The 56,748-nt window shown below is 62.2% G+C and carries 47 protein-coding genes (1 of these 47 cut by a window edge); 16 read left to right on the top strand and 31 right to left on the bottom strand.

The window, feature by feature from the left end:
• A partial coding sequence (locus PLL20_03685) for a recombinase family protein (GenBank protein HPD29071.1) occupies window positions 1–527 on the top strand: 527 nt, incomplete at its 5' end.
• Entirely contained in the window at window positions 524–949 is a 426-nt protein-coding gene (locus tag PLL20_03680; protein HPD29070.1) for a hypothetical protein, read from the top strand. The genes PLL20_03685 and PLL20_03680, both read left to right, overlap by 4 nt.
• Here the strand turns inward: PLL20_03680 and PLL20_03675 are convergent, their stop codons facing one another.
• The 9 genes from PLL20_03675 to PLL20_03635 form a co-directional block, all read right to left on the bottom strand.
• The gene (locus PLL20_03675; protein HPD29069.1) at window positions 950–1,330 is read right to left on the bottom strand and encodes a hypothetical protein; all 381 of its coding nucleotides are present in this window, start codon (window positions 1,328–1,330) and stop codon (window positions 950–952) included.
• A 15-nt stretch (window positions 1,331–1,345) separates the two neighbouring features.
• Window positions 1,346–1,972 (bottom strand): hypothetical protein, encoded by a 627-nt coding sequence (locus tag PLL20_03670; protein ID HPD29068.1) that lies wholly within the window; start codon window positions 1,970–1,972, stop codon window positions 1,346–1,348.
• Window positions 1,973–1,987: 15 nt separating this feature from the next.
• A complete protein-coding gene (locus PLL20_03665) occupies window positions 1,988–3,328 on the bottom strand; it encodes a metallophosphoesterase (protein ID HPD29067.1) in 1,341 nt (446 codons plus the stop codon).
• 4 nt (window positions 3,329–3,332) lie between these two features.
• Window positions 3,333–4,646 (bottom strand): ATP-binding protein, encoded by a 1,314-nt coding sequence (locus PLL20_03660; protein ID HPD29066.1) that lies wholly within the window; start codon window positions 4,644–4,646, stop codon window positions 3,333–3,335.
• A 374-nt stretch (window positions 4,647–5,020) separates the two neighbouring features.
• Entirely contained in the window at window positions 5,021–5,752 is a 732-nt protein-coding gene (locus PLL20_03655; GenBank protein HPD29065.1) for an ABC transporter permease, read from the bottom strand.
• Window positions 5,749–6,750 (bottom strand): ABC transporter ATP-binding protein, encoded by a 1,002-nt coding sequence (locus PLL20_03650; protein ID HPD29064.1) that lies wholly within the window; start codon window positions 6,748–6,750, stop codon window positions 5,749–5,751. The genes PLL20_03655 and PLL20_03650 overlap by 4 nt, the downstream gene beginning before the upstream one ends.
• Entirely contained in the window at window positions 6,734–7,132 is a 399-nt protein-coding gene (locus PLL20_03645) for a metalloregulator ArsR/SmtB family transcription factor (protein HPD29063.1), read from the bottom strand. The genes PLL20_03650 and PLL20_03645 overlap by 17 nt, the downstream gene beginning before the upstream one ends.
• Window positions 7,133–7,191: 59 nt before the next feature.
• Complete coding sequence (locus PLL20_03640) at window positions 7,192–7,407, bottom strand: hypothetical protein (protein HPD29062.1); 216 nt, start codon at window positions 7,405–7,407, stop codon at window positions 7,192–7,194.
• Window positions 7,408–8,028: a phage terminase large subunit family protein gene (locus tag PLL20_03635; GenBank protein ID HPD29061.1), complete on the bottom strand. Its 621-nt coding sequence runs from the start codon at window positions 8,026–8,028 to the stop codon at window positions 7,408–7,410. It abuts the gene before it with no gap.
• 313 nt (window positions 8,029–8,341) lie between these two features.
• Between PLL20_03635 and PLL20_03630 the strand changes: the two genes are divergently transcribed.
• Window positions 8,342–8,482, top strand: coding sequence for a hypothetical protein (locus PLL20_03630; GenBank protein HPD29060.1), 141 nt, complete (start codon window positions 8,342–8,344; stop codon window positions 8,480–8,482).
• 7 nt (window positions 8,483–8,489) lie between these two features.
• Here the strand turns inward: PLL20_03630 and PLL20_03625 are convergent, their stop codons facing one another.
• Both PLL20_03625 and purQ read right to left on the bottom strand, forming a co-directional pair.
• Window positions 8,490–8,789 (bottom strand): hypothetical protein, encoded by a 300-nt coding sequence (locus PLL20_03625; protein HPD29059.1) that lies wholly within the window; start codon window positions 8,787–8,789, stop codon window positions 8,490–8,492.
• 65 nt (window positions 8,790–8,854) lie between these two features.
• Window positions 8,855–9,619 (bottom strand): phosphoribosylformylglycinamidine synthase I, encoded by a 765-nt coding sequence (gene purQ, locus PLL20_03620; protein ID HPD29058.1) that lies wholly within the window; start codon window positions 9,617–9,619, stop codon window positions 8,855–8,857.
• 132 nt (window positions 9,620–9,751) lie between these two features.
• On the opposite strand from purQ, the gene PLL20_03615 reads away from it, so the two are divergent.
• Both PLL20_03615 and PLL20_03610 read left to right on the top strand, forming a co-directional pair.
• Window positions 9,752–11,374 carry a vitamin K epoxide reductase family protein gene (locus tag PLL20_03615; protein ID HPD29057.1) on the top strand — a complete coding sequence of 541 codons (1,623 nt, stop codon included), beginning with the start codon at window positions 9,752–9,754 and terminating at the stop codon, window positions 11,372–11,374.
• A gap of 36 nt (window positions 11,375–11,410) precedes the next feature.
• The gene (locus PLL20_03610; protein HPD29056.1) at window positions 11,411–12,853 is read left to right on the top strand and encodes a vitamin K epoxide reductase family protein; all 1,443 of its coding nucleotides are present in this window, start codon (window positions 11,411–11,413) and stop codon (window positions 12,851–12,853) included.
• Between the two features lie 29 nt (window positions 12,854–12,882).
• On the opposite strand, the gene PLL20_03605 is transcribed toward PLL20_03610, so the two are convergent.
• The 9 genes from PLL20_03605 to PLL20_03565 form a co-directional block, all read right to left on the bottom strand.
• The gene (locus PLL20_03605; GenBank protein ID HPD29055.1) at window positions 12,883–14,262 is read right to left on the bottom strand and encodes a sugar porter family MFS transporter; all 1,380 of its coding nucleotides are present in this window, start codon (window positions 14,260–14,262) and stop codon (window positions 12,883–12,885) included.
• Between the two features lie 12 nt (window positions 14,263–14,274).
• A complete protein-coding gene (locus PLL20_03600) occupies window positions 14,275–15,468 on the bottom strand; it encodes a Gfo/Idh/MocA family oxidoreductase (protein ID HPD29054.1) in 1,194 nt (397 codons plus the stop codon).
• Window positions 15,469–15,556: 88 nt separating this feature from the next.
• Complete coding sequence (locus tag PLL20_03595) at window positions 15,557–16,462, bottom strand: PfkB family carbohydrate kinase (protein HPD29053.1); 906 nt, start codon at window positions 16,460–16,462, stop codon at window positions 15,557–15,559.
• Between the two features lie 571 nt (window positions 16,463–17,033).
• Window positions 17,034–18,341 carry an ATP-dependent Clp protease ATP-binding subunit ClpX gene (gene clpX / locus PLL20_03590; protein HPD29052.1) on the bottom strand — a complete coding sequence of 436 codons (1,308 nt, stop codon included), beginning with the start codon at window positions 18,339–18,341 and terminating at the stop codon, window positions 17,034–17,036.
• Window positions 18,342–18,619: 278 nt separating this feature from the next.
• Window positions 18,620–18,928 carry a hypothetical protein gene (locus tag PLL20_03585; GenBank protein ID HPD29051.1) on the bottom strand — a complete coding sequence of 103 codons (309 nt, stop codon included), beginning with the start codon at window positions 18,926–18,928 and terminating at the stop codon, window positions 18,620–18,622.
• A gap of 116 nt (window positions 18,929–19,044) precedes the next feature.
• Window positions 19,045–19,440: a lipid-A-disaccharide synthase N-terminal domain-containing protein gene (locus tag PLL20_03580; GenBank protein HPD29050.1), complete on the bottom strand. Its 396-nt coding sequence runs from the start codon at window positions 19,438–19,440 to the stop codon at window positions 19,045–19,047.
• The gene (locus PLL20_03575; protein HPD29049.1) at window positions 19,440–19,646 is read right to left on the bottom strand and encodes an SEC-C metal-binding domain-containing protein; all 207 of its coding nucleotides are present in this window, start codon (window positions 19,644–19,646) and stop codon (window positions 19,440–19,442) included. Before PLL20_03575 ends, PLL20_03580 begins: the two co-directional genes overlap by 1 nt.
• 3 nt (window positions 19,647–19,649) lie before the next feature.
• On the bottom strand, window positions 19,650–23,612 hold the full coding sequence (locus tag PLL20_03570; protein ID HPD29048.1) for an SEC-C metal-binding domain-containing protein: 3,963 nt from the start codon (window positions 23,610–23,612) through the stop codon (window positions 19,650–19,652).
• A gap of 132 nt (window positions 23,613–23,744) precedes the next feature.
• Window positions 23,745–24,077, bottom strand: coding sequence for a hypothetical protein (locus PLL20_03565; GenBank protein HPD29047.1), 333 nt, complete (start codon window positions 24,075–24,077; stop codon window positions 23,745–23,747).
• Between the two features lie 223 nt (window positions 24,078–24,300).
• On the opposite strand from PLL20_03565, the gene PLL20_03560 reads away from it, so the two are divergent.
• Window positions 24,301–26,094, top strand: a complete 1,794-nt coding sequence (locus tag PLL20_03560) for a sodium:solute symporter family protein (protein HPD29046.1) — start codon at window positions 24,301–24,303, stop codon at window positions 26,092–26,094.
• A gap of 70 nt (window positions 26,095–26,164) precedes the next feature.
• On the opposite strand, the gene PLL20_03555 is transcribed toward PLL20_03560, so the two are convergent.
• From PLL20_03555 to PLL20_03545, 3 genes are all read right to left on the bottom strand, one after another.
• Window positions 26,165–27,553: an SPFH domain-containing protein gene (locus PLL20_03555; GenBank protein ID HPD29045.1), complete on the bottom strand. Its 1,389-nt coding sequence runs from the start codon at window positions 27,551–27,553 to the stop codon at window positions 26,165–26,167.
• Window positions 27,554–27,574: 21 nt separating this feature from the next.
• Window positions 27,575–28,291: a hypothetical protein gene (locus tag PLL20_03550; protein ID HPD29044.1), complete on the bottom strand. Its 717-nt coding sequence runs from the start codon at window positions 28,289–28,291 to the stop codon at window positions 27,575–27,577.
• A 386-nt stretch (window positions 28,292–28,677) separates the two neighbouring features.
• Window positions 28,678–30,276, bottom strand: coding sequence for a DUF2723 domain-containing protein (locus PLL20_03545; GenBank protein HPD29043.1), 1,599 nt, complete (start codon window positions 30,274–30,276; stop codon window positions 28,678–28,680).
• 105 nt (window positions 30,277–30,381) lie between these two features.
• Here PLL20_03545 and PLL20_03540 point away from each other — a divergent pair, with 105 nt between their 5' ends.
• Window positions 30,382–31,056: a YdcF family protein gene (locus PLL20_03540; GenBank protein ID HPD29042.1), complete on the top strand. Its 675-nt coding sequence runs from the start codon at window positions 30,382–30,384 to the stop codon at window positions 31,054–31,056.
• Between the two features lie 651 nt (window positions 31,057–31,707).
• Window positions 31,708–32,517 (top strand): M48 family metallopeptidase, encoded by an 810-nt coding sequence (locus PLL20_03535; GenBank protein HPD29041.1) that lies wholly within the window; start codon window positions 31,708–31,710, stop codon window positions 32,515–32,517.
• A gap of 103 nt (window positions 32,518–32,620) precedes the next feature.
• Here the strand turns inward: PLL20_03535 and PLL20_03530 are convergent, their stop codons facing one another.
• From PLL20_03530 to PLL20_03520, 3 genes are all read right to left on the bottom strand, one after another.
• Window positions 32,621–33,751 (bottom strand): hypothetical protein, encoded by a 1,131-nt coding sequence (locus PLL20_03530; GenBank protein ID HPD29040.1) that lies wholly within the window; start codon window positions 33,749–33,751, stop codon window positions 32,621–32,623.
• A 122-nt stretch (window positions 33,752–33,873) separates the two neighbouring features.
• Window positions 33,874–34,260, bottom strand: coding sequence for a hypothetical protein (locus PLL20_03525; protein ID HPD29039.1), 387 nt, complete (start codon window positions 34,258–34,260; stop codon window positions 33,874–33,876).
• Window positions 34,261–34,491: 231 nt separating this feature from the next.
• Window positions 34,492–34,656, bottom strand: coding sequence for a hypothetical protein (locus PLL20_03520; protein HPD29038.1), 165 nt, complete (start codon window positions 34,654–34,656; stop codon window positions 34,492–34,494).
• 1,031 nt (window positions 34,657–35,687) lie between these two features.
• Between PLL20_03520 and PLL20_03515 the strand changes: the two genes are divergently transcribed.
• The 8 genes from PLL20_03515 (at window position 35,688) to PLL20_03480 (ending at window position 44,994) form a co-directional block, all read left to right on the top strand.
• On the top strand, window positions 35,688–38,618 hold the full coding sequence (locus tag PLL20_03515) for a hypothetical protein (GenBank protein HPD29037.1): 2,931 nt from the start codon (window positions 35,688–35,690) through the stop codon (window positions 38,616–38,618).
• Window positions 38,619–39,163: 545 nt separating this feature from the next.
• Window positions 39,164–40,210 carry a hypothetical protein gene (locus PLL20_03510; GenBank protein ID HPD29036.1) on the top strand — a complete coding sequence of 349 codons (1,047 nt, stop codon included), beginning with the start codon at window positions 39,164–39,166 and terminating at the stop codon, window positions 40,208–40,210.
• Between the two features lie 129 nt (window positions 40,211–40,339).
• Entirely contained in the window at window positions 40,340–40,615 is a 276-nt protein-coding gene (locus PLL20_03505) for a hypothetical protein (protein HPD29035.1), read from the top strand.
• A gap of 173 nt (window positions 40,616–40,788) precedes the next feature.
• Window positions 40,789–40,989, top strand: coding sequence for a hypothetical protein (locus PLL20_03500; GenBank protein HPD29034.1), 201 nt, complete (start codon window positions 40,789–40,791; stop codon window positions 40,987–40,989).
• Between the two features lie 74 nt (window positions 40,990–41,063).
• Window positions 41,064–41,732 carry a hypothetical protein gene (locus tag PLL20_03495; GenBank protein ID HPD29033.1) on the top strand — a complete coding sequence of 223 codons (669 nt, stop codon included), beginning with the start codon at window positions 41,064–41,066 and terminating at the stop codon, window positions 41,730–41,732.
• Window positions 41,733–41,958: 226 nt separating this feature from the next.
• Window positions 41,959–42,498: a hypothetical protein gene (locus PLL20_03490; GenBank protein ID HPD29032.1), complete on the top strand. Its 540-nt coding sequence runs from the start codon at window positions 41,959–41,961 to the stop codon at window positions 42,496–42,498.
• Between the two features lie 82 nt (window positions 42,499–42,580).
• The gene (locus PLL20_03485; GenBank protein HPD29031.1) at window positions 42,581–43,846 is read left to right on the top strand and encodes a hypothetical protein; all 1,266 of its coding nucleotides are present in this window, start codon (window positions 42,581–42,583) and stop codon (window positions 43,844–43,846) included.
• Between the two features lie 272 nt (window positions 43,847–44,118).
• Window positions 44,119–44,994 (top strand): OmpA family protein, encoded by an 876-nt coding sequence (locus PLL20_03480; GenBank protein ID HPD29030.1) that lies wholly within the window; start codon window positions 44,119–44,121, stop codon window positions 44,992–44,994.
• A 421-nt stretch (window positions 44,995–45,415) separates the two neighbouring features.
• On the opposite strand, the gene PLL20_03475 is transcribed toward PLL20_03480, so the two are convergent.
• The 5 genes from PLL20_03475 to PLL20_03455 all read right to left on the bottom strand — a co-directional run.
• Complete coding sequence (locus PLL20_03475) at window positions 45,416–47,437, bottom strand: HAMP domain-containing sensor histidine kinase (protein HPD29029.1); 2,022 nt, start codon at window positions 47,435–47,437, stop codon at window positions 45,416–45,418.
• Entirely contained in the window at window positions 47,437–48,144 is a 708-nt protein-coding gene (locus PLL20_03470; protein HPD29028.1) for a response regulator transcription factor, read from the bottom strand. The genes PLL20_03475 and PLL20_03470 overlap by 1 nt, the downstream gene beginning before the upstream one ends.
• Before the next feature lie 71 nt (window positions 48,145–48,215).
• Window positions 48,216–49,115: a hypothetical protein gene (locus tag PLL20_03465; GenBank protein HPD29027.1), complete on the bottom strand. Its 900-nt coding sequence runs from the start codon at window positions 49,113–49,115 to the stop codon at window positions 48,216–48,218.
• A gap of 498 nt (window positions 49,116–49,613) precedes the next feature.
• Entirely contained in the window at window positions 49,614–55,775 is a 6,162-nt protein-coding gene (locus tag PLL20_03460; GenBank protein ID HPD29026.1) for a thrombospondin type 3 repeat-containing protein, read from the bottom strand.
• A 161-nt stretch (window positions 55,776–55,936) separates the two neighbouring features.
• Window positions 55,937–56,748 carry the 3' portion of a hypothetical protein gene (locus PLL20_03455; protein HPD29025.1) on the bottom strand. 253 nt of this gene lie beyond the right edge of the window, so the window shows 812 of its 1,065 coding nt (coding positions 254–1,065); the start codon falls outside the window, past its right edge; it ends in the stop codon at window positions 55,937–55,939.

Below are 56,748 nucleotides of genomic sequence, written 5' to 3'. Positions count from 1 at the left end.
AGTCCATCCCGGCGGCGGAGATTGAGAAGTTCGTGGTGGACCAGGTGCGGGCCGTGGGCCGCGACCCGGCCGTGGTGGCTGAGACCATCCGCCAAACGCGGGAGCAGGCCCAAAGGCGTGTCGAGGAACTCCAGGCCGAGCAGGCCGCGCTGGAGAGAGACCTCCGGCGGGACAACGACGACATGCGCGACCTGGTAGGCCGTCTCGGCCGCAACGGGACCGCGACCGACCGGATGGCGGACCTCCAGGACCGCATCCGCTCGGCCGAACAGCGGGCCACGCAGGTCCGCGAGGAACTCATCGCCCTCGGGCGGGAGCTGGTGGACGAGAAGGAGGCCGCCAGGGCGCTGGCGCTCTTCGACCCGGTTTGGGAAAGCCTCTCGCCCCGCGAGCAGGTTCGCGTGATGCAGCTTCTCGTCGAGCGGGTGGACTACGACGGCGAGAAGGGAACGGTCTCGGTGACGTTCCACCCGACGGGGATTGGCGCGTTGGTCGAGGAGGCCAGGCGGAAGGAGGTGGCCGTATGACTCGAGGACTCACCATCACCAGCGCGGTGCATTTCCGGCACGGACGCGGACGGCGAAAGGTGCTCGAGCGCGGCGAAGCACCGACCGCGACCACCGAGCCGGGGAGCATTCCACGTGTTTCCCGGCTCATGGCGTTGGCCCTGCGCCTGGAGCGTCTCCTGAAGGACGGCGAGGTGGCCGACTACGCCGACTTGGCCCGTCTGGGCCACGTCACCCGCGCCCGCGTCACGCAGATCATGAACCTCCTTAACCTCGCCCCGGACATCCAGGAGGAGGTTCTGTTCCTGCCCCGCACCATTCAAGGCCGCGACCCCATCCGCGAGCACGATCTTCGCCCCATCGCCGCCGTCCTCGATTGGCGCAAGCAGCGGCGAATGTGGAAGCAACTCTTGGCCGAGCAGCAGGCTGCCAACGGTGAGTGATTACGCCGCACCCTCTTGCGCCTGCCAGCGCACCTCTCCAAGCATCCCATCAAGCGCATTCCAATCCGGCATCGTGCCATCGGCCTGGTAGGCTTTGCGGGCCTGGCGGATGGCGGCGTGGAGGTCGGGCCACTGCTGGGACTCATCCTCGGCCTCGAAAAGGTGGCCGATGGCCCGGAGCCGGCGGGAGAAGCCCTGACGCAGGGAAGCCTCGGTGTCTGGCAGATCGTTCATCTCGGTCAGCAGGACATAGGCCGCGCCCAAGTGCTTCTCGACGCACTCGATGCAGCTCGGGCGGCTGGGGGTATACCCATTGCGCGGAACGACCAACGGCGGACAGTCTCGACATCGTCTCGAGGTAATCAAACGTTGTTGGTTCATGACAGCCTCCCAAACTCACAACGGTTCCAGCCCAAATTCGAACCAGTAACCCGCCGGTTCAAAATGAAAGCGTTCGTCATTGGTCGTCAAGTCGATAGTCAATCGATGGGTTTCTGGATAGAGTATTCGTTCAACAGGTGGTGCCGGATCGGATACGATCGGCCCCATCCCGCCTTCACACCCTTGCCCCCCGCCAGGCGCATGTGCAAAAGCGACTCGTGTCCCATCGAGATACAGATCCATGAGTTCATAATTCGGGTCTTCTTTTTCGGCCATCCCACCCCATTTCATGGTCAGCCAGAGAGTGTTCCGCACCTCGAAAAAGCATTGAGCTCCAGCATACTGGTAATAAGGGTTATGTTCGCAACAGTTCCAGTCATCCTCCCAGCGCATATACAGCGTAAACCCGTTGGCGAGTTGCACCCACGGGCTCTTGGGGACCGACTCAGGATTGGAATAAACACGGTAGGCGCCGTCCTGGCCGCCGTCGATCATACCGGAATCATAGAAAATCCAATCTAAGTGTTCGTACGGGCAGCATTCAGGGCACTCATGAGCGGTGTTGTAAACCCCCACCTTGCCGGAGGGCAAGACTCCGCGTTTGCCATTCGGCAGCACAACAGCTCGTCCTCTCAATGACATGCCATTCCCTGCCGTCTACAAAGGCTCCTCGCAACCTTCTTGTTCGGCAACCTCATTGATCCAACCGAGCGCAAGCTGACCCTGGGCGTTGTAGTGGGCGTAGCCGAACGTCGCCGGGCGCATTTGACCGACCGCAGGCCGCGCCCAGTTGTGCGGCGGAGTAACCGGGTTGACATTGGGCTCCAGCTCCTGGCCGGTCACTATGTCTGTTACCTGATACCTCCACGTGGCGGGCTCGGTTTGATCACCCTGCGAACCGCCGATTTGCGTCAAGTTCACCGGGAAGACCGTCGGTGACCAGCGGCCCAAGCGCACGACGGCCCATTTGACCCCGGTGCCGGAGTCCTTCCAGAGAATCTGGGCTGCACCTCCGCCGCTGCTCTTGAGGTGGGCGGCCGAGCCGTCCGCGATGTCCAGAACGGCATGGCCTGCGTGTGCGTCCGGGAGATTGACGTGGGTCATCTGGCGATACCATCGCGGGGCTTTGGCCCCCCGGCCGATATGGATGGTCTCTTCCGGCAACCGGCTGACGAGTGAGAGCACATCTTCGACCTGAGCCGCATCCTGTCCGGCGGCGTTCAGGCAGGCGTGCCTTACAGATTCCAGGCCATCCTGAAGCCGCTTGACCGCCCCTTCGACGGAGTTGATCGCAAACGGATTCCACACCATGCAGGTCGGGGCCCCCATGTGCCCGCTGATGGTGAAGTCCGCCCGCGTCCTGGCCGCGACGAGTTCCACGAACGGTTCTTTTCCCGGGCTGACATGGGAAACGAAGAGGCGCAGCCCGGGCCAGTCCGTCTCGTTGTCGGCGGCTCGCACGAGGTCGGCGTATTGAGAAAGCGTGCTCCAAATCCTGCCGCCGCCACCGGCGATGGGTTTCTGCATCATCTTCGACCCGGGCAGGAGATTCCCGCCCAGGCCGTAGATGAGTGCCGGCCCGACCCTGTATGCCTGGCGATGGTGCAGAACATGGAGGTTTCCAACCTTGACATCGCCTCGGAAGACCCGTTCGACGACGTCCTTGTCCTCGTGGTTGCCCCATACGGTGTAGACCGGCACACGGAACGATTCGCGCCCATCGACGTAGGACTGGAATTCGCCGAGCAGACAAGCGGCCTTGGCGGCGACGGTCTGCTCGGCGCGGGGAAGCCCAAGGATTCGATCCTTCTCGGGCTGCGGAAGGTCCGAGTGCGCGACGTGGAGCCGGAGCTCCCGCTCGGAAAGCCGCTCGGAGCTCCCATCGTCGTAGAAGCCGAGGTCGCCGGCGTGAATCACGGCGTCGGCCCGCGTCCGGGCCGCCAACTCGTTGATGACACCGAGCCGCCCGTGGGTGTCGCTTATCAGCAGGAATCGCATGCGCCTACTCCCGCGTGTCCGGGAGATCCAGCAGGAACCGCCAGACCGGAACTACCGTGATGGTTCCGTTTTCGCCTTCGATCCGCTCGCTTTCGGCCCTCGTGACGATGGTCCCTGTTCGCACGCCCAGTTCGGACATCGCTTCATCCAAGGCCGCGAGTTCCCGTTTCCTGGTCTGCGGTTCGACCAACGACTCGCATACTTGGACCAGCGCGCGTGGACGCCCCCGCGGCGAGAGGATGAAGTCGATCTCCCGCCCGGTCCTGGTCCTGTAATAGAAGACATCAGGGCAGGTCCTGCGCAGTCCCACGAAGACGAGGTTCTCCAGGAGGTGGCCGGAATTGACCAGAACGCCGGACGAAACCGAAGTGACCATGGAGTGATCGACGCAGTAGACTTTCTTCGGGTTGACGTGGCTGCGCGCCAGCGACGCGTCGAACAGCCTGACGCTGAACAGGAAGTAGGCGTCCTCGAACCACGCCAGATAGTCCGACACGACCGACTTGGGGACCTTGTGCCCCAGCGACTTGAGATAGCCCGTCAGCCGGTTGATGGTGTAGAAAGAGGCGGTGTTGTCGATCAGCCAGTGGGCCAGGTCGGAGACCGCCTTCGGATGGGACACGTCGTGCCGCTCGACCAGGTCCCGGAAGAGAACAGCGTGGAAGTACTCTTGATGCGTCTTGATCCGAAGCGGGCGGTCCAGCCCCGCCACCTCGGGGAATCCACCGGTCTCCCAGTAATCGTCAAAGGCCTTCTGGACGAGCAAACGCTTCCTCGTGGAAAGCTCGCCGGAAGCCTCCACCTTCCTGTAGTCCAGGAACTCGCGGAACGAAAAGGGGAACAGCTCCCAGGACAGGGCGCGCCCGCGCATCTGGGTGGCGATCTCCTTCGACAGCATCCGCGACGACGACCCGGTCAGGTAGACTTCGCACTTCTCCGTCCGCATCAGACGGTCCACGAACGACTCCCACTTGGGGACCACCTGAATCTCGTCGAAGAAGCAGTAGACCGTCTCCGCGTTCTTCTTCTGCGGGTAGAGCGAGTAGTACGCCTCGGCCACGTGTCCGAGCCCCTCCTGCTGAAGCCCGTGCAGGCGGTCGTCGAAGAAGTTCAGATAGAGAATGTTCTGGCGGGGAACCTTGCGGTCCAGCAGCCGTTGCATGATCTGAAACAGATAGGTCGACTTACCGCTACGGCGGACCCCTATGCACACGGACGCCTTGCCCGGAACCGCCTTCATCGACAGGCGGCGGGGCACCCCCGTCTCCAGCGGAGCCTCCTGCGCGTCCAGTATCATGGTCTTGAGCGTTTCCAGCATGGCCTTCTCCTGGCAAAAACGGTTTCCACTTACGGCCAAAACTGGACAGAATAATACCCACCTTGGCTGGCACCGTCAAGGGGCTATCTGGATTGTTCTGAAGAAGAGCCCATCCTGGTAGGCCGTCGCACATCCTCGGCTACGCGCGATGGCCGGACTCGGAGACGACCGCGCGCCGCGTGACAGCCTTCCGGCCACCACGCGGGAAAAACAGTTACGGGCCAAGAAAAACAGTTACACGAGCGGCTCCGCCCAGAAAAACGTGTGCGCGACGTGAAAAACGCGCCCGGGTGGCCATGTTCCAGGAGAAACGTGCCCGCTTCAGTCGTCCCCCTTCTCGTAGGTGGTCAGCCTCCGGCCGCAGTGGCGGGCACTCAGCGGGTGGCGTACCTGCGGAAGGCGGGCCCTGCAACCACACAAGACGCGGCGAGAAATACCACCGAGACCCCCAGCGGCAACCACGGCGACGAGAAATAAGCCTCGCCGGACGCACCGAGCCGGAGGAGTTCGACCACGTGGGTCAGCGGAGAGATGTACGCCACGGGTTTGACCCAATCGGGCATCTGCGACAGGGGCATGAAGACGCCGCTCACGAAGAGCAACGGGAAGCGGAAGAAATTCATCAGCGTCATGGCCTCGAAGACCTCTTTCACCAAGACCGACGCGATGATCCCCATGAGCGAAAACATCCCCGCGCCCAGCACAAGCCCGAGCGCAAAGACACCAGGCCGGGCCAACGGCAGGCCCAGCAGCGCAGCGAGCCCCAGCGTCAGGACAGCGGCCGTCGCGATGCCGTAGGCCGCCGCGCTCAGGGCCTTGCCGAGAACGATGGTGCGGGCGGTGAGCGGGGCCAGGAGAAGCCGCTCCAACGTCCCGCTGCGCTTCTCGAAGGTGATGACGATGGCCGCCATCGAGGTGTTGCCGAAGAGCAGCGTCATGCCGATGATCCCTGGCGCGACCGCAAGATACCCCGCCCTGTCCTTCAGGTACACGGCCAGGATCAGAACGGCAGGAAACAGCAGGCCCCACGTCACCAGTGGCGGCTTGCCGTAGTAGCTCTCGACGTCCTTGTAGCTGATGGCGAGCGCCCGGGCGACCAGGCTCACGACTCGTCCCTCCTGTTCGCCTGCGCATTCTCGGTCAGAAGCGACACGAAAGCGTCCTCCAGCGTCGGTTCCCGCGTGCCCACCTCATCGACGCGAAGGCCTTCCCGCCGGCAGAACGCCACGACTTGGCCGAGCGCCTCGTGCAGGTCGGCTACGTCGAGCCGCCAGTAACCGTCCTGGAGTTTCGCGGAGCGGATCGCGGGACAGGCCGATTTGAGGATGTCGGCGTCAACCGGACCAGAGAACCGGACGGAGACGCTCCGCGCTCGGCCGACGCACCCCTTGATTTCGGCCACGCTCCCCCGCGCGACGATTCGCCCGCCTATCAGCACCGCCACGTCGTCGGCCAGTTCCTCGGCCTCGAAGAGGTTGCGGGTGGTTAGGAAGACAGTAGTCCCGCCACCGACGATTCGGCGGATGAGTCCGCGCAGGGACTTGGCGCTGGGCACGTCGAGGCCGGTGGTCGGCTCGTCGAGAAAGAGCACCTTCGGCCGATGTACCAGCGCGGCGGCAACGGTCAAGCGGCGTTTCATGCCGCGCGAGAGCGCTCCGAACGGTTGGTCCGCCTTCTCGGCCAGGCCGAACCCCTCGATCAGCTCAGCGGCACGGCTCCGTCCCTCCGCGCGGGGCAGGCCATAGAGCTGGCCCACGTACTGGAGGTTCCTGCGGCAACGCAGCTCGGGGTAGAGGTTGGAGTTCTCGGTCACGACGCCGATGCGGCTCTTCACGAAGACCGGGTCGTGGGCCACGTCCCGGCCGAGTATCGAGACCTCGCCGCCATCGCGGCCCAGCAGCCCGCACAAGATGTTGATGGTCGTCGTCTTGCCCGCGCCGTTGGGACCAAGATAGGCGAACACTCTCCCGCGTCGAACATCGAACGAGACCCCGGCCAATGCGACGACCGCGCCGTAGCTCTTCCTGAGGCCGCCGACCCGGACGGCTATTTGCGCTTCCTGCTCGTCTTGACGCACGGGTGTTCCTTCACGTCGCCGTGGCATTTCTTGATCTGCTCGGGCGGGCACGCTTCGGCTTTGCCCTTGAGTTCCTTGGGCCTTTCGCATTTCGTTTTTCCGCAGCACATCGTCTGGTTCCTTTCTTCTGCAATCCGAAAAGAGAGTCCATGACCGCCCGGCAACGCCCGGCGGCGTCGGGCGAGAGACTATAGTGGATGAAGTAGCCCCGCCGGTCGGCTTGGACGAGACCGGCGTCCTTGAGAATCCGCAGGTGCTGGGACACCGCGCCCGCCGAGATGCCCAGCAGGTTGGACAGGGCCCCGACGCAGAGCGTCCGTTCGGCCAGAAGGCGGATGATCTCCGCTCGCTTCTCCACCGAGAGCGCCCTGAAGATTCGCATCATGTCTTGCCGATCTATCTCAGCCATCCGTTTTAGTATCCGCTAAAAGACGGAAATTGTCAAGCGCGAAAACCGCTCCGTGCAAATCAGTTGGCAGATTCGTAGGTGGTAACCCTCCGGCCGCAGTAGCGGCACTCGCGACGGCGGAGGATTCGCCCACCGATGGTGGCGCGGGTATAGAGCACGTGGAAATGCCTGCACCCGCAGCGCGGGCACTCCAGACCACGCTTAACCGGCTGGGCCGCTGGCATCGTGGCAGGAAGACCTTTCGAGTCCCCGCTCATCTGTGTGCGCTCGTCCATCTATCGCCTGCTCCGCTGGAGGTCCGAGAGTCTCACGCGCTGGCGCTTCACGTCGGCCTTCGCGTCCGTTCCGGGCAGCACCACGCCCTGCATCGACGCCGCCACGGCGCAGCCGACGAGGCAATCGAGCCAGTGGTTCTCTGAGGCCTCGGGGCGCAGTTTCCACTCGTCCACCACGCGGCCCCGGCCCTCGGTCTTCACGCGGTACTCGCTCGTCAGGTGCTCGGCCAGGAGGCGATGCACTTCCGGGTCGCGGCCGAAAAGCGACAGGCACCCCCGGTCGCCCATGGCGACGGCAAGGCGTGCGTGGATGAACGACTTCCAGTAGTTCGAGTCGAAGAGCACGTGGCGGATGGCCCGGCGGCCGTGGACACTGGGGATGCGCCAATTCAGGCCGACGCGGTCGCCGCGCTTGCGGCGGTACTCGGCCAGCGGGATGCTTGATGCCCCCACGAACCGCCCGTGGCTCGGCGTCAGGACCGCCGCGTGGGCGCTCTGACGGCAGAACTGGTAGACCACGTCAGTCGATGTGCCCCAGTTGGCGTCGATGAGGCACCGCTCGACCTTCAGGTGCGCCCCGTCTTCCCGCCGCCACTCCCGGCCGAGAAGGTCGCTGGTCACCGCCTCCAGCCCGGCGTAGATCGCACCCTCCAGTCCCGCACCCTTGGCGGCGAGCTGAAGCGTCCGCGTCGCGTCCCGCAGAGTAAAGTAGCGCCTCTTCTGGTCTCGGGATAGGCTTTAAGGCGGACCGCCTCAGCGAAGATCGTCCAACACTTGGCCGACAACTCGCCACCCTCATTGAACGGCCACAGGGGTGGCCTGCCCTTGGGATCCACGGCGAGATCCCAGGGTCGCAGTCGTTCAACCCCCGGTGTCTTCTGCGTTGCTGCTGAATCTGCCGGTAAACTGGCACCACAGCGTGCCTGATGGCTTCGTGGAACGTATGACAGTCAGCAGGGGTATAGTCGAACCGCTCATCAGCCTTGAACTGGTAGTCTCGGAAGCTGTCGAAACCGGCATTCGGGGCAATTTGCGAACGCAGCCGGATCATCCGGTGGAAGATCTCATCGATTGATTCCCGATCAGCAAGTCGGCGTCGGGCGGACGGCTCGGAGGTTCCTGCCGAACGCGGCGGTCGGGCTCTTGCTGGGACTCTGATCGTCCGTCTGGCAGGTCATCGCGACGAGGCGCTTGTCGTGTTCCTCCGACAGACAAGAGGCCAGCTCGCTTCCGTCGAGAATCCACTGCTCGAATTGGCCGACGGTCTCGATGGGCCGGGCATCGAGGGCGTCAAACAAGGGTTCGATACTGGGCCCAGTGCCCATGCCAGCTTCGGCCGGCACGAATCTTCGGGCGAACCGGGTATGGGCCACAGGCGTCATGCGCAGCTTCCTTGAGCAGGCTCAGTTCGCTGCTCGTATTTCATAAACCGCTGTGAGAAATAAGGTTAGAGCTGGAAAGCTGTTCGGACGGCGGTCTCGAAGATGATTCGTCCATCCGCCGAAGCTCCTGGTCGACGGGTCCACTCAGGGTGCTGGGTGGGGTGAACGTGGCGCTCAGGATGGGGCATCAGGCCGAAGATGCGGCCTGTTCTGTCGGTCAAACCGGCGATGTCCGCCTGGCTGCCATTGGGATTAACCGGATAAGGGCCTGGGCGTCCTTGGGCATCACAGTAAGTGACGGCTACGTGTCCGTTCTCAATCAATCGCCTCAGAGTCTGATCGTCAGCGGCCACGAGCTTGCCTTCCCCGTGGGCAACTGGCATGGCCAGAATCGTGTCGGCTGGAAAAAAGGCAGTCGCCCGCTTCCCCGTCCGCAAGTGCACCCATCGATCCTCGAAGCGGGCCGAGTCGTTGTTTGTCAGGGTGACGGTCTGCCGACTCATGAAACTCTGGCCATCGCCCGGTAGCAGCCCTGCCTTGACCAGAACCTGAAAACCGTTGCAGATCCCCAGAACCAGTTTGCCTGCGGCCACGAATTCGCCGATGGCATCGGCAAGGTGGTGAACCATCTGGTTAGCCAGGATCTTCCCGGCGGAGATGTCATCACCGTAGCTGAAGCCGCCAGGAATCGTTAGAATCGCGAACTCCCGCAACAAGGCGGGTTTATCGATGAGTTCGCGTACGTGTACCCGCCGGGCTTGGGCGCCGGCCAGTTCCCAGGCATGGACGGTTTCCTCGTCGCAGTTGGTACCGGCGGTTCGAAGGATCATCACTCTTGGTTGGCTCATGGCACCAGAGTGTATGACTCGGGCGTCGGGCCTGCAAACCCCAGCCCCGACGGGCGCCAGTTGGTGCTTCCCCCCGCGAGATGAATCGGCCCCCATGCCGCAGGAGTGACAACGGTGAGAACAGGCCCGATCCGGACGGTGGTTTGGCTGGCGGCGATGGCAAGTTGCGTTGCCGGCATCTGGCTGAGCAGAGAATTGACCTTCGAGTACCTGAAGACTCACGGATTCGCTCCGGTGGCGGCAGCTACCGAAAACGATGGTGAGACAAGTTGGTTTGACGCCATCTGTAGTGCAACAGAGAGCGCCAGTTGTGAAGAGGTGGCGCAGAGTCCCTACTCGGTCTGGCCCTTTGGCAGCAAGCCCGGGCAATTCCACGTGCCGGTGGCGCTTCTGGGGATGTTCTACTTCACGGCCGTACTCGCGTGGTTGGGCCTGGTCGGAATCTGTAGCCCCTCGCGATGGTGGGCACACCTCATTCTTGTAAGTGGGACGGCCGTCGGCCTCGGTGTCAGCGCATTCTTCGAGTACGTCATGTGGACCAGACTGAAGTACTACTGTCCGCTGTGTGTGATCACCCACGTGCTGTCGCTGCTGCTCTTTGTTTTCGCTTTGGCGCTCTGGCCGCGGGAATCGGACGAAGCCGCCGCAGCCCCGCCCCGCGCCTCGGCCACACCCGCCGTTGCGTGGTTTGCCCCTTCCGTGACTCATTGGCCGACCTTGCGCATTCTGGTGGCGACCCCGATCGTGGCGTTGGTGGCGATCTGGGGGGAATACCAGTGGTTGTCGCCGACCGTCGCGGCTGAGCGGTCCGTTGTTGAGAAGGAGGTTTCGACCACCCAGCCCGTCGATGAGAAGGAGCTGCTCGCGACGCTGACGACGCAGCCCGCCGAGGTGCTGATTCAAAAGGTCATCGACGCGCACAAGAAGCTCACCACCGCCGAGGCTTACCAGAAGCATTACCAGAAGCAACTGGATTACTACCAGACGCGCTGGCAGCACGCCTACACGGCATGGGAAATCTCACCGCCCGTGCCCATCTCGCTCGAGGACCGACCGTTCCGCGGCCCGGTCAATGCTCCGCACACACTCGTGGTGTACAGCGACTTCGGATGTCCGGGGTGCAAGCGATTCGAGGACTACACCAACACGAGACTGTTGCCGCTGAGCGAGCGTTACGGCGGATTGATCCGCATGACATTCAAGTATTGGCCGATCTGCACCGACTGTAGTCCTTACGCGTCCCACAACCTGCATCCGGCCGCCTGCAAGGCGGCGCTGGCGGCGGAGGCGGCCCGGATCGTCGGCGGCGACGAGGCCTACTGGAAAATGCACGACCTTCTCTGGGACAGTCAGGCGAGATGGAAAGGATGGAAGGAGAATCGGGACTTCAATGTCCTGGCGCGCGAGATCGGACTGGACGAACAGGCCTTTGAGCAGGCGATGGCCGGCGACCAGGCCATGGCCCGGGTCAAGGCTGATCTGGACGAAGGGGCCAATCTCGGCAAGAACCTGCCGAATATCAAGCCCGGCGACGTGGACTTCATCAAGGTTGATTCAACACCCGCGATTTTCGTGGATAACAAGCGAGTCTGGCGGCCGCACGCGACCGACGCTCTGTGGTTGAAGATCATGACGTCGCGGGTGCCTTCGTCGAGTATTCCGGTGTCGGGGACGTCGGCAGCACCGACGCGGCAGGACGAGCGGCCTTCCATGGCGGCGACAAGGCCGCAGCCGTGATCCGACGCGGACAAGAACATCGAGGACACATACGATATGAGACAAAGCGCAGCAGCAGTCACCGGCGTGGTCTTTGCGGCGCTGCTGGCCTTGGCGGGTCTGGCGGCCAGCGCCGTTCTCCTTCAGCGTCACGTTGCTGTCGAGGTCGGCAGCGATCCGGTTCTCGGCGCCATGTGTGAAGACGCCGAGGGGCAGTCAAGCTGCGACGCGATCCTGGCCAGCAAGTGGGGCAAAATAGTGCTGGGCCGGGGCGACAAGAGTGTGACCATCCCGACGGCGATGTTCGGATTTGCGTTTTTCGCCTGCATGGCCTCGTGGTACATCACGGTGGGGCAGGCGCGCGGGTCGCGGCGGTGGTTGCATTTTCTGCCCGTTCTGGGGGCGGCCGTCGGAGCCGTGATCTGCATCTGGCTTGACGTGATCATGTGGTCCAGGTTTGATCGGCCCTGCTGGTTGTGTTTTCTGGTGCATGTGCTGACCCTGGCGCTGCTGCTGGTGACCCTGCTTCTGTGGCCAAGACAGGGCATGGCGGCGGGCCCCGCGGTCGCGCCGGCCGGGCACATCGTGGAGAGTTCGTACGGCCGCCAGTCAGAGTTGTCTCACCCACCGCTGCATCTGGTCCTGGCCGCCGTATTGACGGCCGCCGCTATGAGCGCTGCCGGCTGGGGAATCTACCAGTCACGTTTGCGGAAGGCCTACAGCAACGAGTACTTCGCGAAGTGGCAGGAATACGACGGCGATTATGCCGCCAAACACGCGAAGTTCATGTCTCAACCCCAGTTGCAGATTCCGATCATGCCCGAGGACCCGGTCCGCGGCCCGGCCGACGCCCCACACACCGTGGTCGTTTTCACTGACTTCCAGTGTCCGCATTGCAGACTGATAGCTGACATGCTCGATGAGCGCATGAAGGAATACCCGGGCCGCTTCCGCGTGGTCTTCAAGTACTTCCCCATGAACACCACGTGCAACATCTACATCAAGAACACGCCGCACGGCGCGGCCTGTGCCGCCGCCGTCACGGCCGAGGCTGCCCGGATTCTTGGCGGGAATGAAACGTTCTGGAAAATGCACGACGAGCTGTTCCGCGATCCGGAAGGTTTCGCCAAGCGCAGCACCGAATATGTCAAGCAAGCTTGCGAGAAGCTGGGAATAGACCACGACGCACTCTGGAAACAGATCAAGACGTACGGCATTTGGGATCGAATCCGCTCCAACGTGGGCCAAGGCAGTGCCTTGGGCGTCAACGCGACCCCGACGCTGTTCTTCGACGGTCGGCGCATGGCCGGCTGGGGCGACCGTCACACTTGGCGATTCCTTGTGGAGAGCCCGCCCTCCAAGACCCCACACGCGGTTCCCGCGACATACCCGGTCTTGGGGACACGGCCCGCAAGCACCGCGCCATCGGTTCCCGTAACGACGACCCGCGCCGCAGCCGCGCCCCCGACGACGCGGGCCGCGACCGCACCGGCAATGTAAAGCGGCCGGTTTGGGCTGCCGCCGGTCGCTTACCGATTCTCACGGCGCATCCAGCCGCGCTCAATCTCTTCGAGCGACTTGCCTTTGGTTTCGGGCACGAAAGCGGCCACAAAGACAAAGCAGAAGGCGCACATGACCGCGTAGATGAAGAAGGTGTTGCCGCCGAGGTGCTTGAGCATGCGCGGAAACGTCTGGGTGACCATGAAGCAGGCGAACCACAGACACACGGTGGCCACGGCCATCGCCCGGCCGCGGATGCCGGTCGGAAAGATCTCGGCGATCACCACCCACACGACGGGCCCCATGGCAATCGCGAATGAGGCAACGTAAGCCAGCACCAGAACCAGCACCCACGGCCCGTGGAATCGTTCGCGCCGGAATGCTTCGCCCAGCAGCAGCAACGACAACCCCATTCCGGCCGAGGCGGTCAGCAGCAGCGGCTTGCGCCCGACTCGGTCGACCACCCAGATGGCGACGACGGTAAATGCCAGGTTGACCGCCCCGACCAGCACGGTGTGGCCGATCGCGTCGGTGATCTTCAGGCCGGTGCTGCTGAAGATCTTGGGCGCGTAGTACAGCACGATGTTGATCCCCGTGATTTGCTGGAGAACGGCCAGCCCGATGCCGATCAGCAGCGGCAGCCGCATCCGCGGGGCGAAAAGCTGACCCAGTGAACTCGTCTCCAGCGAGAGGGCGTCGCGGATTTCGCCGATTTCACGCCCGGCATGAGCTTTCCCGCCGATGCGAGCCAGGACGGATTCGGCCCGGTCCTCCTGCCCCCGGCTCACCAACCACCGCGGGCTTTCCGGCACAAAGAACAGCAGCACGAAGAATAAAACCGCCGGCAACACACCGGAGCCGAACATCCAGCGCCAGCCGTAATGGATGTTCCAATCCTGGTCGTCTGCGCCGCCCTGCCTGGCGATGTAGGCATTGACGAAGTAGACCACCAGCATGCCGAAGATGATGGCGAACTGGTTGACCGAAACCAGGCGGCCGCGGATGCGGCTCGGTGAAACCTCGGCGATGTACATCGGCGACATCATCGAGGCAATGCCGATGCCAAGCCCGCCGATCATCCGTGCCATGACGAACTGGTTAAGGTTGCGAGGCAATGCCGCGCCCAACGCGGACAGGCCAAACAGGACCGCCGCCAACAGCATCGTCTTCTTGCGACCGAAGCGATCGCTCAGCGTTCCGGCCGTGCCCGCACCGAGCATGCAGCCCAGCAAGGTGCAGGCCGCGGCCCAGCCTTCCCAGTTCTCGTCGAGCGCGAACTTCTGACTCAGGAACTCGGTCGCGCCCGAAATCACCGCCGTGTCGTAACCGAACAACAAACCGCCCAGCGCCGCGACCAGCACCAACAGCACCACGTAGAGGAGACTGCCCGATTCTCTGCCAGCGTTCATCGGACCACTCGGTCACAGTTTGTACTGCGGTATCTTGAGCAGTTCACCGTCCTTCAAAGCCGACTGGTGAGCAACGATGCCGGCAACGGTCATGTTCAATGCCTGGGCGATATCCACCAGCGGCTTGCGGTCTTGGAGGATCGCGGTGACGAATTCGTTCATCAGGTGGCCGTGCGAGCCGCCGTGACCTCCGGCTTCCACCTTGGGCGGAAGCGGCGGGCGCCTGGTATCCGGCAGGTTCTTCTCCAGTCCCTCGTACTTGCCGTAAAACGTGCCCCGCTGCCCTCGAATCCGGCCCATCTCGCCGCCCGCGCCCGGAGAGTCCCAACTGACCGCCATCCGCGCCGATCCGCCTTCGCTGGTGCGGAATAAAGCGATCTCGGTGCCGAACGGGTTCTTGTAAGGGTTGTTCTCGGGCCGAAGGTGCGGGATGATGCTGGGCATTCCCATGCAACAGACTTCCGTGAAGCTGCCCCCTCCCACGCCGACGTAGTAGGCATTCGAGTGCGTCGGGTACCACTGCGGCGGCAGGCCGACGCGCCAACCTTTGTATGAGTCGATCGGCTCTTCCATATAGTGGTAATACTCTCCTTCGGCGTAAACCAGCTTGCCGAAGCCGCCGGCCTTGTAGATCTCCCGCATGGCGTACAAATCGGCATGGAAATACGAGGTCTCAAAGAGCATGTACTTGAGGCCGGTTGTCTTGACCGCCTCAAAGAGCTTGTCGGCGTCCTCGATCGAACCGAAGCACGCCGGCACGGCCGAGCACACGTGCTTGCCGTGTTGGAGAGCCATTATGGCCAGCCGCGCGTGGCTCGGGGCATCGGTCGCGACGAACACCGCTTCGATCTTCTGATCCTTGATCATCTCTTCGGCCGAAGGATAGGTTTTCTCGCAACGGACGGCCTTGGCCAGAGCAGCGCATTTGTCGGAATCCAGGTCGCTGACAGCCACGATCTCGACGTTGGGATGGTCCTGGAAGCTGAACGCCGCCCCGAACCGGCATACGCCATATCCGGCAATACCGACGCGAACCTTGCGATCCGAGACGGGCTTCCAGTCCTTGGATGCGTTCAAATCGGTCGCTTCCTTCTCAAATCCCTGGATTACCTTCTCCTCGGCGCGGGCGATCCCCGTCACGCCGAGAGCGGCGGTACCCAGACCCAATGCCTGCAGAAACGAACGTCTTGTGGTGGAATCCTGCATCGTGAGTCCTCCTTCATCTCTACGCGGCGGTTCTCGCAGACCGCCTTGCGAACCCATCGCTCGCGATTTTGTTCCTTGCCGGTTCAACTCATTCCAGCGATAGCATGGCCTTGTACTCGGCCAGCCGTCGATTGACGTCGTCGATGGTCACCTTCTCGATCCGTCGCAGACTGAAATCCTCAATGGTAAAAGACGCGGTGATGGTACCGTAAGCGAGGGCCCGTTTGAGCGAGACCTCGCTGAAGTCGCGTTGTTTAGCCAGGCAGCCCATCATCCCGCCGGCGAAGCTGTCACCCGCCCCGGTCGGATCCTTGACTTCGGTCGTCGGGAAAGCCGGCAGCACCGCCACCGTGTCTTTGGTGACCAGCATCACGCCGTTTTCACCCTTCTTGATCACCACGAACCGCGGTCCCCATTCGATGATCCGTCGGCCGGCGAGCACCAGGTTGTGCCTGTCGGTCAGCAAACGAGCCTCGGCATCGTTGAGGATGGCCCCGTGAACCATGCTGAAGGTCTTGAGCAGGGCGGCTCGTTCATTGGTGATCCAGAGGTTGCGCGTGTCCGCTACGATCAGTCTTGGAGACTTGAGCTGGCCGACAAGATCCTGCTGCAACGAGGGGTGCGTCGCGGCCAGGAAAACGTACTCACTGTCGGCGAACTGCGGAGGGATCCTCGGGCCGGCCTCCGCCAGCACGTTCAGTTCAATGGCGATGGTCTCGGCATCACTGGTCACCTGGTCATACTGCCCCGACCAGCGGAAGGTCTTGCTGCCCCTGCGGACTTCGAGCCCTGCCAGATCGATGTTCCGCTTCGTCAGGAACGCGCGGAAATCATCCGGGAAATCCTCGCCGACGACGCCTACGAACCGCACCGGGACAAAGAGCGTGGCCGCGAATGAGAAATACACGGCCGAGCCTCCATAGACGCCCTCGGCGCTGCCAAAGGGGCTTCTCACATCGTCAATTGCGATACTGCCGGTCACCAGTAGTGACATCGATGAGTCTCCATGCGCCCGGAAGGCGCGCTCCATCGCCGTGAGGCTCCTGTCATCCACAAAAGGATGAAGGCGAAAGGATGAAAGATGGAAAGTCCCGGTGTCCGCTCGGCCCGGAATCCGCTACCGCTTGGCCCGGAATCCGCTACCGCTCGGCCCGGAATCCGCTACCGCTCGGCCCGGAATCCGCTACCGCTTGGCCCGGAATCCGCTACCGCTCGGCCCGGAATCCTTTCCGGGCCGCATCCTCTCGCGGAAGGTATCCCGCGTTCGGCAAGAATGGCAATGGAAATCCTCCACGCGGAAGGTCCCGGTCGTCCCACCCTATCTCCGGCGGCGGGCAAAGCCTCACTTGCCACATCCTTCCTCCTTCATCTCTTATCCTTGATTCTCACGGCGATGTAATGGGCCTCCTCGGTTACCGCGCCGACCGCCTCAGCAAGGGCAGTCTATAACGAGTCGGGAATGCTTGCCAGCGCGCCGAATAACAGACGGGGGCGGTTCCAACAAAAATGCCCCGAGGCACCGGACCTCGAGGCATGGGTCGATATCGAGAGCGTCATGAGAGAATCTAGGCCGATTCCTTGCGCCGGGCCCTTTGGGTGAAGAGGTCGACTTCTCCGCGTGCAACCTCCTCGGTAACGACGAATCGGCCGTTCTTGCCTTCCTCGGGCAGACGATACATCACGTCCAGCATCAGGTCTTCCATCACGCCGCGCAGAGCTCGGGCGCCGGTGTCTCGCTCCATGGCCCGCTCGGCGATGACCTTGAGTGCCGCGCCGGTAAACTCCAGCTCGCATCCTTCCATCTCAAAGAAACGCTGATACTGGCGAACCAGGGCGTTCTTGGGCTCGGTCAGGATCCGCACGAGGGTTCCCTCGTCCAACTGGTCCAGAGCGGTGATAACCGGCAGCCGGCCCACCAGTTCGGGAATCATACCGAAAGTCACCAGGTCGTCGGGCGTCACGCTTCTGAGAATGTTCCGATCGCGAACCGTGCTGTCCTTGGTCGACTTACCGCTCATCTCGCCCATGAAACCGATGGTCGATTTGCCCAACCGCCTTCCGATAATCTCGTCGAGGCCGACGAACGTGCCGCCGCAGATGAACAGAATGTGCGTCGTGTCCATCTGGATGTACTGCTGTTCGGGGTGCTTCCGGCCGCCTTGCGGCGGTATGTTCGAGATGGTGCCCTCGAGCATTTTGAGCAGAGCCTGTTGAACGCCTTCGCCGCTGACGTCGCGGGTGATGCTGACGTTCTGACTCGTCTTGCCGATCTTGTCGATCTCGTCGATGTAGACGATCCCTCGCTGGGCGGCCTCAAGATCATAATCTGCGTTCTGGAGCAAACGGAGCAGGATGTTCTCCACGTCCTCGCCGACGTATCCCGCCTCGGTCAAAGTGGTCGCATCGCCGATGGCGAACGGAACGTTCAGGACGCGCGCGAGCGTGCGAGCCAGCAGCGTCTTGCCCGATCCGGTGGGCCCGATCAAAAGGACGTTCGACTTGTCGATTTCGACGTCGTCTTCGTCCGCCCCGTCGGTGTGGGCCAGTCGCTTGTAGTGGTTATGGACGGCCACGGCCAGAGCCCGCTTGGCGTGCTCCTGCCCGATGACGTATTGGTCCAGGAACTCTTTGATCTGCCGCGGTGGCGGGATGGAGCTGGCCAAGTGCCTCGCGGGGCCGCTCTTGCGTTTCTCCTGCTTGATGATGTTCTGGCAAAGATCCACGCAAGCGGCGCAGATGTACACGTCGCCGGGACCTTCGACCATGGGTGCCGCCTCACGCTGGCTCTTGCCGCAGAAACTGCATGACGTGCTGCGACGCCCGGGACGCCCCGGTCCGCCCGTCCCTCCTGTCGGCCCGCGTGTACCTGCCATGAAAACCTCTCACCAATGATCAATCGTCTGATCAATCGTCAGACCCACCCGATGTGGGGTTGCCGTCTTGCCCGTATCACAACGGGCTGCAAGCCCGTCCCGCACGGCTCACGGGAATGGACCCCCGATCGATCTTCCTGCGCCTGACCTCTCGCCTCGCTCACCTTCAGCGGCTGGACACCCGCCGGGAGTACACCCGGATAACAGGCTGTGTCCGGTTCTATCGACACGCGATACGGGCTTTCTGGAGATCAAAATCCTGCCCGCCCGAACCGCGCTCAAACTCGCTTCTCAGGGCTGGAATCGGCCTCCGGGCTCTTGGCAACCCTGCTCTTGTAGGCGGCGATCATCGTCTCGCGCAGGCGCTGGTATTCGTCCTCGGTCAGACTGCCCTCCGCCCTCATCCGGCGAAGGTCATCCAAGGTCCAGACCTCGCCCGGCGTCGGCTCGTCAGCAAGCGACCGTCGCCGCCACCAAATGATCGCTGCACCAAAGACGACTGCCGCAAGAATGAGCCCAAAACCGACCCACAGGATCGGCAGAGCCTTCTCCCACACATCCGGCCGGCTTGTCTGGGCAAACCACAAGGAGCCGTCTCCCTTATTCATTATACGGACGCGAAAGGAAAGGGTCCAATAGAAATAACCATCTTGTTAACAGGCACTTGCGATCTCTCGTCGCTCCCGGGACACAGGCCCGCGGCTCAGTACCCGGCCTCCGAATCATTCTCGCCGCTAACCTCCGAACGAAGCTTGGCTTTGGGCAGACCCGCCAAGGCCCGGCGCCTCGCCTGCCCGTAAATCAGCATGAGGTTGCGAAAGTAGATCGCGCAGGCCAGCAACTGGCCGAGCATGATGACCAGGTCGCGTTGATGCCAGGCATAAATGAACAGAGCCCCTCCCCCCGAGAGCGACAGATACCAGAAGGCAATGGGTATGGTGCTGTGTCCGCGGCGCTCACTGACGATCCACTGCCAGAGAAACCGCCCGAAGAACAACGCCTGAGCTCCAAACCCGAACCAGACCCAGGGATCCCGCAGTTTGTCCCAGACCTCGAAATCCCGCCAGAACTCCACGAACCAATGATTGAGTGTCGCCATCACTTACCACAGCATTTCTTGTACTTCTTCCCCGATCCGCAGGGGCAAGGGTCGTTGCGACCGACCTCTTTCTTATCGGCACGAATGGGCTCGACTGGCGGCGGCAGCGGTTCTTCGTCCTTGCCGGGAAGGCCCGCCTTGCGCCATTCCTCCCTCTGCTTGCGGCGGTCAAAGCGGTTTCCTTCGCTGTTGTCTCTCAGCGCCATGCGTCAGCTCCTCCTCAACGGCTCTTTCCTTCCGTGACATTGTTTGTATTTCTTGCCTGAACCGCAAGGGCACGGATCGTTGCGGCCGACTTTGGGAGCCTCGCGTCGGATGGTCACGGGCTTGGCCCCCTCGCCTTGGGCCCGCATGGCCGCCTGCTGGTCTTCTGAAGCCCCGGCAAAGCCGGCTCCCACGGATGAGTCGTGACGGGCCTCCAAATGGGAGGTGCGTCGGGACTCCTCCGCCCCCTCGCCCGCCTGACCATGCGAGACCTTGAAGATCATGTCTGTCACCCGCTCCCGAATGGTTTTCCACATCTGCCGGAACTGCTCGCGGCCTTCGATGGCATACTGGCTTTGCGGGTGGGTCTGATCGCCGCCCAGGGGGCGCTGCATGATCGCGTGCTTGAGATGATCCATCTCCAGCAGGTGGTCTTTCCAGCCCTGATCGTAGATCCGCAACAGCACCCATCGCTCGAGCTGGGTCAGCTCCCAGCGAGCCAATTGGCGACCGGCATTGAGCAGCACCTCGCGGGGCTCCTCGGCGCCCGATCTCAGCGCCTTTTCGTTCAGGGCCTTACCGAATCGCTTCCGAGCCCACTCGTACAGTTCACCGTTGCCCGTGGCGCCGTACCGCGAGAGGGCCCCGTCAATCTCATGTTCGAGCCGGCCGCCTTCGAGAAAATCGCGCCCGGCCTGGACGAGTTCATCAGCGATGTCCTTGATGGGACGACCGACGAATCGCTCACTGTTCCACCCGAGTTGGTATTTCGCGTTTGCCCAGCCGACGACGGCCTGACAGGCGTAGACGTTGTCGGTCCCGGTCGATCCAAACGCCTGTTTCAGGACGGTTTCGACCGGATAGTATATTTCCCGCTGGGTGTAGGCCTCGCGAACCTTCGCGTAAATCACCTCCTTGACCTTCTCCTCGGCGCCCTCGGCGATCTCGTCGGCCTTGATCGCAATCCCGAACTTGTTGCGCGCCCAATCTGCGAGGGCACGACGGGCATATTGCGGGTCCAGGTACGCCTCGATGGCGGAAAGATCCACCTGGTCATAGTGAGCATCGGCGGCCTGCGTGAGCAGGTCCTCAATCTCTGCCGGCGTCATCTTCCGAAGCTGGTTCTGCGTCGTCGACACCGGAAACATCCGCTGAGCCCACTTCAGCAGACCACCAACGTCCCAGGCAGCGGAACCCTCCTCTTCGTCGATGTACTCGCCGAGTGACGTGCGGATCGCGTCGCGGATCTCGTCCTTGGCTTTTTCGCGAATGATCCGCTGCAGGTGTGCCGCATCGTCGCCCTCAAGAACCTCGGCATCAATGGCTACATCGAGATTGTTCTTGCACCAATCGCTGATCCGGCGGGCCATATAGTCCTCGGCCAGGTAGTCGGCCACCGCTTCCTCGACGGTTTCCTCAATCATGCGCCAGATCAGGTCGCTGAGCTGTCGGCCCTCCAGAATCTGCTGACGCTCCTTGTAGAACGCGCGACGCTGGTAATCCATCGGCTCGTCCCACTCGAGCAGATGCTTCCGAATCGAGAAGTTGCGCTCCTCGACCTTTCTCTGGGCCCGCTCGATGCCCTTCGAGATGCGCTTGTCCTCCAGGCTCACGCCCTCGGTGAACCCCAGTCTCTCCATCATCTTGAGCATCCACTCGGGCATGAACAGCTTGAGCAGATCGTCTTCGAGCGAAAGGAAGAACCGGCTTGACCCCGGGTCACCCTGGCGTCCGGCCCGGCCGCGAAGCTGATTGTCGATCCGCCGGGCCTCATGCCGCTCGCTGCCGACGATATGCAAACCGCAGGGGGCGTTCAGAGAGCAGATGTGTCGTCCCATCGCCGGGAATCGAGAATCGAGTTTCGGCTTGAAGCAATGGCTGCAGGCCGTCGCGGCGTTGTATTCGGGGCAGTTGATGCAGCACTTGGTCGAGCCCGGAGGAAACAGACGCAGCGAGGCCGCAGGGTACTCCGGTATCATCGTGCGCACATCCTGCGGTACCTTGCACTTGCCGTAAACCACGCCCTCTTCAAGCTTGATGTCCGTTCCTCGCCCGGCCATGTTCGTGGCGATGGTGACATTGCCCAGCGGCAGATTCTCCGTCCCGCGGGTCGGCTCGTGCCGATGCCCGGCCTTGGCCACGATCTCCGCTTCGCGAGCGTGGTTCTTGGCGTTCAGAACCTCGTGTTCGATCCCGTAGGTCTTGATCAACAGTTGTGACAGCCTCTCGGAGTTCTCGACGCTGGTGGTGCCGACCAGGATGGGGCGCCCCGTTGCCAGATTGCCCATTACGCGATCGTAAGTCTCCATCATGGCCCGCGTGACTTGGGTGTCGCCGTTCTCAGCGTCGCGAAACTGCTGCAGGGCTTGCTCGATGGCCTCGATCTGCTCGTTTCGCCGGTCTTCGGAAAGGTCGGGGGTTTCTTGGATAATCGGCTTGAGCCGGTTGAACACTTCCGCAAGCAGGAAGGGGTCGTTCGGACGGCCGCGGCGGTGCATCTCGTGGATCTCCTCCACGATCATTTCGTACTTGTTTTTGAACGTGCGGTAGATCCGGTCATTATGATCCAGCCGGTTAACGGGCCGGTTCGTCGGAATGGCCACCACCTCCAGCTTGTAGATCTTCATGAACTCTTCGGACTCGGTCATGGCCGTGCCGGTCATGCCCGCGAGATGCTCGTAGAGTTTGCAGAAGTTCTGGATGGTGATCGTGGCCATGGTCTGCGTTTCTTCCTTGACCGGCACGCCCTCCTTAGCCTCGACCGCCTGGTGCAGGCCGTCGGACCATTGCCGTCCGTGCATAAGCCGGCCGGTGAACTCGTCGACGATGATCACCTGCCGATCCTGGACCACGTATTCCTTGTCGCGCTCGTAGACGACATGGGCCCGCAGCGCGTTTTCGATCAGGTGCGGACACTCCATGTTTTCCCCGACGTAGAAGCTGCCGATGCCGGCCTCGTCCTGGGCCCGCTGGACACCTTCATGGGTGATCTGAACCTGCTTGCGGTCCTGCTGGACCACGTACAACTGACGGTGGCCGATCGCCTCGGCCTCGTCCTCCGTCAGCATGTACGGGTCGACGCGGAATCGCTTGATCGCATCCTCGAATTTCGGGTTGGCCCTTAAGTGTTCGGGCGGATTGTCGCCCCACTCACTGATACGGCGGGCGGTCTCGTTGTTGAGACTTTGCTGCTGACGTACCAGCGATCTGGCGATGCTGTCTGCCCACTTGTACCGGCCGACGTCGCCGTGGGCGGGCCCGCTGATGATCAGCGGCGTGCGGGCCTCGTCGATGAGAATGGAGTCCACCTCGTCGACAATGGCATAGTCAAGGCGGCCCTGCACCTGATCCTCGTATCGGATCTTCATGTTGTCGCGCAGGTAATCGAAGCCGAACTCGCTGTTGGTACCATAGGTGATGTCGCAAGCATAGGCCGCTTGGCGGATGCCCTCATGCCCGCCCGGATCAACCTGCGCCTGGATGAAGCCCACGGTCGCGCCGAGCAACTCGAATATCGGCTTGGCGAACTCGGCATCGCGGCGAACCAGGTAGTCGTTGACCGTGACAATGTGGGCTTTCTTCCCTTGAAGGAACTTCATGTATGCGGCCAGATGGCAGACGATCGTCTTGCCCTCGCCCGTCCGCATCTCGGCCACGTTGCCCTGGTACAGAACCTGCCCGCCGATAACCTGGCAGTGGAAGTGCCGATGCTTCTGGGCCCGGTCGGACGCCTCGCGAAGCACGGCGAAGGCTTCCGGCAGGACCGACGCCACCGGTTCGCCGTCCGCCAATCGCTTCTTGAACTCGTCGGTCTTCGCCCGCAACTGCTCGGGCGCGAGTTGACGGATTTCCTCTTCCAGAGTCAGAACACGGTCGGCCACAATGCCCAGCCGTTTGAGGAGGCGTTCATTGCGCGTTCCGAAAACCTTTCGCAGCAGCAAGCCGGGAACACTCAGAATGTCCACCATGACATCACCGTTGTCTTCAATGACCTGTCATCTACGCCGGGGTTGAACGTCATTTGCGTCGTCCAGAATCCGTTTCACGATTGAGGGGTTTCGTCGGTTCGCGTGGGTTTGCGGCAAAGGTCGCAGGCGGTGTCATTCGTCGTGTACGCCGGTCAACCGCATGATGTGGAGCCAGCCCGCCAAAGTCACAACGGCCATGCCGACGGCCAAGGCGAGCTGTCCGACCGAGTAGGTCTGGGTCGGACGTGATGGCGGCTGGGCGGATTTGCCGGCCGCAACCCGAATGGCGTCCTGCGGCATCCGCCAAATCACCAAGGCGCCCGGTCGAGCACCTGCCCATCGAGCAGAAACGCGACCGGTCCATACCGCCAGGTGCAGCGCCGCAACCAAAGCCGCCAGCCCCACCGGCGAGACGGCCTCCCGCCGTAGTGCGCGACTTCGGATTGTGCCGTAAGTTCCATTCATGAGCCCAAGATTATACCGGATGAGGCACTCCGCGGTCGAGCGGCCGGAAAACGCGGGCCACGTGGTCCCCGGCAACCCGATCAGTTATTCTGTCCGCGTCGATCGAGCGCCCGGCTGCGGCCTCTGACGCAATGCCAGACTTCGGTTATAGGCTGCCCGTTGGGGACTCCGGCCGCGAGCGGCTCAAGCAGGCAAACACTCGTGCGGAAAGGCGGGCAGCAGCATGGTCTTGGGCAGTGCCGGGTTCACCCACTGGGATTGGATCGTTCTGATCGTCTACTTTGTGGGCATCGTGACGTTCGGTCTCTGGATGGCCCGCAAGATTCGCAGTAGCGGCGGTTACTTCCTCGGCGACCGCCAACTGCCCTGGTGGGTCATGATGGGCCAGGCGTTCGGCACCGGAACGAACGCCGAGAACCCCGTCGCCCAGACCGGGGCCTCCTGCCAGCATGGCTTTGCCACCATCTGGTACCAGTGGAAGAACATGCTCATCACGCCGTTCTACTGGCTGATGAGCCCGTGGTACCGCCGCAGCAACCGCACGACCATCGGTGAGATTATCGAAGACCGCTACGGCCGCAGGCTGGGGCTCCTCTACACCGTCTTTGCCATCGCGTTCTTCGTCTTCAACCAGGGGGCCATGCTCAAAGGGGCGGGCAAGATCATCTCCGTGGCCACAGGCGGGCAGATCATCTCGCCCAACGGTGTGGTCATGGCGATGACGGCAACCTTCATTCTTTACAGTTTCTTCGGCGGGCTGATCGCGTCAGCTTACACCGATTTCGTCCAGGGCTTCCTCATCATCCTGCTGTCGTTCCTGCTCATTCCTGCGGGGCTGTCGGCCGTCGGCGGTTTCCAGGGAATGCGGGCAACGATTCCGCCCGATTTCTTCACACTTTACAGCGATGTCAGCGGCCTTGACGCGTTCACGATCGCCATGCTGGCCATCAACGGGCTGGTGGGCATCACGGCCCAGCCCCACATCCTGAGCATGAACGCTACAGGCAGGACGGAGCGAGCCGGCCGTATCGGCCAGATGTACGGCAACCTGGTCAAACGCCTCTGCACCGTCGGTTGGGCGCTGACCGGCCTGGTGGTCGCGGCGATGGTGCTTCAACGGGGCATTTCGCTGCCCGATCCGGAACATGCCTTCGGCTACGCCTGTCTCGAACTGCTTGGCCCCGGATTGGTGGGGCTGATGGTTGCCTGCGTCCTGGCGGCCAACATGTCCACCTGCTCGAACTTCATGGTCAACACAGGAGCCCTGTTCACCCGCAACCTCTACGCTCACTACCTCAAGCCGGCGGCCGGCGACAGAGAACTGCTCATGGTGGGGCGACTCTCCGGGCTGGCGCTGACCGGGCTGGGAATTCTGTTCGCCCTGACGGTGGAGCGGGTACTGGACGCGTTTCTCTTTACCGAGACCATTGCCGCCTTCATGGGCATCATGTTCCTCGGCGGCGTCCTGTGGAAACGGGCGAATCGCTATGGCGCGTTCACCGCAACAATCGCCGCGTTCGGCGCGTACTACGCACTGAATTTTCTGATGACCTGCCGTGTCGACCCGTCCGACGCGTCCAGCAGGACCCTCAGCGAAGCGTGGGTGAGAATGATCAACGCCGCCCGGTCCGATGCTTTGTGGGGCTTCCTCGGAAACGGCGAGCTTCGGCTGGTGTACAAATGGACGCCCGGACCCTACGGCTGGGCAACGCTGATCGGGTTCACCTTGTTTGTCGCTGTCAGCCTGCTGACCCGACCCGAGGACCAGGAGCGGACGGAAGAGTTCTTCGATAGAATGCGATACACCTCGGACCGACAGGGTCAACTGGCGGCTGAATGCGGCCAGGATCTCGTGCTCCTCGACCTGCCCGGCTGGTTCACCGTTGAGCGGTGGAAGGGCTTCTTCCGGCGGTACCGCGAGGACCTTGTCGGGTTCATCCTCGGCTGGCTCGCCGTCGGCGCCCTCATCCTGCTGGCGTGGGGGATTCTACAGATCGGCAGGCAACCTGGCCTATGACCCATGTGGTCACGGATTGGCGGTCCACCCATCACACGCCGTCACGAAGCCGGTGAATCTCGTGCGTCGCTCAGCGGTCCTGTTTCTTGGGCGGGGCGGTGGCCGCATGGGCGGAAGCAGCGGGCGTATCCTGCTTGCCGTCTCCGCCGCCGAGGTTCCCGGCGATGCTGTGGGCCAGTCTGCGCAGGTCGATCCCCATGACCGCCTCCAGCGTGGCCAGCGATTCGGAGATCATCCGCGCCCGCCCCATGGCGGCGCCGCTGATGGCCCGGCCTTGATCGCCGTCGATCACCGTCACGCTGCCGAGTTCGACGTTGGCGACCGTCTTGGTGATCTCGCGGATCGCGGTCGGCATCATCTCGGCGAGCATGACCTTGAGAGCGTCGGGGTGCGCTTGGATCGCCTTGCCGATGGTTTCGATCGCGGCGGCACGGGCTTTGCCCTCTTCCATGATCAGCGCCGCGTCGCCTTCGGCCTTGGCCTTGGCCACGTCGCGAGCAGCGATGGCCGGCTTGACCTGAGCGGCCACCAGGCGTGCCTCTTCCTTGGCAGCCGCGGCCTTCTGCGTTTCGGCCTCTTTCAATTCGGCCTCGCGGGCCAGCTCGGCGCGGCGAATGCGAAGAGCGTTCTCGGCCTCGGCGATGGACTGCTCGGCAGCCAATCGGGCGGATTCAGCCCTCTGATGAGCGGCAGCCTCCGCCGATCGGGCTTCCGAGTCGCGGTCGGCGCGGGCCTTCCTCGCCATAGCGTCGGCCTCAGCCTCCTTGATATCGGCGTCGGCTTTCTTCTGGGCCTCGTACTGACGGGCACTGGCCCGGACTTCTGCGGAAGCCTTGCGAGCGATTGATTCCAGGTACTGCTCGGCATCGTGGACGTTCTGGATATTCACGCTGTCAATCGTCAGCCCCAGCTTGCGAAAATCGTCGGTGACCTCGCGCATGACCGTGGCCACGAACTTGTCGCGATCTTCGACAATCTCCTCAGGCGTCATCTTGCCGATAACCGCCCGCAGGCCGCCTTCCAGCGTTTCGCGGGCCACGCGCTGCAGCTCCTGCATCGGCTCGCCGAGAAATCGCTCGATCGCATTGCCGCGCAGGTCGGGCTCCGAAGATACTTTCACGTTCGCCACACCGGTGACGGTTACCGGAATCATCTTCCCGCCTCCCGACTGGGCGCTGACTTCCAGGCCGACCTGCATGTTGCGAAGGCTGATCCGCGAAACCTTCTCGATGATCGGAATGACCAGCGTGCGACCGCCGATGAGCGTCCGGTACCCCTGCCCCTGGGCCGATCGCCTGCCGCTGATGACCAGCATTTCACTGGGGTTCCCGACCACCATGAGTTTGCTGATCAGCAACGCTATGGCGATCGCCACGCCCAGCAGGCCGAGGCCGATGATCAGTGCCGGCCCCAGAAAACTGTCCGCTCCGGGCGGTGCGGCAAGAATGAGTGTGTGCATGTTGCATGTCCTCCTTCGGTATCAGACGGGCTCGCTGCCCTTGGACGAAACGTATTCGTCGTGCGAGACCACCTCGGCCGTCGCATCGTTCAACGCAACAATGACCACCCGATCTCCCTTCTCGAAACGGGCGTTGGGCTGCCTGGCGACCGCGGGGATGAATCGCATGCCGCCTCTCACGGACACGGAGACTTCACCCTTGCTATGGCCGTTGATGCCCAGCGTCACGCAGGCGGACCGATTCACATACTCGGCGATGCCTGGTGCACTGTTGCCGCTGGTTCGACGCAGAAATCGCAACAGGTGGTGAACGCCTTGTCCGGCCAGGAGCCCGGTCAACACGGCGAGAGCGGCCACGCCATGAGGCTGCACGTTCGACAAATAGGTCAACGACGTGCCCACAAGGCCGAACACCGCCAGAAAGTAGACCACAAAACTGATCGAAAACCACGAGGTAAGTGACAGCCAGTCGTGTCCGTGACCGGCGGCGTCGAACGCCCCTTCGGCACCGCCGCTCGGGTCGACGTGCATGTCGCCAGGCAGATCGGTATGTACGTCTCCGGAAAAATCAAAGCCGCCGTCGACCTGGACATCCGTGGAGGCATGCCCGCCGAGAATCGAGGAGACGATCAGCATTCCGCCACCCAGGATGAGCGACACGATATAGATGGCGGCCATGGGCACAGGACCGGCCCACAACAGTGCATGGTCTGCCAGAAGGGTCAGGGTTTCGAACATGGTTCGTCCTTTCTTCTCCTCAGTGGCCCACCGAATTGAATTGCTGAGAAACCCTTTTCTCGGATAAGCGCAATCTATCCGCTACGGCGGTCTGCGCCCATTAGAAACCCGGCCGTTTTTCCGAACCGCCGCCGGCAAAGCCCCTTCCACCATGCGCCGCACTGGAATCGTAAATGCTTTCCATAAAAGGAATTATCTGAACACATACTACCGACACCTTCTGCCGGCCGACCGTCATGGCGATACCCACGGCGCAGAGATGATTCATCTTGGGCGCTGCTTGTTCAGCCTGTTGGACACTCCTGCAAGCGGTTTATTACAGGGCGGGTGGTCTCTGACAATACGGTGCTGAAATATGGTGCTGAGCCGAAGCTTGCCTGGGTCCGTCACGGAGCCGTTTCCGCAGAGGCCGGGGTGCCGGCCGCGGCATCAAGTACGTAAAGGTCGCCATGTCGTTCCCACCGGCCCAGCGGCGGTGCAAGCCGCGGCTGATCGCGGTTGAGAGGAACGAGCACGACGGCTCGACCGGCCTGAGCCTCAACACGCACGTCCGTTGCCAGTCTCTCCAACTCTTCTTGCTGCCCCGCAGCCGGTACCATTCGAACATGGATGCCAGGCAAACCGGCTTGGAGCCGGCGGTACTCGACAGCGCTTCGGGCCATGCCGTCTTCGACGAGAATCAACCCGTCCGGTCCGGCCAGGCTCACCGCCTCATTGCTCATACGCTCGGCTGAACGGTCAACGGCGCTCCAGGGTACCAGCAGGTAGATATAGTCGTCGCGATAGGGCTTGCGGTGCGCGAACCGACCCAGCAGTTGAGCACGTCTTGCCATGGTGATGGCCGCAATGTTGAGCAAAGGCGTCACGAGCAGCAGAAAAATCGCCGCCGTGCACAGGATCGAGCGCTTCGGCGTGGACGGCCATTGCAGAACGGCCGCCGCGCCCACACCGCCGAAGATCGCCAGAAAAGTGTACATCGGCAGAAAAAAGGTATGTTGATCAAGAACCTCGTACCGCAAGACAAAAACGGCGTGGATGGCCAGTCCGACGATCATCGCGAGCCAGGCAAGCCTCGGCACGCCGGCTCGTCGATATCCGGCAAGGCCGTACAGTGCGGCCGGGATCAGCAAGTTCGGGAAATTCAACAAAGGGAAAGCGATGTCGGTCACCATCATCCGGGTGGTGGCGCGTGCGTTGAGGACCGCCCCCGAAAAGTGATTGCCGAAGAGCGCCGACTGAAGCGTCTTCATCGGGTCGGCGCCGTGGACCATCAACCCAAGCACCAACCCCGTGTATGGCAATGATCCCAGCAGCCAGAGCCATAAAGCGATTAAAACGTCGCCCGTTTTCAATCGCCGCGACCCTATGCCATGAAGAATCACCACCGCGATGACCGGCAAGGTCAACACCGACTGAAGATGGTTCGCCAGGCCAAGGCCGTTAAACAGACACATACCCCAGACGGCCCACCGGCTGCCCCGCCTGGCGTAGACCGCCACGCACCAGCACTCTCCCGCCAGCAGCGCGGCACTGAGAGTGTAGACCTCAGCAATAGTGGCCAGATGCCAGAAGGTGTTGGCCACTGCAAGCGAGCCCGCGGCAAAAAACGCTGCCGGTTCACTGCCTGACAACGTGCGCACACAGCCGTACACCGCCGCAACGGCCAGGGCGGCCCCGAGGCTGCTGATCAGGGTGATCGCGAAGGCAGGTTCAAGCAGTCGAGGAGCGATGACCGCACGGCCGATCCAATAATGCAGCGGATGGGATAGGGCCAGTCCCAGGCGTCCCAGCAGGTCGCCCGTGGTGATGCGGAGTATGAATTCCCCGGAGTCTTGCCACTGAGCACCCCGATTGGCCGTCGCGGCGTAAAGGCACAAGCTTGCGAGGAACACCAGCAGCCAGCCCGCGAAGGTGTCGAAAGCGGATCGACCTGCCTCTTGCTCGGCGTTGGGCTGGTTGCCGGACTGGTTGATGCTGGCGGCCATGATGGCATCTTACGTGCGGCCATGGAATTGGGGAAGCGTGTGCAGCTTGCAGCCGGCTGTGAGTGCGGCAACCATGTGGGGTCGTAAGGCCGAGGAGACCATGCGATGATTATGACTCAGACGGACAGTAGCGTTGCAGATGCTCCGGGGTTGCTTCGTCCCGCGGCGCCGCGATGGCGTCGAACCGTCGGATGGGCTTACCGCCGAATCCGCGGGTTGCTGGCGCTGAGCATGCTGATTCTGATCGTGCTGGTCTTCACGCCGCTGACGGGATGGTTGCAGGATCTGCTGGATGTGACTCAACCGCCCCAGGCGGCAGATTACATCGTGTGCCTTGGCGGTGAAGACGAGCGGCTGATCTGGGCGGCGGAGCTATTCAAGCAGGGATACGCCCCAAGGGTGATCGTCTCCAATATCGGTGTCTCCGCGCTGGTCATGAAGAGCCGGATCGAAAACATGGGCATTCCCCCCGACCGCCTTATGGTCGATGAGAACTCTCGCACTACTGCTGACCACCCAGGGTCCATTGCCGCTCTTGAGGGCATCAACCCGGCAGCGCATCGGTTCCTCATCGTCACCAATCTGGAGCATAGTCGCCGGGCTGCGGCCTGTTTTCGAAAAGGCGGATATGCACATTTCAGCGTGTTCGTGGGCCGACCTTCCACCAAACAGGAAGGACCGCTGACCGCCCGCAACTGGCGTGCGAGGGCGAGAATCCTTCCGACCTTGGCGTATGAGTACACCGCGATCATGAAGTATTGGCTCCAGGACAAGATCTAGGGCTGACCGTTTCCGGCGGTGTTCATGCTTTGGGTTACTCGTTAACGCCCTTTCGAACCACGCCGAATCGTGAAGCTGCGCAGCCCGCCTTGCCGTCCGGCGACGATGGACTATCTCTCCCCGGATCACAGTCGGATTTCGACCGGAAAGAGGTTGACGGCGCTGCCGAGTGATGCTAGGTTGTGTATCGGTCCCGTTCGCGTCACGCGGGGCCTTCGTTGATCGTGCAAGGAGGTGCGCCATGGCTAAGAAGAAAGCCAAGAAAGCCGGCGGCAAGAAGACCGCCAAGAAGAGCAGCAAGAAATGCTGCTGCAAGTGAGGTAACCGTTTTTCGGCAAGTGGGCGGTCATTGCGGCCGCCCGTTTGTTTTTCCGGACTGCGGATCAATCGAGGTCTTGCCGTCCACGGCACGGCCGGCGTGCTCTTGTCCAAAACCCGCGACCACTCCCGGCGATCGTTCGACACTGAACGTTGTCCGTGCGGATATGCCCCGGTGAGCCCGTCTCCCTTTACGCAACCAGCCGATGCTGCCACAGACGCTGACCTCGCAGTCACCCCGGCCTGTCTTTTGTCAGCCTGATGTGTCCAATTATGATAAGCCGGCATGGAACACCGCTTGTGTCAACTGTTGACAGAGGGAGGTGCAACGCCATGAGAAAACAAGGCGCATTTCTGCTCGTCATCGGTCTGCTCTCCACCGGCCCATGGTCGGTGGGGTGCTCCACCGTCGCCGAGACAGGGCGAAAACAAATCATGCTCGTGTCGGCCGAACAGGAACAACGGCTCGGCCTCGACGCCTACCAGGAGGTACTGGCCAAAGAGAAACGCAGCAGCGATCCGCGGATGACGGCCATCGTCGAGCGCGTCGGCAGGCGCATCGCCGCTGTTGCCAATCGTCCTGACTTTCAATGGGAGTTTGCCCTGCTCGAATCCGACCAGGTCAACGCCTTTTGCCTGCCCGGCGGCAAGATTGCCGTTTACACCGGGCTGCTGCCCATCGCCAGGAATGAGGCTGGACTGGCCGTGGTCGTCGGTCATGAGGTGGCACACGCCGTCGCACGACACGGCGGGGAACGCCTCAGCCAGCGCCTGAGCGCGGAGATTATTCAGGAGCTGCTGGCTACCGGCCTGAGCAGGGCTTCACCGATGGTGCGGACGGGGGCATTGCAGGCCTTCGGTATCGGAACCAATGTGGGCGTGCTCCTGCCGTACAGCCGGACGCATGAGACAGAGGCCGATCAGATCGGCCTGATGTATGCGGCCAGGGCCGGCTACGACCCGCGAGAGGCCTTGGCCCTGTGGCAGCGGATGGAGGCGGCCGGCAAGAACCGTCCACCCGAGTTCCTGTCCACCCACCCCCGTGAGGCACGGCGAATCGAGCGGCTCGGAAAACTCATGCCCCAGGCCATGAAAGCCTATGAGGCCTCTCCGCATCGCTATGGGCTGGGTGAAACGTGGTGATGAACCAGCCCGTGGCAGGACCGGGGCGGTAGCAAGGGTTCCCAAGCAAGCCGGCCCATGATCGATGACGGGCGTACCCGCGGGCCGCAACCGCGCGAGAGAATCACGATTGCGGTGCCTGACGCCGCGCAAGCTCCTCCAACCGGCCTATTTGTCCGCGCAGGGCATTAGCCTGCGGACTGAGCGGGTACTCGTTCAGGATGCGCCGCGCCAGAGCCAGGGCATCCCAGTACTGCTGCTTCTGAATGTACTGCTTGATGTAGCGCTCAAGCGTCTGGCGGGCCTGGATCTCGGCGTTCGCTTCGAGCGTTGGTAGCTGGTTTCTCAGTACGTCGGAATCCGGGCCGGTGGGGAAGGTCTCGAGAAACTTCCGGGCTGCGGAGTGGGCCTCCTGCCAGCGCTTCTGATTCACGAACTGCTGAATCTCGTCGTGCATTCGCTGCCGATTAAGCTGCTCGAACTTCTTCTTCTCCTGACGCAGTCTTTCCAGAAGGGCGTTCGGCTCGGTAGCCGACGGATACTTCCGGGCCAGTTCCAGCACGGTCCGCTCAGCCTCGTCCCATCGCCCCTGAGCGACCACATCCTTGACGAATTGCGTCACGCGAGCCACGTCGTTCGCCAACGCCGCGTTTGCCGCTTTTTCCAGACGGTCAGCGGCCACCAAAATGCGGCGATCCTGGCCGAAACGCTCCGACAGCGCCGTCAACTCCTCGCGGGCCTGGTGAAACTCGTTGGTGCTGATGAGATGGTCAATCACCGCCAGGCGCCGCCCGAACTCGCGTTCCACCATCGCGCGGTAGCGATTGGCTCGTTCCTGCTCGGGCAGAAGCAGCACTTCATGAATCCGTTCCAGCAACGTCCGAAGCTCTGCCGGATTGACACTGGTGCTCTGAGCGTAGGTGTGGGCCTGTGTTCGAGCCATGCTCTGCTCGGCAAGGATGGCTGTCTGCTGGTCGATGGCGGTCAGCTTCTCGACCAGGGCTTCCGTCTGGCGATAAACGATAATCCCGATGATCAGCATGCCACAGACGGATAGAACGCCAATGAGAAGCCCGACAATCGCCAGTATCTCCATTCCCGTCACCACACCCTGTCGGGCGACGAGCACCACCACGGCCGGCAGTGCCAGGACGGTCAGAGCCCCGACCGCGATCAGGATCGAGATGATTGCGTGAGGAGCCCAGCGGTTGGAACGACTGAAAAGATCGACCGGGCCGATCGGGGTCAAACTCATGCCGACACCTCCGGCGTACTAGCCTCTTGCAGCAGGATTGGCACGAGCCGCGCAGGCCCGTCCAGCGGTTATATCGGCACCTCCCCAGGCGGGGGCCACGAGAACTGCGGCCTGCTCCCCTTTCAGCCCGGTTCGCCGCCTTGGTTAGGGGGGGATGCCAAACCGGCCGCCTCCTCCGGCAACCGGTGCATGGACCACACATCGTCCACCGGCGTCGGAGGATGAGGACGCGCCAGAAGATACTTCCGGAATCTTCGACTCCAGCGCAGGAACGCCAGCGTGCTTACCATGAAGATCCCGAGCAGTAACAGCAGCCAGAACAATACGGCCTGCAGCATCCTGGCCGTCGCCTTGTTGTCTGGAAGCGGCCCGGGGCCCGAGGTGGTCGTTTCATAGACGTCGTATTGGTACTGCAACGTTAGAAAAACGCCGAGGAGAACGAAAAGCAGTCCACCGATACATAGGATGGCCGCCAAACGGCAGCGATCCTCCTCTGCTACGCCGGCCATTGTCTGTTCCTGTCCGTGAAACCTCGAGTGTCCGCTAATTCTATGCCAGACCAGGTGCCGGCCGGCAAGTCCAGCCACAACACAGGTTCCATTCCGGCAATCCGCGAGAACTTCTCAATGGAAATCGGCCAAGCGGGTTGAGGTCGTGAATCACACTCGTACTTGGCTCACCATCCAGTTGCAAGTTGCTGAACTGAAAGCGCTTACAGAGATCCGTCCTTGCCCGTCAGGTTAGCCTGACGGAGTGTTTGCCGCTGTGCCTGACGGTGAGCCCCACTGCGCCCCGGGCTTGCCTTTCGCCAACCCGCATGTCGGCTGGGCGACATCACCCTGCTTGCCGATCACTCGCGGCACGGCCAGAATGGAGATCATGTTGGCTGATGCTGCATCGATCATCGCGATTATCCTGCTACTGGCTGCGGCGGGCGGCTTCCTCGGCATCCTGCTACGGCACAAAAGCGGATCGGGTTGCGGCTGTTGCTGCGAGAGACTGAATTGCCCGCCCAAGCCACCCGATGATCCCTCCCCCAAGCACGCAAACGACTCGTCAACGCCGCAGCAGGCAGGTACCGCGGCTGGGGAATCGGAACGAGTGGAATGATCCATAACCTGCGCTCATGTCTCCCACCGCCCGACAAGGCGGCTTGCGGGCTCCGTGGCGGTCCACGCCGGGGTTTGGCCGAGAAAAGGAGCCAGCCGACCGCTCCGAAGGGCCTTTCTGATCTCCCGTGATGCACATCTCCGCTTGTTCAGTGCCACTTTCACAGCCATCGCCAAGAGCAAACATCCTTAATGCTGTTGCTGTGGCTCAGGATCCCAGAAACGCTTTCTGGAGAAAGGTAATTCGATACAACAAACAGCCGATCTCATGGTTGACGTTTTGTTGTCGAGACCTTATAGTAGAACCTGAGAGGCAGTTAGTCGCGGACAATCTACCTCGACCGCAGGGTTGGCGTGTATCAGGACGCCATCAGAAGAAGCTACAGTGGAAAGGCGTAAAATTGCGGTCGTGGTGATCTTGCGAAAGGCGGCACTGCGAGGCTCGCGTTCGCCTTGATGTTCTTGGGCTATTCTGGCCGTCCGGGAGCGTAAAGCAGGACCTGATCGGCCCCCAATCGTAGGAAGCATGCGAGCCCTCTGGCAGGTGTTGCTGCCGTCCGTTTTGCTGGCGACGAGTGAGCCCCCGGACGCCACGATGCAGTCCGCCGGCGTCTCTTGGAGGGATGATCTGAGAAGCTGGTTCCGGCCTTCAGTCAGCCCGGTTCTAGTGAAGGTGAAGTTTCAGCGACGGGTCGCGCAATCGCCCCGCAGCAGTCCTAAAATCGATTATGGGGGGTCGACCCTGATCGATGATGACCGATTTTATTGATCAAGCCGTGATGACCGGACTTCGCCCGGTCCACGCAAAACCTGTGGAGGAGGATCACATGAAGAACGTTCTTTGTTTGGCCCTGGCTATGACGTTGATCGGACTTCTAGCCGCTCCGGCGACGGCCGCAAACCTGCTGTTGAACCCCGGGTTTGAGGAAGGATACTCCACCTACTGGACCCGAAACCAAGGCAGCCTCGACGGCACGGGTCTTGGGGAGGAAGCACACAGCGGGACCAAGAGCTGGCACGGGGCGTGGAACTACGCCGGCTCTGCTCAGACCACCACGTACTATCAGGATGTCCCCGTGTTGCCGGGCGCTGTATGCAATGCATCCATGTGGTGCAAGGCGAACGCCTGGGGCGGCATCTACGGGAATGATACGCACTCCTTCCGCTTGCGTATCCGTTTTCGCGATGCAGCAGGCAACAACATTGAGACTTGGGATGCGACTTCGACTCCCAACGACACATGGCAGCAGCCCAGTATCACGAACAAAACCGCTCCGGTCGGGACGGTCGTCTGTCGCGTCTTGTTTTCATATATCACGACGCAACCGGCAAACGCCTGGAAAGTCTGGAACATCGACGATCTCGTGTTTGACGCCGGCAACGATGGCGAGCAGCCGATCGTTACGGGCATAACCCCTTATTTGATCGCCAACAATCTCAGCAACACATCGGCGACGGTGACTGGTGTCCGTTTGACGGGCGTGACGGCGGTGAAGCTGGTTCAGGGAGCAACGGAACTGGTTGGGGGGAACATCGTGGTTGCCGGCGACGGGAAGTCGCTCACCGTGGACTTCCCAACCACCGGTGCACCATACGGCAGCTATAACGTTGTGGTCGAGAAAACCGGTTATGCGCCGGCATTCTTGAACAATGCTTTTCGAATCCGGGACCCCTTGGCGTCGTTGCTGGTCAACGGCGGCTTTGAACAGGGCACTCCGGGATCAGACACCGCGGCGATCCCCGGGTGGACCAGATACAACAGTGATTGGGGTGGCGGTATGGCCAACTCGCGAATTGACTCAGGCGGGTGGATCCACAACCCCAAGCTTAACGGAGTCGAGACCTACGTCATTGAGGGCACATACTCGTTCCGCACGGGAGAATGGTACGCCAACGGAGGCGAGGGTGGTCTTGTCCAACAGGTGCCGGTCGTTCCTGGTGAGCAACTCGTGCTCTCCTGGTGGTGGGCCGCCGGATACGAGCAGCCCAACTTCGCCATAGAAGTTGGCGTGCTTAAGGGCGCCTACACAACGGCCTGGAATTACTACGGGCCGGATAATCTGGGCTTGGTGCGGGTCGAGAATTTCCCGCCGCAATCCTACGACTGGGATGATGCATCGTTGACTTTCACCGTACCCGCAGGCGTCACCACCGTGACGGTCTACAACAAGATCTGGAACAACGGGCCCAACCAGGCGATTGCCCTCTGGATGGATGACATGAAGCTTCTGGCGCCGTCTTGCCCGAACCAGCACACCGTCACAGGCTTCAACCCATCGATTACCGATCCGGTCAGCGAGTTCGATCTGACATTGACCGGTGCTTACCTGGATCAGGTGAGCGCTATTCGCCTGGGGCGCGGGCTGGATCAGTATCCCGGCACCATCACGGCTCAGAGCAGCGGGTCGTTGACTGCTCATTTCGTGCCTCCGCCAGAGGGAATGACACTGGGGCTCTATGACATCATCACCGAGCAGGCCGGGTGCTTTGGTCAGATCCAGAAACAGGTGTTTGAAGTGGGTTGCGGCATGTATGCTTTGACCGGTGTGACTCCGAATGCATTTGTCAAGCCGCAAGGTGTCGTCGAACTAACCGTCAGCGGGATGAATGTGGACTTGCTCACCGAGGTGAAACTGGTCCGTATGCTCGAACCACGCAATCCTCCAGGTGACCGGGCGCCTTATTGGGAACCCGAAACGACGATCGTCGGCACCGTCGTTGATGCAACTGACCCCAACGCAGTCGTGATGTCGTTCGACTTGCACAATGCCCAGGCGGGTAACTACAGACTCGTCGGCACGGCAGGAGCCTGTACTCTCACAGTGAATAACGCCTTCTCCCTGGCCCTCCCAACGGGGGACAGTATCGTAGTCGACGGAGGCTTCGAGGAGGCCTCCAGCGCCTGGGTGCTGACTCCCGATGAACTGACCACGGACAAGGGAGATCCGATGCCGGGGGCTTCGATCGCCTATACAAACTGGGTTGGCCCGGGTGACCCCGGCAACTATGGCTACCCGAAGATTTCCGGAATCGATCCCCCGTATACCGGCGACGAAGTCCACCTTGCCCGCAGCGGCAACTATCTCGCAGGATGCTACGCGTTTGCCTACGGGTCAAATGATCCTGTTCTGAACTGGAACACCTGGGTCTCGCCGAACAACGGCAAGCTGTCACAATCTCTCGGACTACCCAACGGTCCCGGTAACTATGCGTTGGTTCTGACCTACTGGGTACGATTCTGGGATCAAGACTGGCCGGGTGGCACCCTCAAGGCGTCGATCATTGTTGATGGCGCAGAGGCGTCCTCCACTACGATCGGATTCCCCGAATACGGCAAGGCCACGCAGGACGGCTATGACCCGTACACGCAATTGAGCGTGGACTTCATTGGGTCCGCGCAGAATGACATCACCATCGAGTTCTATTTCCAGACGGTTGGTGGCACCGGTGCCAATTCGTCGGCCACGACGGCCATCGTCATCGATGACGTCGCCGTGTTGGGGGCAAAGCTTTGCGGTAACCCCTTTGCCGATGCCGACAGAGACGGTGATGTTGACCAGGCCGACTTCGCCCTGTTCCAGGCCTGCTACACTGGTCCCAACGGCACAGTTGCCGACGAGTGTCGGTGCTTCGACCGAAAGGATCCACTGCAAGCCTTGCCTGATGGCGATGTCGACCAGACCGATATGGCGGCGTTTGAGGCCTGTGCGAGTGGTCCGGGCATCGCCGCAGATCCTGCCTGCGACGACGACAACTGAGTCGCGGGGGACGAAATCGGCTCGCGCGGACACGCTCTGCGTGCACGTAAGACCGGCGGGAGCCCCAGTGACTCCCGCCGGTTTTTTCTCAGCGGACACGGGCTCTGCATTGTCGCAGCGATCACTGCGAGTCGTGTCTGCCTCTCCCGCCCCCGTCGCGAGCATCGGCCTATCGGTGCAATGGAACCTCACAACCTTGTGATCAGACATTTGTGCGGCTTGCGCGTGTTTCCGGATCGCGGTGAGCTTGGGTTTATGGCCGGCAAAAAGGCAGTCCGCCTCAGGGGTTCGCTTTCTTGTGCTTAAGTCATTGTCCTGGAAAGGGTTAGTGATAATATCGCAGGGCTATTGCCTTTGTCTTCGCGGTTTGGTATGCCACTGGGGGGGGAGGAAGGACCACGACTGCTCTTGCCAAGCCGAAACGGTGTTTCCGCAGTTTGTCTGACGTGTCGGCGCGGACTTGCCGGGGCAGACGGGGACGCTTAACAATACCCGAGCCGGTGCGGATCCATGCAGGCCAGTTTCTTGCTGACAAGGGGTCTTCGATGGTTCGACGGGCAATGATGGCAGCTTTGCTTGTTTTCGGATTTGCGGCTCTTGCAGCGGCCCAGCAGTCGCTGGACAGTCTGCCCGCATCCACCTCGGCGCCCACTGAGACTGCCCCGGTCACCACCCGTCCCCAAGCCAGAGTCGGGCTCAACGAGGTTTGCCCCGTCACTTGGCGAGGCACTCCTCTTCGTGAGGCTTTTGCCGAACTGGCTGAAAGGCTGGGCGTTCGGTATATCCTTGACTCCTCGATTCCCCCGGCCGCGTTGGATGAACCCGTTCGACTCTCAGCCAGCCATCTGACAGGCCAGCAGGCTTTTCGCTGGTTGGCTCGGATTGGAGGTCTTTCGGCTGTCCTGGTGGATGGTGTCTTCCTCGTTGCGGCGGAAGACCGTCTGCCCGCCGTCTGGCGATTGACGGGTACCGGGTCTTTGCCCGATCGCCCTTCGGAGGCAGCTAGGTGGGCTAAGGTCAATGCCAGGAAGGCTGATATCAATTGGGTAGACGCTCCGCTTGCCGGGGTTGCCGAGGACGTGGCGGCCTTGTTCGGAGTGGATCTTTTGTTTCATCCAGCCTTGCTGGCCGATCCCAAACTACTGTACGTCCGAGAAAACGGCGTCGATCTTGACCGAGTCAGAGAGGTTGTGAGTCGGCAACTGAAGGCCCGGACCACGCTTTATGACGGTGCTCTTTGGGTGCACCCGGAGGGGGAGAATGTTCATTGGCTGCCGGCTATCCCGGACCAAGGCAAGGAAAACGCCCCCGAATCCGACGGCCTCTATGATTCTCCGTTGGATAGCTGGCTGATCGTGGATCGGTCGGTGACGACTTGGGCCGCGTTTGCGGAGGCCGTCTCGACGTCGGCTGGTGTCTCTTGCGTGCTTGATGATCAAGCCGGGACCGCTTATCCGGTCCTCGAAACGGCCGGTTCGGTCGCCGAGGTTCTTGAGGGCCTGCGAATGCTCAAGTTGGTGGCCTGGAACATCGCCCCACAAGGGCCTTCCGGCGCGCCAACCATCAATATAAAGCTGCGGGAAAACCGTTAGGGATTTTTTGAGGTTTTGGTCGATCACACAGGGTAAAATCGCTTGACGAGGCAGACATCGGCTATACACTTTGCCGGTCGTGATCGCGGCGAGAAGGCCTGAAATTCACGTGTAAGGGAGGCTTGGGTCATGACTTGGATGGAGAAAATCACGGCGAGCGACGGCATCGCGGCGGCGCTTGAGGAGCCGGACGAGACTGAAGAGCAGGAAACCGTCAGCCCGGGTGAACTGCCGCTGATTGTCGTCTGCGCTCGGGATCCGGACAGCGACGATGATGACGACTTCGAGGAGGACGACGAAGACTTCGACTACTTCTACGATGACGACGACGAGGAGGACTTCGACGACGAGTTTGACGAAGACCTCGACGAAGAAGAGATCGAAGACGAGGATGACGATTCCTGATCTCGAAACGCTTGACGGTGGTATCGGGAGAGTCCGTGGCTCAAGAGTATACCGGGATTGAACGGCGGCAGGGCGAGCGGCGATCCGTGGTGGATCGTCGCGCCGGCCTGGAGAGACGACGCGGACCGGGGCGACGAAGGAGCGATCTGCGACGACAAGCTGAAGAAGGGGAGATGAGTGATGAACTCCTTGAGTTTGTCATGGCCATTGATGAGTACAAGCGCCTTAACAACCGCCCGTTTCCCACATGGAGCGAAGTCTTCGAGGTGATTCGTTATTTGGGTTATCGAAAAGTGGCGGCCAAAGGCCAACACATCGATCGCCCCGCAGCCGATCCTCTGCCTGCGGCTCCACCTGCGGAGGCAACGCAGTAACAGGCAAAAGGATCGATCTTTGTTTCGCTGCCGGCTGGGGGCCGCGACCGATCGCATAGAGGTGACAGGCAATCGTGGACGCATCTGATCAGGTGGTGTTTGTTCTGCAGTTGGTGCTGGCTCTCGGGCCGTTGGCGGTCTACTTCCTCGGCCTGGGGCTGGTCAACAGTCAGGCTCACCCCTGCATGGTGCCGGCACGAACGGATTTTGTGGTGTTGACCATTGCCCTTGTTCCATTGATCATGGGTCCGTTGCTGGCGATGGTGGAGTTCGGCGGTTGGTGGCCCGTCGCCGTGGCATGCGTCATTGTGGCGGGCTTTGTCGGTTTGTTGCTGCCTCGACGCAACTCAGGATGGGTCATTTACAACACGAGTCTCCCGCAGTGTCGTCGCCTGTTGTACCGGGCGTGCCGCCGGTTGGGTTTTTCGGCCGACGGTAATGAAGAACAGGTCCAGATCGCCGAGATCGGCTTGACGATTGTCTTAACGTCGCTCCCGGTACTGCGAAACGTCACGCTTTCGCTCCGGACGCAACCCGGCCGTTCGGCGAACGCCAATGACGCCGTCGCAGAGACACTGATGCAGACGCTGGAGAGCGAGATCCGGAAGGAATCCATGCTCCCGTCACCGGCCGGGGCAAGCATGGTGGTCATCGGGGCGGCCATGCTGGCGGTGCCCATGTGGTTCTTCTTCCACAATGTGGATGCCATTGCCCGAGCCGTCCGTCAGATCTTCTTCGCCTGAAAACAGGGCGCGCCGACATCATTCCACATCTTCCCTGTTGGCATTGGCCGTCTCCGAGTATTGCGGTGCCGGTCTTTGCGGCTTTGCGCCACGGGTATGCGATCTTGCCGGTCCGCCAGATTGACCCGCTGGCCAGCAGGTGTATAATGTCTAATGGGGCATCCGCGTAAGTTCATGCTTCGTAAGAGCCTGCGTTTTCAGCCCCGCTAGGAACCAGAGGTTCCCCATGCAACTCGGGTCCGATGTGACGAGCAGTGATGTGGCCCATGCCATCGACGCGGGGGCTGATCGCGGCCAACCGGTCGTGGTGGTCGTTCGGGAAGGTGGCCGCCATACGGTCTGGTGGGTGATCGCCGTTTTGCTCGCGATCATCGCGTCGGCCTTGGTCCTGCGACTGGACGAGGGCAGATTCATGCGTTCGGCCGTGGCCCAGACAGGAGGAGCCGGGGGTGGCTTGGTGGGCGCCCGGGGCATCTACGCGTTCAGCGGGCAGTTGACCCCCAGGACTTACGGCGTGTTCATGCTGGATGTGGACACGGGCACCATCTGGTGTTACGAATTAGACAGGGCGTCGAATGATGAGTTGCTGCTCCGGCTGGTGGCCGCTCGAACCTGGACTTCGGACCGGTACCTGGAAGAGTTCAACGTCGCGGATCCGGTTCCCGGGGCGGTTCGTATGATGGTCCAGCAGCAACGAGCCATCCGGCAGGACCAAGCGGACCTGCCGGTGACCTCCGCACCGGCCAAAGGACCGGTTTTGCCTTAACATGGCGGCTTGCGGACAACTGAGTAGCTGAGGTTTGCGGTCCGGCCGACGGGCCGGGCGCGAAGAGAGTTGGGCGGCGATCATGGCAAAAATGTACTACAACTTGGAAGAGACGCTCGCCAGGCTTGGCCTGACCGAGGACAAACTGAAGGCTCTGGTCCGCGAGGGCAAGCTTCGGGAGTTTCGCGACGCCGGCAAGCTCAACTACCGTGTGGATGAGGTCGAGCGGCTGTCGAAGGAAGAGGGCGCACCGCTTTCGCTGGGAGACAGTGATGTGCTCCCGTTGGCCCCACCCGAGGAGGATACCCCTTCGGCATCCAGGTTCGGCAAGACTTCCGCCGCACCCGGCGGCAGCGGCTCCGGCTTCGAGTTGGGCACCGACGCCTCCGGACTCAAGATCGATGAAGGTACGGGCGACTTCAAGCTCAGCGATTCCGGCGGCAGCGGCGGGATCTCCCTCTCCGATTCGGGAGGCGGCTCGGACAGCTCCGGCGTGCTTGCCCTTGAGGATTCCGGCAGCGGCAGTGGTGTGATCAGCCTGGAGGACTCCGGCGGCGGCTCGGGGCCTACAGCCCTGTCTGATAGTGGACCTGCGGCCGGGCAGAAGCGCAAACCCTCTGACAGCGGAAGTGGCAGCGATCTGGGGCGGGACATCGTCAGTCTTGACGAAGTGGACAAGAGCGCCGTCGAGGGTATGAAGAAAGATGATACGGTCATCACCAACATCGGCATCAGCGTGTTTGATGATGATGACCTTGAAATCGCCGCCGACCCGATGGCCAAGACCCTGATGACCGGCGGTGACGAGCATCTTGGGCTGGATGGCAGCGGAGGGGGCTCCGGGTTGCTCGAATTGACCCGGGAGAGCGACGACACGTCTCTGGGGGCGGAACTCCTTGAGGGCATTGATATGGGTGACACGGCCGAGACGGCCTTGGCCGCCACCGGACCGACGGTCACCGAACCGGCCCCGGAGGAGCCCGCCGAGGCTTTGCCCGCCGCCGAAGAGTCCTTTGCACCTGCGGCCGTCGCTATGCCGATGGTAATTGGGACCGTTGAAGCGGCGTCGCCCGCGTTCACAGGTTTGCTGATCTCCGGAACGTTGGTGATGGGTTTGCTCATGGCCGCCAATGTGGCTATGGCCTTCGGGACTTGCCCCGGCTACCTGTTGGCCCTGACCGAGCAGTTCTGGTTCCTGCTGCTCGGGTGTCTGCTGGTTGGGGGCTTGGGCGCCGGTATCGGATGGTTTGTCGGCAATCAGGCGTCGAAACCGCGAATACCCAAGCCGCCCAAAGAGAAGAAGGACAAGAAAGCCGGCAAGGGTAAGGCGGCGCCTGCGGCCGGTTGAGGCAGACCGCCATCACCGAAGCAGCTGTTTCTCGGCGACGCATGCGAGAGGCAAACCATTCCGAGTTTCACGCCGCCGTCCGGTTGGCGCGAGCGGGGCGGTGTGAGAGACTGATAGCGGTACAAGGGCATATACCTCGGGCAGGTTCAATCGCGTCAAGCGAACGAGCGCCGCCGTGTTAGATTCGCCCCATGGATTCCCCGAGGCGTTCTTTCCGGCCGACCCGAGACGCGAAGTACGGATACGAGTAGCGAATGGCAAAGGAGACTGAAATGGCCAAGAGATGCATGAGTGGGTTGGCGTTCATCGCCCTGGCTGCCGGCAACACCGGATGCTATTACGATCAATGGGTACAGGCCAAGCGGGCCAACGCGGAGTTGACCGAGCAATACAACATCGCCAAGTCCGATTTGCAGGATGCACAACTCCTTGTGCAGCAGCGAGACACCGAGATCAAGAGCAAGAACGCCCAGCTTCAGGCCAAGGAGGAGCAGATCGTCCGGGCCATGGCCGAGGCGGACAGCCTGCGGGCCAATTTCCAGAAAGCGCTCGATCTCCTCGAAAAACGCGGAGTCGACATCTCGACGCTGATCATGACCCAGAAAGCCGTCCTGCCCGATGCACTGGACTCGGCGCTCAAACAACTGGCCTCCAAGTACCCGGAAATCCTCGAGTACCTGCCCGAGAAAGGGGCGGTTCGCTGGAAGGCGGACCTGCTGTTTGAATTGGGCAGCGACAAGACGAATATCTCGGCTGAGGTGATGGCTTCGCTGAGGGAGTTTGCGGCAATTGTCAACTCTGCCGCGGCCACCGGCTTTGATGTCGTGATCGTCGGGCACACCTGCACCACGCCGATCATGCGCCCCGAGACGCTGCAGCAGCACCGCACCAACTGGCACTTGTCGGCGCATCGAGCCATTGCAGTCATGAACATCATGGCTGACCTGCAGGTCTCGATGAAACGCATGGGCGTGATGGGCTATGGCGAACATCGGCCCATCGCCGACAACTCGACGAGTGCGGGCAAGGCCAGGAACCGCCGGGTCGAGATCTACCTGGTCCCGGCGGAGAAGGTCCGCAGTTTCAGCAAGAATATCAAGACCGTCGACGACCTGGGCCTGGCATTCGCCCCGGCAACCGGTCGTTGACCGACTTGTGTGGTGAGCATGCCACGGGGCGTGTCGCTCGGCCCGGAATCCACATTCGCTCGGCCCGGAATCCACATTCGCTCGGCCCGGAATCCACATTCGCTCGGCCCGGAATCCCTTCCGGGCCTGTCCTGCGAAGCGCTGGTCGCGAAGCAGGACCGCCCTGCCTGGCGGAGTTCATTCCGCCATCGGCGAGAATGAGGATGGGAATCCTCGGCGCGGAAGGCCCCGGAATGGATTCCGGGGCCAGCAGACCGGATTCCGGGGCCAGCAGAACAGATTCCGATGCCAGCAGAACGGATTCCGCTGCCAGCGAGGGGATTCGACGCCCACCTCGGCAAGACCACGGGGATGGCTTCGACAGGCTCAGCCCGAGCAACCCCGTGGCTCGTCAAGAGTTCGGGTGCTGGAGCAGGGGGAATCAGTTGACCGTTGCGGGTAGAGTGAGGACGAAGCAGGCGCCATCGTTGACGCTCTGATCGAGTCGCAGATCGCCTCCCATGTGCCGCGCCAGTCGGCGACTGAGGGCCAATCCCAGACCCACGCCGGGCGATGAGTTCGCGGCGTCCTTTGCCGACTTGCAGAACGGACGAAATAGCTTCCTTGCCTCGCGCTCGGGGATCCCCGGCCCGTAATCGCGGACCCGCACGGTTGCCTTGCCTCCGTCCCGCAGCGTCTCCAGCCGGATTCGCCGATCACCGGTCGAGACGGCGTACTTGCAGGCGTTGTCCACCAGGTTAAACAGGATTTGTTCCACTGCGGAAGGATCCACGTGAACAGTCGAAGAGCAGATGTCCTCGGGCCTCGATACCTCCAGTTTCATGCCCGCTTGTGCGGCGCGCTCGGCCAGGCGTTTCTCGACTCTCGCGATCAACTCGGCAAGGGTCACGTTCTGAGCGGCGCTGATCGCCCGATTCTTCTCCAGGCGGGCATAAGCAAGTACGTTCTCAACCAGGTGGCTGAGCCGCTCGGCTTCGACGCGCAACGTATCGAGGTATCGCCGTCGTTTTTCCTCGCTGGGCACCATGCCACCGGTCAGCATCTCGGTGTACATCCGAAACGTGGTCAGCGGCGTCCGCATCTCGTGAGTGACTGCCGAGACGAAGGCTGCCCGGCGCTCGCTCAGAGACATCGTTCCCACCAGCAGTATGATCACTGCGGCCGCCGCCAGGAGCAGGCAGGACCACGCGACGAGTAACGTCATTCGAACCGGGGACATGCCCTGTGCCGGGGGGCTGGGTATGTCGCCCGGGACGAGGCGGATCGGCAGAGCTGCCAGCCGGCGCGTGTCGGTCTGGTCGAGCTCCAGGTCGGCCGGTTCGAGACGGGCTTCGGGCAACAGATCCCGGATCTCGCCGAGCAGCCAGCTCTGAATCCCCGGCCAATCGAACCGGCAGCCCTGAATGTATTCGCTCCCGTTGACCCTTGCTCTGCGAGCCAGTACGAGCGTGTCCCCGATCCACAAAGACCGTGCCGATCCCTCTTTGACGCCCCCTCGCATTACTCTCGAATTGCCGGCGTTAGTCAGGATCAGCTCTCCGTTGACGTCGTAGTTGTAGCCCCGTGCTTGGGCATCGTAGGTGTTCATCAGGTCCTGTTGATCGGGTGATATCCAGCTTGTCTTGCCGGAACTTCTCACCTGTTTGCCGGAGGACGACGGCCGTTGAGCACGGTCTTGTCTGGGGTTGCCGCCCTGGGATAATCCCGAGACTTGTCCTTGCTCCTGTGCCGCGGGCTGAGGAGTGACGGCTTGCTGGGTGTAGATCTGCTCGTCAAGCCGACCCAATCGCCGCCGGAGATCCCGATCGGGAAGCTGGTTGGACAGACCCCAAAACGACTGAACCTCGGATTGCTGGGCGAGGCTCTCCTGGTCGGCCGAGGGTTGAGAGGCGGTCGGCAGCACGGCAATTCTGACAGGAGGGGGCTCCGCCGGTTCCAGCATGCTCAGGAGGTTGGCCCTGCTCAGGATCGGTTGGAGAGCTGCGAGTCGCCGGGTGTAGAGCTCGATCTTGTCGGCGGTGGTGTATTGCCCTTCCGCAATCTGGCGCATCGGGCCGGTCGGTACCTGCGGCGAGGAGATGCTGTTATCCGGATTGATCTGAAAATGCACCAACACATGCCGCGACGGCGGGTCGAGCAGCGGGGAGGCCATCAGAATCTCGCCTGGTTGGACCGGGTTGAGCAGATTCGTATAGGCCCTTTCCGTCGGCGCGAACGACGCGTACGCGTAGTATGGCCAGGTACTTTCCTGGGCGACCAACGGTGTCAGGGCCGAATCCATCCGCCACAGGGCCAGGCGGATTCGCTCCTCGATCGCGGCTCGGCGAATCGCGGCCGCGTCTGCACGGTCAAGTTGCAGCACGGTCTGACTATGCCAGCCCATGGCCGCCAGGATCACGGCAATGCACACGACAAAGGCCGGCCATGTCAGCCAGGGTCGCATCAACCGCCTCCTCCGCAGTTGGCGAACATGTACCCCTTGCCCCGAACAGTGAGAATGATCTTTGGATCCTCAGGGTCGTCTCGCAGCTTGTCTCGCAACCGCGCGATGTGCATGTCAATCGTTCGCGTCGCGATGCCGATCGGATCGAGCCGCCAGACGCGCGAGAGTATCTCGTCCCTCGATATCGCCCGTCCGTTGTTGCAGGCCAGGTAACGCAGCAGTTCAACCTCGCGCTCCGACAGCTCGCAGCGGTCGTTGTTCTCAAAACGAATCTCGCTCCGCGCCAGGTCGATCACGCCACCGGCGAAAGCAACAAGCCTGAGATCGGCCGGCCGCTCGGGAGATCGCCGCAGCACGGCTTCCACGCGGGCGAGCAGTTCTGCGACGCGGAACGGCTTGACGACATAGTCATCTGCTCCAAGTTTCAGGCCCTGTACCCGGTCCTGCTCTTCGCCGCGGGCGGTGAGAATGATCACCGGCAGCGTGGGTCGCGTGATCCTCACTTCCCGCAGAATAGTCAAACCGTCTGCCCCTGGCAGCACCAGGTCGAGCAGCAGCAGATCGCAATCCACGGCTCGGGCCATATCCAGCCCCACGTCGCCGTTGGCGGCTTCGAGCGTGGCATAACCGTCGAATTGCAGGGCATCGACGATACCTTGCCGAATCGCGGCGTCATCTTCGACAACCAGGATGCGTCTCTGTGACATCGGATGCCTCTTACGTCCGAATCTGCCCGTGCCCCCGTCGCCCGGTACCTCCTATCATACCCATTGGCCATTCATTTTCCTTCTCGATGCGGACCGGGCAGAATCTGCACCTGGCGGGTGGGGATATCCCAGATGCCGATTTGTTCGATGCCTTTATCTGTTTTCCGCGTAGCCACGATGCTAACAGTCAGCTCGGCGGGGCCGGGCTTGAACAGGTCGTCCACGGATCGGCCCGATTCGCTCCACGGCCAGACGACAAGCGGGAAGGCACTGGAGTACCCTTCGATCAGATTCTCGACAGGGACTGTGATCTTCCTGGTGCGCTCGGACTTGCCGTCGTTTGATCTCAGCGTGATATGGGCTTCGACGCGATCAGGCTCTTGGGAGATCGCAGGATCGCGCGTGATGCCACGACGTGCATCTCGCTCGCGCTCGGCCGGCGAGCCTGTTGCCGCTTTGGTCTTGTGGAACCGCAGCACGAGTCGAATGTCAAGCCCCATGCGTATAGTCTCAGGGAAGAACATGATTGCCGCTCGGCGCCCCAAGGCCTCGCCGTGCCAGCCGCAGAAAACGGTTTCGACAGGTTCAACCTTCTCGCCCTCTTTAATACTGCGCAGCAAACCGGCGGTATCAAGATGTTGTCTCAAGCGGGGATCGAACCGTAGTTTGGCACCCGGACCGTGCTCACCGGGGTAGCCTCCGGCGATGTGATACAACGGCGGTCTGATACCCTCAACCTCGAAGAAGTCGCTGCCAATGGTCGGGCCGTCATAGCTGGACGATGATAACGCACTCATGAAGCAGCCGCGGTAGATCTCGCCCTCCCGGTCGCGGACCACAAAGTCGCGTTGAAGCATGGGCGGGAGGGACATGAGATCCATCGCTCTTTCACGGGTCAGTTCAAAGACCTGCCGGTCCCAGTCGAAGCAAACGATATCCCGGCCGGAGAACAGGACCTTGCCGGTTTTCACGTCGACCCACTCCACGGCCGCTCGGTCAGCGGCTGGTTCGGAAGTCACAGGCGTTGTGGTCCCTGCTGGCTGCCACAGGGCTGCGGCGAGTGTTGCGACCGGCAACAAGAACGTCATTGGAACCTTACGGCCAGACATCTGTGCGGCTTGCGCGCATGTTTCTGGATCGCAGAGCGCTTGGGTTGCGGCCCGCAAAAAGGCGGTCCGCCTTAGGATGCCATGAAAGATACTTGCGTTCAACGAAACAGTCCTCCGGAGCGTTGGAATCGGCCTGCCCGCGCAGAGCCATGAGCATCGCGCCCGGCACCCGGCACACAGAACAGTGGCGACAATCAGGCGAGGATGGTGACGGCTTGTCATGGCAGACTCCTTGGTAGAGGGTGGAGCGTCGGCTACATAGAAATCTACGCTGTGTTTGGACGCCGGGGTGTAACGGGTGTGTAACACCTTGGCGGTTCGCCCGGGTGTCGCAAAGGGATGTGGCGCGTGGGACCGGTCTTATCTCCGCCGACGGGGGCGGATCAGCATCAGCAGCAGTGCGCCGACCATCGCCGCCTGGGTCGCACCCAGCCCGCACCATACCCGCCTGGATGAAGGGGTCTGACCATCATTGGGGATGGGCTGGCCCGAGCCACCGTCGGGTGAGGGATCGCAAACGTCGCCTAGTCCATCACCGTCCCGGTCCGACTGATCCGGATTCGCCGTCTCGGGGCAGTTGTCACACTCATCGCCCACGCCGTCGCCATCGGTGTCCGTCTGAGACGGGTTCGCGACGTTCGGGCACAGGTCACAGGCGTCGCCTACACCGTCGGTATCGCTGTCAAGCTGATCCGAATTGGGGGTGAGCGGGCAGTTGTCGCACAGGTCACCGACACCGTCGCCGTCGCTATCCAGTTGACTCGGATTGGCCGTCAGCGGGCAGTTGTCGCACAGATCGCCCGGACCATCGGAGTCCGTGTCCGTCTGATCGAGGCCAACATCGAACGGGCAGTTGTCGATGCAGTCAGGAATGGTATCGCCATCCGAGTCGGTGTCCGGTACACCGCATCCGCAAACGCCAGGCTCGGTCTTGAGCGGGTCGTTCGGGCAGTTGTCGATCGGCGGCAAGCCTCCTCCTCCCCCGCCGCCCCCTCCTCCGCCACCGCCGGACTCCTGGCAGTCAGCTATTCCATTGTTGTTGGTGTCCGCGTCCGAAACGCCGCAGCCGCAGACGCCCGGAGCGATCTTGTTTGGGTCGTCGGGGCACAGATCGTGGCAGTCGGCTGTCCCGTCTTGATCCCGATCGGCATCGGGCGTGCCGCATCCGCAGAGGCCTGGGGCAAGCTTGACGGCATCTTCGGGGCAGCCGTCGTTGCAGTCCGGGGTGCCGTCGCTATCGGTGTCCGTGTCCGACACGCCGCATCCGCAGATCCCCGGCGAGGTTTTGTTCGGATCGTCGGGGCAGAGGTCGCCACACTGATCGAGCGGATCTTCAGGGCAAGGGTCCAGGCAGTCAGGGGTCAGATCGCCATCCGTATCAGTGTCGGCCACGCCGCATCCGCAAGCTCCCGGCGAAACCTTGTCGGCGTCTCCCGGGCATTGATCGTTGCAGTCCGGCGTGCCGTCCGCGTCTGAATCCGTATCCGGGATCCCGCAGCCACACGCGCCGGGTTGCGACTTGTTCGCATCGTTCATGCATCCGTCGTTGCAGTCGGGCACTCCGTCGCTGTCACTGTCGGTATCGGGGGTTCCGCATCCGCAGGTGCCGGGTTCGACCTTGGCGGCATCGGCCGGGCAGTTGTCGCTGCAATCAGGTACGCCATCGGAATCGGTATCAGCATCAGAGACGCCGCAGCCGCAAAGCCCCGGCTGTGCTTTGTCTGGGTCGAACGGGCAGTTATCCAGGCAATCCGGCACATCATCACCGTCTTGGTCTGTATCAGCCGTACCACATCCGCACCAGCCAGGTTCCGTTTTGCCGGCGTCGGTCGGGCAACCATCGGTACAATCGGGTATGCTGTCGCCATCGGTGTCGGTATCCGGGGTTCCGCATCCGCACACGCCGGGCTGCGACTTGTTCGGATCATTCACGCATCTGTCATTGCAGTCGGGTACGCCGTCGCGATCACTGTCGGTATCTGGGGTCCCGCATCCGCAGATGCCGGGTTCGACCTTGGCGGCATCGGCCGGGCAGTTGTCACCGCAATCAGGTACGCCATCGGAATCGGTATCAGCATCAGAGACGCCGCAGCCGCAAAGCCCCGGCTGCGTCTTGTTCGGATCGATCGGGCAGTCGTCCAGGCAATCGGGTGTGCCGTCTCCGTCCTGATCGAGGTCCGCAACTCCGCATCCGCACAAGCCGGGTTCCGTCTTGCCGGCGTCGGCTGGGCAGCCGTCGAGGCAATCAAGGGTTCCATCCTGATCGGTGTCGTCGTCAGGGATGCCGCAACCGCAGACTCCCGGCTCAATCTTCTTCGGGTCGTCGGGACACAGATCCACGACGCACGTGTTTGCCGGATCGGCGGGACAGGGGTCGACGCAGTCCATGAAGTCGTCCTCATCCTCGTTCACGTCGGGCACACCGCATCCGCAGATTCCTTCCGCCACTTTGTCCGGATCCTGAGGGCAGGCATCGCGGCAATCGGGCGTGAGGTCTCCATCGCTGTCGGTGTCCGGTGTGCCGCATCCGCAGATTCCCGGCGACGTCTTGTTTGGATCGTCGGGGCAGAGGTCGCCGCACTGATCGAGCGGATCGTCGGGGCAGGGGTCGGCACAATCCGCACTTCCGTCGTCGTCGCTATCGGTGTCAGGCACCCCGCAGCCGCAGGTGCCAGGCTCGCTCTTGCCCGGATCGTCGGGACATCGGTCGTTGCAGTCGGGGGTGCCGTCGTCGTCGCTGTCGGTATCGGGCACCCCGCAGCCGCAAATGCCCGGCACGTGTTTGGCGGGGTCATCCGGGCACTCATCGTCTCCGCAGAGGTTGTCCGGATCATCAGGGCAGGGATCCACGCAGTCGGGTTCCCCGTCGCTGTCGCTGTCCGTATCCGGTTGGCCGCAACCGCAGATGCCCGAGTTGATCTTCCCGGCGTCTTCTGGACAAAGGTCGTGGCAGTCGGCCACGCCGTCCTGATCGGTATCCGTGTCCGGCGTCCCGCAGCCGCAGGTGCCGGGTGCGATCTTGAGCGGGTCCTCGGGGCACTGATCCACGCAATCGGCTTTGCCGTCGCGGTCCGTGTCAGTGTCGGGGTTGCCGCAGCCACACTGACCGGGCGCGGTCTTGGCGGGGTCAACCGGACAGGCGTCCACGCAGTCGGCCGTGCCGTCCCCGTCGGTGTCCGTATCCGGCGTTCCGCAGCCGCAGATTCCTGGTGAGGTCTTGTTGGGATCGTTGTCGCAGGTCTCATTGCAGTCGAGCACGCCGTCGCTGTCGGTATCAATGTCCGGTGTGCCGCAGCCGCACCCGCCAGGCTCGGTTTTGGCCGGGTCGTATGGACAGTTCTCATGGCAGTTCAGCACGCCGTCGCCGTCGGAGTCCACATCGGGCACTCCGCATCCGCATTCGCCGGGGGTGGTCTTGTTCGGATCGTGCGGGCATTCTTCTCTGCAGTCGAGCACCCCGTCGTTGTCGCTGTCGCGATCAGGAATACCGCAACCGCAAACCCCAGGCGTGACCTTGCCTGGATCATTGAGACACGAATCGACGCAATCGGCGACTCCGTCGCCATCGGTGTCGGTGTCGGGGTTGCCGCAGCCGCACTGGCCGGGGGCTCGCTTATCGGGGTCCTCAGGGCAAGTGTCTTTGTCGAGGCAGTCTGGAACGCCGTTGCTGTCGGCATCGGTATCGGCCATGCCGCATCCGCAGGCTCCCGGTGCGATTTTGTCGGGATCGTCCGGGCACAGGTCGCACGCGTCGCCGGCCCCGTCGCCGTCGCGGTTCTCCTGGCCGGCGTTCGGCTCAAACGGACAGTTGTCACAGGCGTTGCCGGTGCCGTCGCCGTCGCTGTCCCGCTGATTGGCATTTCTGACAAGTGGACAGTTGTCGCAGGCGTCGCCCACGCCGTCGCCTTCGGTGTCCACCTGATCGGGGTTGCTCACATAGGCGCAGTTGTCGCACAGGTTGCCGAGGCCGTCTCCATCGGAGTCCGTTTGGTCGGCGCCGGCCTTGTTCGGGCAGTTGTCACAAGCATCGCCGATGCCGTCCCCGTCGGCATCCGTCTGGTCGGGGTTGTCGATTCCGGCGCAGTTGTCGCACAGATCGCCCAAACCGTCGCCGTCGGTATCCATCTGATCGAAGCCGGCCTTGTTCGGGCAGTTGTCGCAAGCATCGCCGATGCCGTCGCCGTCCGCATCAGCCTGGTCCGAGTTGGAAATCTCGGGGCAGTTGTCGCAGGCGTCGCCCAAGGCGTCGCCGTCGCTGTCGGTCTGATCGGGGTTGTAGTGCAGAGGACAGTTGTCGTCGTCGTCCAGCACGCCGTCATTGTCGTCATCATCATCGCATGCGTCGCCGAATTCATCGCCGTCGTTGTTGGCCTGATCGGGGTTGGGCACGGTCGGGCAGTTGTCGCAGGCGTCGCCGACGCCGTCGCCGTCCTGGTCGCACTGTTTGCCGACGGCCTCATCGGGGTCGGTCGTATCGCCGTCACCGTTGCAGTCGGTCGGTTCCGTGTGTGGGGGATTGTCCGCGAAATCGCAGTTGTCACAAGCGTTGCCGAGGGAATCGTTATCGCTGTTGGTCTGATTGACGTTTGCCACCTTGGGGCAGTTGTCGCATGCATCCCCGACGCCGTCCTTGTCGGTGTCGGTCTGAGACGGGTTATAAACCAGCGGGCAGTTATCCTGGCTGTCCGCACGTCCGTCGCCGTCATCGTCGTTGTCGCAAGGGTTACCTTTCCCGTCGCCGTCGGGGTCTTCCTGGTCGGGATTGAAATGCAGCGGGCAGTTGTCGTCGCATTCATGCTTGTTGCCGCCGGTGCAAGGGTTGTCGCCGGCTATGCCGCTGCCGTCGCCGTCATTAAGAATCCCGTCGTTGTCGGCGTCCGGATCGCATACGTCGCCCAGACCATCTTTGTCGGTGTCCTTCTGGTCGGGGTTGGTGACGTCGGGACAGTTGTCACACGTGTCGCCGATACCGTCACCATCGCGGTCGCACTGTAAGCCCACCGCTTCGTCGGCGTCGTCGGTATCCCCGTCGCCGTTGCAGTCGGTCGGCTCGGTGTTGGCCGGGTTCGCGGTCTTGGGGCAGTTGTCGCTGACGTCGAGGACGCCGTCGTTGTCGTCGTCGTTGTCACAGGCGTCGCCGCCGCAATCGGGCCGGCCGTCGCAGCCCGCCGAGTCCTGGTCGTTGTCGGCCTGGTTGGCATTCTTGACGGTTGGACAGTTGTCGCAAGCGTCGCCGACGCCGTCGCCATCGGTGTCCGTCTGGTCCGGGTTGGCGATGGTTCGGCAGTTGTCGCAGGCATCGCCGACGCCGTCGCCATCGCCGTCCGCCTGGTCCGCATTGCTCTTCTTGGGACAGTTATCTTCTACGTCGGGGATCCCGTCCTTGTCGCCGTCCCATGGGCATGCCCAGCGGGCAATGTAGTTCGCCGTCTTGCCATTGGCGATGGTAAACAGGCCGCCGACGAACAAGGCCGGGCTGATGTCGTCGCTGAACACCGCCAGGGCCTTGACGCCGTTGTTGGTACCCGTGCCCAACGTTGACCAGGCAGTGCCATCCCACTTGGCGATCTGGTTGGCGGTCAGGCCGCCCGCTTGGCTGAACGTGCCGGCGACATAGAGAGCCTCGCCGTTACGGTCGTCAAAGGTGGCCATGCAGGCAACACTACCGACGATCCCGCTGCCCAGCGCCGACCACGTTGTCCCGTCCCAACGGGCGATCTTGCTGACGGAGGCTGCCCCCGATTTGCTAAACGTTCCACCGGCGTAAAGCTGTCCCCCAAGTACGCCCAAAGCCTGCACCGTTCCGTCAAATCCGCTGCCGACGGCGGACCACGAGCCGTTCCATCGTGCAATGCGGTTAGCGGTGACGCCGCCGGCCTCAGTGAATGGGCCTCCGGCGTAAAGGGCCCCGTCAAGCACAGTCATTGCCAGAACGTGGCCGTTGGCTCCACTGCCCACCGCGGTCCATGCCGAGCCGTTCCAGCGAGCGATGTTCGAGGCCGGGTTGCCTCCGGCCTGAGTGAACGAGCCGCCGACGTACAACTCGTTGTTGTACACCATCATGGCCACGACCGGCCCATTGACGCCCGATCCCACGGGTGCCCAAGCCGAGCCCGTCCAGCGGGCGATGTGGTCGGCCGGCTGACCGTCGGCCCTGGTAAAAAAGCCACCGGCGTAGATGTGGTTGTTGTACACGGCAATCACCGCCACCTGCGGAGTAGCGGTCACGCCTGGATCATTGGCCATTCCGGTGCCCAGGGCCGACCAGTGCCGGCCGTCCCATCGTGCAATACAGCCGGCCGAAACGTCACCGGCCAGGCTGAACTCGCCGCCCGCGTAAAGTGAGTCGTTGAAGACGCACAACGCGGTGATCTTGGCGTTTGTCCCCGGCGGCTGAAGAGCCGGGTCGAAGATCGGCGTGCAGACCTGACCCGCATCGGCCCGGTTCACGGAAGCCGTCAGGATCAGAACTGCCAGAAGTGTGGAGAATGCGATTGCGTGACGGGGAAACGACTTGCTCATGGGCCCATCCTTTGGCGCGTGGACTATCCGTGGCAGATTCCATTCTGCCTATCAGGTTTATCGGCATCAGGTGAGCTTGGACCCGACGGGTTGAGCAGAAAACAGCCCTATCGGCCGGAATGAGCCGGCCGGACAGTACTGAAAACGGGGGTGCGTTGCAATCAACCGCCGAACGACAGACCGGACGCCAGATGGTATGCCGTGGCAACCGCCAGAATGATGAAGAGGACATCCATCCAGCCGAACAATGCGCTGAAAAACAGCCCGAGCAGTCCTATGGCAGCTTTGCCGGCGGCGTCCTCGAACTCTTTTTCGGCTTCGACGAGGGCCCTCTCACTCTCTTCGTTCCGATCGCGCTCGATTCGCTTCGCCTCGACCACTCGCTGATTCTCTGCGATGCTGTCGGCCCGCTTGGCGGCCGCCCGGTGATATTGTGCCCATTGTGCAGCGTTCACTTCGAGCTCGTCCGTGTCAACGCCCCTCTTGCTCGCCTCGGTCTCCAGGGCCTCGTCTATATACGAATAGATGAGAAAGTCTCGAACATAGGCCGCATCTTCCCATTTGCCGCCCTGTTCCCACTGCTTCATCTCCTCCATAGCCTTCTTGACCCGATCCTCAGGCATGTCCTTGAATCGCTGCTGTTCCTGGGCGTAAAGGGCTTCCCGCTGCGGATCGTCATAACTCAATCCCTGGCGATTGGCCTTCAAAGTGGCGTGGTGGGAGGCCAGAACGTACCTCTCCGTCATCATGGCGGTTTCCTCACCCTCGCTGCGAACGGCGGTATGAACCGCGCCAGAGTTGCTCATCGCGGGCATCATGCTGGCCGCCACCGACAAGACCACGATAACGAAGACACCGATCTTACCGACGACGATGCCTAGAACCGCCATGAACGAGGCGATCAGTCCGGCCGGCGTGCTTTGGTTGCGGTAACCGAGGTACATGCCGCCTCCCGCCAGCCCGCCGATGGCCC

This window comes from Phycisphaerae bacterium, assembly GCA_035384605.1.
GTDB lineage: Bacteria > Planctomycetota > Phycisphaerae > UBA1845 > PWPN01 > JAUCQB01.
The sequence above is the reverse complement of the archived record's forward strand: the minus strand, read 5'-3'. Positions and strand labels throughout refer to the sequence as shown.

Bases quoted from the DNA above. Each gene is read 5' to 3' on its own strand.
- PLL20_03475 (HPD29029.1), bottom strand. From the start codon at position 47,437: ATGCGACCCTGGCTGACATGGCCGGCCTTTGTCGTGTGCATTGCCGTG.
- PLL20_03595 (HPD29053.1), bottom strand. From the start codon at position 16,462: ATGTCACTACTGGTGACCGGCAGTATCGCAATTGACGATGTGAGAAGC.
- PLL20_03480 (HPD29030.1), top strand. From the start codon at position 44,119: ATGGCCAAGAGATGCATGAGTGGGTTGGCGTTCATCGCCCTGGCTGCC.
- PLL20_03550 (HPD29044.1), bottom strand. From the start codon at position 28,291: ATGTTCGAAACCCTGACCCTTCTGGCAGACCATGCACTGTTGTGGGCC.
- PLL20_03605 (HPD29055.1), bottom strand. From the start codon at position 14,262: ATGAACGCTGGCAGAGAATCGGGCAGTCTCCTCTACGTGGTGCTGTTG.
- PLL20_03600 (HPD29054.1), bottom strand. From the start codon at position 15,468: ATGCAGGATTCCACCACAAGACGTTCGTTTCTGCAGGCATTGGGTCTG.
- PLL20_03515 (HPD29037.1), top strand. From the start codon at position 35,688: ATGAAGAACGTTCTTTGTTTGGCCCTGGCTATGACGTTGATCGGACTT.
- PLL20_03555 (HPD29045.1), bottom strand. From the start codon at position 27,553: ATGCACACACTCATTCTTGCCGCACCGCCCGGAGCGGACAGTTTTCTG.
- PLL20_03680 (HPD29070.1), top strand. From the start codon at position 524: ATGACTCGAGGACTCACCATCACCAGCGCGGTGCATTTCCGGCACGGA.
- PLL20_03575 (HPD29049.1), bottom strand. From the start codon at position 19,646: ATGGCGCTGAGAGACAACAGCGAAGGAAACCGCTTTGACCGCCGCAAG.
- PLL20_03545 (HPD29043.1), bottom strand. From the start codon at position 30,276: ATGGCCGCCAGCATCAACCAGTCCGGCAACCAGCCCAACGCCGAGCAA.
- PLL20_03665 (HPD29067.1), bottom strand. From the start codon at position 3,328: ATGCGATTCCTGCTGATAAGCGACACCCACGGGCGGCTCGGTGTCATC.
- PLL20_03525 (HPD29039.1), bottom strand. From the start codon at position 34,260: ATGGCCGGCGTAGCAGAGGAGGATCGCTGCCGTTTGGCGGCCATCCTA.
- PLL20_03460 (HPD29026.1), bottom strand. From the start codon at position 55,775: ATGAGCAAGTCGTTTCCCCGTCACGCAATCGCATTCTCCACACTTCTG.
- PLL20_03470 (HPD29028.1), bottom strand. From the start codon at position 48,144: ATGTCACAGAGACGCATCCTGGTTGTCGAAGATGACGCCGCGATTCGG.
- PLL20_03490 (HPD29032.1), top strand. From the start codon at position 41,959: ATGCAACTCGGGTCCGATGTGACGAGCAGTGATGTGGCCCATGCCATC.
- PLL20_03540 (HPD29042.1), top strand. From the start codon at position 30,382: ATGATTATGACTCAGACGGACAGTAGCGTTGCAGATGCTCCGGGGTTG.
- PLL20_03645 (HPD29063.1), bottom strand. From the start codon at position 7,132: ATGGCTGAGATAGATCGGCAAGACATGATGCGAATCTTCAGGGCGCTC.
- PLL20_03660 (HPD29066.1), bottom strand. From the start codon at position 4,646: ATGCTGGAAACGCTCAAGACCATGATACTGGACGCGCAGGAGGCTCCG.
- PLL20_03670 (HPD29068.1), bottom strand. From the start codon at position 1,972: ATGTCATTGAGAGGACGAGCTGTTGTGCTGCCGAATGGCAAACGCGGA.
- PLL20_03535 (HPD29041.1), top strand. From the start codon at position 31,708: ATGAGAAAACAAGGCGCATTTCTGCTCGTCATCGGTCTGCTCTCCACC.
- PLL20_03565 (HPD29047.1), bottom strand. From the start codon at position 24,077: ATGAATGGAACTTACGGCACAATCCGAAGTCGCGCACTACGGCGGGAG.
- clpX (HPD29052.1), bottom strand. From the start codon at position 18,341: ATGGCAGGTACACGCGGGCCGACAGGAGGGACGGGCGGACCGGGGCGT.
- PLL20_03580 (HPD29050.1), bottom strand. From the start codon at position 19,440: ATGGCGACACTCAATCATTGGTTCGTGGAGTTCTGGCGGGATTTCGAG.
- PLL20_03510 (HPD29036.1), top strand. From the start codon at position 39,164: ATGGTTCGACGGGCAATGATGGCAGCTTTGCTTGTTTTCGGATTTGCG.
- purQ (HPD29058.1), bottom strand. From the start codon at position 9,619: ATGATCCTTCGAACCGCCGGTACCAACTGCGACGAGGAAACCGTCCAT.
- PLL20_03530 (HPD29040.1), bottom strand. From the start codon at position 33,751: ATGAGTTTGACCCCGATCGGCCCGGTCGATCTTTTCAGTCGTTCCAAC.
- PLL20_03485 (HPD29031.1), top strand. From the start codon at position 42,581: ATGGCAAAAATGTACTACAACTTGGAAGAGACGCTCGCCAGGCTTGGC.
- PLL20_03570 (HPD29048.1), bottom strand. From the start codon at position 23,612: ATGGTGGACATTCTGAGTGTTCCCGGCTTGCTGCTGCGAAAGGTTTTC.
- PLL20_03625 (HPD29059.1), bottom strand. From the start codon at position 8,789: ATGACGCCTGTGGCCCATACCCGGTTCGCCCGAAGATTCGTGCCGGCC.
- PLL20_03500 (HPD29034.1), top strand. From the start codon at position 40,789: ATGAGTGATGAACTCCTTGAGTTTGTCATGGCCATTGATGAGTACAAG.
- PLL20_03520 (HPD29038.1), bottom strand. From the start codon at position 34,656: ATGATCGATGCAGCATCAGCCAACATGATCTCCATTCTGGCCGTGCCG.
- PLL20_03505 (HPD29035.1), top strand. From the start codon at position 40,340: ATGACTTGGATGGAGAAAATCACGGCGAGCGACGGCATCGCGGCGGCG.
- PLL20_03610 (HPD29056.1), top strand. From the start codon at position 11,411: ATGAGACAAAGCGCAGCAGCAGTCACCGGCGTGGTCTTTGCGGCGCTG.
- PLL20_03675 (HPD29069.1), bottom strand. From the start codon at position 1,330: ATGAACCAACAACGTTTGATTACCTCGAGACGATGTCGAGACTGTCCG.
- PLL20_03640 (HPD29062.1), bottom strand. From the start codon at position 7,407: ATGGACGAGCGCACACAGATGAGCGGGGACTCGAAAGGTCTTCCTGCC.
- PLL20_03560 (HPD29046.1), top strand. From the start codon at position 24,301: ATGGTCTTGGGCAGTGCCGGGTTCACCCACTGGGATTGGATCGTTCTG.
- PLL20_03650 (HPD29064.1), bottom strand. From the start codon at position 6,750: ATGCCACGGCGACGTGAAGGAACACCCGTGCGTCAAGACGAGCAGGAA.